The 56,947-nt window shown below is 59.3% G+C and carries 53 protein-coding genes and 2 pseudogenes (1 of these 55 cut by a window edge); 32 read left to right on the top strand and 23 right to left on the bottom strand.

The window, feature by feature from the left end:
- The 6 genes from V0R60_RS00270 to V0R60_RS00245 form a co-directional block, all read left to right on the top strand.
- Window positions 1–2,050, top strand: the 3' portion of a protein-coding gene (locus V0R60_RS00270; protein ID WP_330078715.1) for an Ig-like domain-containing protein. 182 nt of this gene lie to the left of the window's left edge; only the last 2,050 of its 2,232 coding nucleotides appear in the window; its start codon lies beyond the left edge, outside the window; its stop codon occupies window positions 2,048–2,050.
- A gap of 18 nt (window positions 2,051–2,068) precedes the next feature.
- Window positions 2,069–2,542: a curlin gene (locus V0R60_RS00265; RefSeq protein ID WP_136476573.1), complete on the top strand. Its 474-nt coding sequence runs from the start codon at window positions 2,069–2,071 to the stop codon at window positions 2,540–2,542.
- Window positions 2,543–2,559: 17 nt separating this feature from the next.
- Window positions 2,560–4,005, top strand: coding sequence for a curlin (locus tag V0R60_RS00260; RefSeq protein ID WP_136476575.1), 1,446 nt, complete (start codon window positions 2,560–2,562; stop codon window positions 4,003–4,005).
- Between the two features lie 308 nt (window positions 4,006–4,313).
- Window positions 4,314–6,560, top strand: a complete 2,247-nt coding sequence (locus V0R60_RS00255; protein ID WP_330078716.1) for a TonB-dependent siderophore receptor — start codon at window positions 4,314–4,316, stop codon at window positions 6,558–6,560.
- 233 nt (window positions 6,561–6,793) lie between these two features.
- Window positions 6,794–7,411 (top strand): response regulator transcription factor, encoded by a 618-nt coding sequence (locus V0R60_RS00250; protein WP_330078717.1) that lies wholly within the window; start codon window positions 6,794–6,796, stop codon window positions 7,409–7,411.
- Window positions 7,408–10,692, top strand: coding sequence for a transporter substrate-binding domain-containing protein (locus tag V0R60_RS00245; protein WP_330078718.1), 3,285 nt, complete (start codon window positions 7,408–7,410; stop codon window positions 10,690–10,692). The genes V0R60_RS00250 and V0R60_RS00245 overlap by 4 nt, the downstream gene beginning before the upstream one ends.
- Before the next feature lie 10 nt (window positions 10,693–10,702).
- Here the strand turns inward: V0R60_RS00245 and V0R60_RS26890 are convergent.
- The 3 genes and pseudogenes from V0R60_RS26890 to gntR all read right to left on the bottom strand — a co-directional run.
- A pseudogene (locus V0R60_RS26890) lies at window positions 10,703–11,134 on the bottom strand (methyl-accepting chemotaxis protein); the annotation flags it as partial.
- Between the two features lie 105 nt (window positions 11,135–11,239).
- A pseudogene (locus tag V0R60_RS26885) lies at window positions 11,240–11,917 on the bottom strand (PAS domain-containing protein); the annotation flags it as partial.
- Between the two features lie 204 nt (window positions 11,918–12,121).
- Window positions 12,122–13,141 carry an HTH-type transcriptional regulator GntR gene (gene gntR / locus V0R60_RS00235; RefSeq protein WP_330078720.1) on the bottom strand — a complete coding sequence of 340 codons (1,020 nt, stop codon included), beginning with the start codon at window positions 13,139–13,141 and terminating at the stop codon, window positions 12,122–12,124.
- Between the two features lie 204 nt (window positions 13,142–13,345).
- Between gntR and V0R60_RS00230 the strand changes: the two genes are divergently transcribed.
- Both V0R60_RS00230 and V0R60_RS00225 read left to right on the top strand, forming a co-directional pair.
- A complete protein-coding gene (locus V0R60_RS00230) occupies window positions 13,346–13,885 on the top strand; it encodes a gluconokinase (RefSeq protein ID WP_136476586.1) in 540 nt (179 codons plus the stop codon).
- Between the two features lie 97 nt (window positions 13,886–13,982).
- Window positions 13,983–15,335, top strand: a complete 1,353-nt coding sequence (locus tag V0R60_RS00225) for a GntP family permease (protein ID WP_136476588.1) — start codon at window positions 13,983–13,985, stop codon at window positions 15,333–15,335.
- A gap of 62 nt (window positions 15,336–15,397) precedes the next feature.
- Here V0R60_RS00225 and yiaY read toward each other — a convergent pair whose 3' ends face one another.
- A complete protein-coding gene (gene yiaY, locus V0R60_RS00220; RefSeq protein WP_330078721.1) occupies window positions 15,398–16,546 on the bottom strand; it encodes an L-threonine dehydrogenase in 1,149 nt (382 codons plus the stop codon).
- A gap of 82 nt (window positions 16,547–16,628) precedes the next feature.
- Window positions 16,629–18,191 (bottom strand): threonine ammonia-lyase, biosynthetic, encoded by a 1,563-nt coding sequence (gene ilvA, locus V0R60_RS00215; RefSeq protein WP_136476592.1) that lies wholly within the window; start codon window positions 18,189–18,191, stop codon window positions 16,629–16,631.
- 299 nt (window positions 18,192–18,490) lie between these two features.
- On the opposite strand from ilvA, the gene wecB reads away from it, so the two are divergent.
- Together wecB and V0R60_RS00205 are read left to right on the top strand one after the other, a co-directional pair.
- A complete protein-coding gene (gene wecB, locus V0R60_RS00210) occupies window positions 18,491–19,648 on the top strand; it encodes a non-hydrolyzing UDP-N-acetylglucosamine 2-epimerase (RefSeq protein WP_330078722.1) in 1,158 nt (385 codons plus the stop codon).
- Window positions 19,649–19,663: 15 nt separating this feature from the next.
- A complete protein-coding gene (locus V0R60_RS00205; protein ID WP_330078723.1) occupies window positions 19,664–20,734 on the top strand; it encodes a GGDEF domain-containing protein in 1,071 nt (356 codons plus the stop codon).
- A 10-nt stretch (window positions 20,735–20,744) separates the two neighbouring features.
- On the opposite strand, the gene V0R60_RS00200 is transcribed toward V0R60_RS00205, so the two are convergent.
- Both V0R60_RS00200 and V0R60_RS00195 read right to left on the bottom strand, forming a co-directional pair.
- On the bottom strand, window positions 20,745–22,043 hold the full coding sequence (locus tag V0R60_RS00200; RefSeq protein WP_330078724.1) for an ATP-binding protein: 1,299 nt from the start codon (window positions 22,041–22,043) through the stop codon (window positions 20,745–20,747).
- Window positions 22,044–22,049: 6 nt separating this feature from the next.
- Complete coding sequence (locus V0R60_RS00195) at window positions 22,050–22,751, bottom strand: response regulator transcription factor (RefSeq protein ID WP_136476598.1); 702 nt, start codon at window positions 22,749–22,751, stop codon at window positions 22,050–22,052.
- A 157-nt stretch (window positions 22,752–22,908) separates the two neighbouring features.
- Between V0R60_RS00195 and V0R60_RS00190 the strand changes: the two genes are divergently transcribed.
- The 3 genes from V0R60_RS00190 to mobA all read left to right on the top strand — a co-directional run bounded on the left by V0R60_RS00190 (window position 22,909) and on the right by mobA (window position 27,864).
- Complete coding sequence (locus V0R60_RS00190) at window positions 22,909–24,087, top strand: efflux RND transporter periplasmic adaptor subunit (protein WP_330078725.1); 1,179 nt, start codon at window positions 22,909–22,911, stop codon at window positions 24,085–24,087.
- A gap of 11 nt (window positions 24,088–24,098) precedes the next feature.
- Window positions 24,099–27,227, top strand: a complete 3,129-nt coding sequence (locus V0R60_RS00185; RefSeq protein ID WP_330078726.1) for an efflux RND transporter permease subunit — start codon at window positions 24,099–24,101, stop codon at window positions 27,225–27,227.
- A gap of 61 nt (window positions 27,228–27,288) precedes the next feature.
- Window positions 27,289–27,864, top strand: coding sequence for a molybdenum cofactor guanylyltransferase MobA (mobA, locus tag V0R60_RS00180; protein ID WP_330078727.1), 576 nt, complete (start codon window positions 27,289–27,291; stop codon window positions 27,862–27,864).
- Window positions 27,865–27,880: 16 nt separating this feature from the next.
- Here the strand turns inward: mobA and V0R60_RS00175 are convergent, their stop codons facing one another.
- From V0R60_RS00175 to V0R60_RS00155, 5 genes are all read right to left on the bottom strand, one after another.
- Window positions 27,881–28,309, bottom strand: coding sequence for a MarR family winged helix-turn-helix transcriptional regulator (locus V0R60_RS00175; RefSeq protein WP_330078728.1), 429 nt, complete (start codon window positions 28,307–28,309; stop codon window positions 27,881–27,883).
- 108 nt (window positions 28,310–28,417) lie between these two features.
- Entirely contained in the window at window positions 28,418–29,104 is a 687-nt protein-coding gene (rpe, locus tag V0R60_RS00170) for a ribulose-phosphate 3-epimerase (protein WP_136476608.1), read from the bottom strand.
- Window positions 29,105–29,116: 12 nt separating this feature from the next.
- A complete protein-coding gene (locus V0R60_RS00165) occupies window positions 29,117–30,043 on the bottom strand; it encodes an alpha/beta hydrolase (protein WP_136476610.1) in 927 nt (308 codons plus the stop codon).
- Complete coding sequence (locus V0R60_RS00160) at window positions 30,040–31,617, bottom strand: class I adenylate-forming enzyme family protein (RefSeq protein ID WP_330078729.1); 1,578 nt, start codon at window positions 31,615–31,617, stop codon at window positions 30,040–30,042. The genes V0R60_RS00165 and V0R60_RS00160 overlap by 4 nt, the downstream gene beginning before the upstream one ends.
- Window positions 31,604–33,205 (bottom strand): phosphopantetheine-binding protein, encoded by a 1,602-nt coding sequence (locus tag V0R60_RS00155; RefSeq protein WP_136476614.1) that lies wholly within the window; start codon window positions 33,203–33,205, stop codon window positions 31,604–31,606. Before V0R60_RS00155 ends, V0R60_RS00160 begins: the two co-directional genes overlap by 14 nt.
- Before the next feature lie 450 nt (window positions 33,206–33,655).
- Between V0R60_RS00155 and ccoN the strand changes: the two genes are divergently transcribed.
- Together ccoN and V0R60_RS00145 are read left to right on the top strand one after the other, a co-directional pair.
- On the top strand, window positions 33,656–35,083 hold the full coding sequence (gene ccoN / locus V0R60_RS00150; RefSeq protein WP_330078730.1) for a cytochrome-c oxidase, cbb3-type subunit I: 1,428 nt from the start codon (window positions 33,656–33,658) through the stop codon (window positions 35,081–35,083).
- An 11-nt stretch (window positions 35,084–35,094) separates the two neighbouring features.
- A complete protein-coding gene (locus V0R60_RS00145) occupies window positions 35,095–35,307 on the top strand; it encodes a cbb3-type cytochrome c oxidase subunit 3 (protein WP_136476618.1) in 213 nt (70 codons plus the stop codon).
- A 99-nt stretch (window positions 35,308–35,406) separates the two neighbouring features.
- Here the strand turns inward: V0R60_RS00145 and V0R60_RS00140 are convergent, their stop codons facing one another.
- Complete coding sequence (locus tag V0R60_RS00140; protein ID WP_375547256.1) at window positions 35,407–37,830, bottom strand: UvrD-helicase domain-containing protein; 2,424 nt, start codon at window positions 37,828–37,830, stop codon at window positions 35,407–35,409.
- Window positions 37,831–38,101: 271 nt separating this feature from the next.
- Between V0R60_RS00140 and V0R60_RS00135 the strand changes: the two genes are divergently transcribed.
- Window positions 38,102–38,800, top strand: coding sequence for a pirin family protein (locus V0R60_RS00135; protein WP_330078754.1), 699 nt, complete (start codon window positions 38,102–38,104; stop codon window positions 38,798–38,800).
- 2 nt (window positions 38,801–38,802) lie between these two features.
- On the opposite strand, the gene V0R60_RS00130 is transcribed toward V0R60_RS00135, so the two are convergent.
- On the bottom strand, window positions 38,803–38,985 hold the full coding sequence (locus tag V0R60_RS00130; protein ID WP_136476622.1) for a metallothionein: 183 nt from the start codon (window positions 38,983–38,985) through the stop codon (window positions 38,803–38,805).
- Window positions 38,986–39,128: 143 nt separating this feature from the next.
- Here V0R60_RS00130 and V0R60_RS00125 point away from each other — a divergent pair, with 143 nt between their 5' ends.
- Window positions 39,129–39,743, top strand: coding sequence for a Yip1 family protein (locus V0R60_RS00125; RefSeq protein ID WP_136476624.1), 615 nt, complete (start codon window positions 39,129–39,131; stop codon window positions 39,741–39,743).
- Window positions 39,744–39,761: 18 nt separating this feature from the next.
- Here V0R60_RS00125 and V0R60_RS00120 read toward each other — a convergent pair whose 3' ends face one another.
- The gene (locus tag V0R60_RS00120; protein ID WP_136476626.1) at window positions 39,762–40,034 is read right to left on the bottom strand and encodes a DUF1652 domain-containing protein; all 273 of its coding nucleotides are present in this window, start codon (window positions 40,032–40,034) and stop codon (window positions 39,762–39,764) included.
- A 300-nt stretch (window positions 40,035–40,334) separates the two neighbouring features.
- Here V0R60_RS00120 and V0R60_RS00115 point away from each other — a divergent pair, with 300 nt between their 5' ends.
- The 3 genes from V0R60_RS00115 (at window position 40,335) to V0R60_RS00105 (ending at window position 41,443) form a co-directional block, all read left to right on the top strand.
- Window positions 40,335–40,508, top strand: a complete 174-nt coding sequence (locus V0R60_RS00115) for a KGG domain-containing protein (RefSeq protein ID WP_136476628.1) — start codon at window positions 40,335–40,337, stop codon at window positions 40,506–40,508.
- Window positions 40,509–40,558: 50 nt separating this feature from the next.
- A complete protein-coding gene (locus V0R60_RS00110) occupies window positions 40,559–41,119 on the top strand; it encodes an ATP-dependent Clp protease proteolytic subunit (protein WP_136476630.1) in 561 nt (186 codons plus the stop codon).
- 96 nt (window positions 41,120–41,215) lie between these two features.
- Window positions 41,216–41,443, top strand: a complete 228-nt coding sequence (locus V0R60_RS00105; RefSeq protein WP_136476632.1) for a DUF6555 family protein — start codon at window positions 41,216–41,218, stop codon at window positions 41,441–41,443.
- Window position 41,444: 1 nt separating this feature from the next.
- Here V0R60_RS00105 and V0R60_RS00100 read toward each other — a convergent pair whose 3' ends face one another.
- Complete coding sequence (locus tag V0R60_RS00100) at window positions 41,445–42,266, bottom strand: DNA-3-methyladenine glycosylase family protein (protein WP_330078732.1); 822 nt, start codon at window positions 42,264–42,266, stop codon at window positions 41,445–41,447.
- Between the two features lie 204 nt (window positions 42,267–42,470).
- On the opposite strand from V0R60_RS00100, the gene V0R60_RS00095 reads away from it, so the two are divergent.
- Entirely contained in the window at window positions 42,471–42,884 is a 414-nt protein-coding gene (locus V0R60_RS00095) for a low affinity iron permease family protein (RefSeq protein ID WP_330078733.1), read from the top strand.
- A gap of 9 nt (window positions 42,885–42,893) precedes the next feature.
- On the opposite strand, the gene ycaC is transcribed toward V0R60_RS00095, so the two are convergent.
- The 3 genes from ycaC to V0R60_RS00080 all read right to left on the bottom strand — a co-directional run bounded on the left by ycaC (window position 42,894) and on the right by V0R60_RS00080 (window position 45,237).
- Window positions 42,894–43,520, bottom strand: coding sequence for an isochorismate family cysteine hydrolase YcaC (gene ycaC, locus V0R60_RS00090; protein ID WP_136476638.1), 627 nt, complete (start codon window positions 43,518–43,520; stop codon window positions 42,894–42,896).
- Window positions 43,521–43,572: 52 nt separating this feature from the next.
- The gene (locus tag V0R60_RS00085; RefSeq protein WP_136476640.1) at window positions 43,573–44,259 is read right to left on the bottom strand and encodes a hydrolase; all 687 of its coding nucleotides are present in this window, start codon (window positions 44,257–44,259) and stop codon (window positions 43,573–43,575) included.
- Window positions 44,260–44,346: 87 nt separating this feature from the next.
- Window positions 44,347–45,237 (bottom strand): pirin family protein, encoded by an 891-nt coding sequence (locus tag V0R60_RS00080; protein ID WP_136476642.1) that lies wholly within the window; start codon window positions 45,235–45,237, stop codon window positions 44,347–44,349.
- Window positions 45,238–45,334: 97 nt separating this feature from the next.
- Between V0R60_RS00080 and V0R60_RS00075 the strand changes: the two genes are divergently transcribed.
- The gene (locus V0R60_RS00075) at window positions 45,335–46,243 is read left to right on the top strand and encodes a LysR family transcriptional regulator (RefSeq protein WP_330078755.1); all 909 of its coding nucleotides are present in this window, start codon (window positions 45,335–45,337) and stop codon (window positions 46,241–46,243) included.
- Between the two features lie 24 nt (window positions 46,244–46,267).
- Here the strand turns inward: V0R60_RS00075 and V0R60_RS00070 are convergent, their stop codons facing one another.
- From V0R60_RS00070 to V0R60_RS00055, 4 genes are all read right to left on the bottom strand, one after another.
- The gene (locus tag V0R60_RS00070; RefSeq protein ID WP_330078734.1) at window positions 46,268–47,143 is read right to left on the bottom strand and encodes an alpha/beta fold hydrolase; all 876 of its coding nucleotides are present in this window, start codon (window positions 47,141–47,143) and stop codon (window positions 46,268–46,270) included.
- 16 nt (window positions 47,144–47,159) lie between these two features.
- Entirely contained in the window at window positions 47,160–47,789 is a 630-nt protein-coding gene (locus V0R60_RS00065; RefSeq protein ID WP_178084187.1) for a LysE family translocator, read from the bottom strand.
- A gap of 97 nt (window positions 47,790–47,886) precedes the next feature.
- Window positions 47,887–48,477, bottom strand: coding sequence for a 2-hydroxychromene-2-carboxylate isomerase (locus tag V0R60_RS00060; RefSeq protein WP_330078735.1), 591 nt, complete (start codon window positions 48,475–48,477; stop codon window positions 47,887–47,889).
- A gap of 30 nt (window positions 48,478–48,507) precedes the next feature.
- Window positions 48,508–49,239: an SDR family oxidoreductase gene (locus V0R60_RS00055; RefSeq protein WP_330078736.1), complete on the bottom strand. Its 732-nt coding sequence runs from the start codon at window positions 49,237–49,239 to the stop codon at window positions 48,508–48,510.
- Window positions 49,240–49,329: 90 nt separating this feature from the next.
- Here V0R60_RS00055 and V0R60_RS00050 point away from each other — a divergent pair, with 90 nt between their 5' ends.
- The 10 genes from V0R60_RS00050 to V0R60_RS00005 all read left to right on the top strand — a co-directional run bounded on the left by V0R60_RS00050 (window position 49,330) and on the right by V0R60_RS00005 (window position 56,721).
- Window positions 49,330–49,884, top strand: a complete 555-nt coding sequence (locus tag V0R60_RS00050; protein ID WP_136476656.1) for a TetR/AcrR family transcriptional regulator — start codon at window positions 49,330–49,332, stop codon at window positions 49,882–49,884.
- On the top strand, window positions 49,871–50,464 hold the full coding sequence (locus V0R60_RS00045; RefSeq protein ID WP_330078737.1) for an eCIS core domain-containing protein: 594 nt from the start codon (window positions 49,871–49,873) through the stop codon (window positions 50,462–50,464). The genes V0R60_RS00050 and V0R60_RS00045 overlap by 14 nt, the downstream gene beginning before the upstream one ends.
- Window positions 50,465–50,658: 194 nt before the next feature.
- Entirely contained in the window at window positions 50,659–51,249 is a 591-nt protein-coding gene (locus V0R60_RS00040) for an amino acid synthesis family protein (protein WP_136476660.1), read from the top strand.
- A gap of 25 nt (window positions 51,250–51,274) precedes the next feature.
- On the top strand, window positions 51,275–52,108 hold the full coding sequence (locus V0R60_RS00035; protein WP_330078738.1) for an alpha/beta fold hydrolase: 834 nt from the start codon (window positions 51,275–51,277) through the stop codon (window positions 52,106–52,108).
- Entirely contained in the window at window positions 52,105–53,586 is a 1,482-nt protein-coding gene (locus V0R60_RS00030; RefSeq protein ID WP_330078739.1) for an aldehyde dehydrogenase, read from the top strand. Before V0R60_RS00035 ends, V0R60_RS00030 begins: the two co-directional genes overlap by 4 nt.
- 12 nt (window positions 53,587–53,598) lie before the next feature.
- Window positions 53,599–54,084 carry a flavin reductase family protein gene (locus tag V0R60_RS00025; RefSeq protein WP_330078740.1) on the top strand — a complete coding sequence of 162 codons (486 nt, stop codon included), beginning with the start codon at window positions 53,599–53,601 and terminating at the stop codon, window positions 54,082–54,084.
- A 59-nt stretch (window positions 54,085–54,143) separates the two neighbouring features.
- Complete coding sequence (locus tag V0R60_RS00020; RefSeq protein ID WP_136476668.1) at window positions 54,144–54,533, top strand: carboxymuconolactone decarboxylase family protein; 390 nt, start codon at window positions 54,144–54,146, stop codon at window positions 54,531–54,533.
- Window positions 54,534–54,623: 90 nt separating this feature from the next.
- Entirely contained in the window at window positions 54,624–55,376 is a 753-nt protein-coding gene (locus V0R60_RS00015) for a GntR family transcriptional regulator (protein WP_136476670.1), read from the top strand.
- 2 nt (window positions 55,377–55,378) lie between these two features.
- Window positions 55,379–55,942, top strand: a complete 564-nt coding sequence (locus V0R60_RS00010; protein ID WP_330078741.1) for an NUDIX hydrolase — start codon at window positions 55,379–55,381, stop codon at window positions 55,940–55,942.
- Window positions 55,943–56,046: 104 nt separating this feature from the next.
- A complete protein-coding gene (locus tag V0R60_RS00005) occupies window positions 56,047–56,721 on the top strand; it encodes a GntR family transcriptional regulator (protein WP_136476674.1) in 675 nt (224 codons plus the stop codon).
- Window positions 56,722–56,947 lie beyond the last annotated feature (226 nt).

The raw sequence follows: 56,947 nt of genomic DNA, 5'->3' as shown, positions 1-56,947 counted from the left end.
AAGCTCACGCGTCGGCGTTTCGGTACCGCCCGCCTACATGTGTACCCTACTGCCTGAGCCTGGCATCTACGATGATGCCCTGCCTCTGGTGTTTCCGGACAACTGGCCACCAGAGATGTTCTGGTACCTGGCTGAAACATCGATTCCAGCGGTAGGCAACAGCGGCTATGAACTGGATGTCTATGTCGCCGGCATCGAAGCAGCATTTGCCAGCGAGAACCCGATCGATGGCGACCAACAGAGCTTCGCGCGTATCCGTCTGCGGGTCTCGGTGCCTCAGGCCGGTACCTATGTCATCACTCACCCCTACGGCGTCGAAACGGTCAACGTCACCACACCGGGACGCAGGGCGATCAACATCACCCGTGATGTTGGCATCGGTGCACCCGGGGTGTTCAGTGGCGTGCTCAAAGGCGCAATTGGCCCATTCCTGCGCGGTGTCGGTGGTCCCTACACTGAAATCAACCCGGACACCTCCGCCAGCGAGACCTTTATAGGCGACCCAAACATCACTGAACAGGTCACCGGTAGCCCGTTCAACACCAACTACGTAGAGATCAAGGGCCCCGCTGGGACCATCCGTACCGACCTTTTTACCGTTTCCGGCAAAGTCCTCGATGCGCGCAGCCAGGTGGCTGCAGAGCTGGAGCGTGCCACTTACCGACGTACTGCTGACGGTACCCGGGTAGAAGTTTTCGCCAAGGCACCGAACACCGCCACCTTGTGCTTTCGCGAAAGCCTTGCTCTGGTGCCAGGCACTCCGCCGTCACCTTGCCAGTTCGACTTGCTGACAGACAAAAGCGGATTGTTCTTCGCCCACCATTACAGCAACAGTGCCCCGCCACCGGTGATCGTGGTCACAGCCACCGATCCAACCGGCGTGAAACGACCCACTGCGCTGTCGCGCAAACTTACCGACGTGGTCAAGGTGACCTCTGCACGGTACGACTGGGCCAACAAACGCCTGCGGATCGAGGCCAGTTCCAGTGACGAAATCAGGGTTCCTGACCTGGTTGCCCAAGGGTACGGGCGGATGTCCGGGTCGGGCGTTGTGAAAACCCTTACGGTCAATGACCTGAGCCAACCTCCAGCGACTGTCACGATCAAATCCGCTGCCGGCGGCAGTGATACCGAACCGGTAGTGATTGTTGGCAACGCGCCGGTCGAAGCGGAAAACCAGGCCCCCGTGGCGCAGGCAGACCAGGGCAGCACCAGCTTTGGCGTTGCATTGACCTTGAACCTGCTCGCCAACGACAGCGACCCGGACGGCAACGTACCGCTAACCATCACCGACCTCACCCAGCCTATCACCGGGCAAGGCACCGTCACGCTTAACGGCAGTACCTCAGTGCAGTACACCCCGCCACCGGTGGTCGAAGCGCCAATGACCGTCACCTTCACCTACCGTGCCCAAGACAGCAAAGGACTGAAATCGGAGATCACCACGGTAACCATCAACGTTGCGCCGAACCGCGCACCCGTCGTCGTCAATGACACCGCCGCTACATTGGGTGTCGCCCTGCCGATCAACGTCTTGCTCAACGACAGCGATCCGGATGGCAACGTCCCTCTTGCGGTTGAGTCAGTGACTCAACCCGGCCCCGGCCAAGGTACGGTCAGCAACGGCGGAACCCAGGTCACCTATACCCCACCGGCAAACGTGACTGCGGCGTTCACCGCCACCTTTACCTACATCGCCAGAGATAGCTTCGGCGCCCTGTCGGCACCGGCAACTGTCACCGTGCAGGTATCGCCAAGACCGGCGGCAGAAACCTTCGCCATCACCGCCGCGACCGTCACCGCGCGTTCCAACAACCGCTACAACTGGGATCTCTCCGGTACCTCGTCGGTGACGACTGGCAACACCATTACAGTGCAGGTCACCACCCCTACCGGGTTGGCCACCCTGGGCACCACCACGGTACCGCTGACCGGTCGCTGGCGGTTGACGGTGAGCAACAGCACCACGGTGATCCCGACAGCCACACCGTCGGCGACCATCCGCACTAGCCAGGGCACCGTCCGTACCGTGCCAGTTACCGTGCAGTAGAACGCAGGAGACATGACCATGGCGCGCCTGACCACCTTGCTGTTTTGCCTGACCCTGATCGGTCAGGCCGCCCTGGCCGATGACTTGATGGATAACGCCGACCTCGGCCCAGGAGGCGACCTGGGTGAACCGCTGTCGTTGCAACCGCTGCCGGCCACTACCGGTCAGCAGGCGCAGGTGGAGCAGAACGGTCAATCCAACCGGGCCGCCATCGGTCAGGACGGACAAACCCTGTTGGGCCGCATCGTGCAGTCCGGTGGATCGCAAGAAGCGTACATCCTGCAGCAAGGCAACGACCTGATGGCCAACATCAACCAGCAAGGCTATGGCAACAGCGCCTCGATCGCGCAAAGCGGCAGCAACAACCGCGCGAACATCGAGCAGTACGGCAACAGCAACAACGCCAGCATCGTTCAGACCGGCAGCGGACTGCAAAGCTCCGTGGTCCAGACCGGCAACGGTCAGCACGTACAAGTCAACCAATATCGTTGAAACCTGGAGGCACCACCATGTTCAAGCTCGCTCCCTTAAGCGCCGCCATTGTTCTGTGCCTTGCAGGCCAGGCGATGGCTGACGAAAGCCAGTCGACTCAAAACCAGAGCGGTACTGAGAACATCGCCGAGGTAAAACAACTGGCCGCCGCGCTCAGTGTTACCACTCAAGACCAGCAGGGCCTGGGCAACAACCACGCAGCCAAACAGGAAGGAGGTAATAGTTCGATCCAGCAGAGCACCGCCGGCGAGTATAACGCCGGGTATGCCGAGCAACTGTACGAATACGGCAGCAAGATCAATCAGCAATCGGCCGGGACCTTGAACAACACCCACGCAAGCCAGTCCCTGGGCACCGAAAACGAAGCCCGACAAACCCAGGAAGGCTCTGGCAACTTCTCGTTCGTCTACCAGGACAGCCAGACCGGTAGCCAGGGTTCTACTGTTCAGTACGGTAGCGACAACCGTGCCTATATCGAGCAACTGACCGCTGGCGCGGCCAACAACGCCGAAAGTACCCAGGCCGGTATCAACAACTACAGCGCTGCCGAACACATCAACCACAACGATGGCCAGATTGCTGTCTACCAGGCTGGTGACAACAACTGGGCATACGGCGATCAGCGCGAAGGCCAGGGAGGAACCATCACCATCAACCAGAACGGCGGTGGCAACTCCACTGAAATCTGGCAGGACACGCAAACGGGCAGCCATGCCAATCTCACCCAATATGGGATGACCAACGAAGGTGTAATCGACCAGAGCTTCGGCGACAGCAACACCGCCAACGTTGTGCAGATGGGCAGCGTCAACGCCATCTATGCCGATCAATACGAATCGACAGAGTCGCTGGCTACATTGACCCAGTCAGGCACCGGCAACGTGAGTTTCAGCTACCAGACCGGTGACAGTCATGTGCTGGAGGTCAGCTCCAACGGTGACGGCAACAAGGTGTTGGCGAGCAACTGGAAGGGCGATAAGTTCGGCGGCCAGTTCGGCACCAGCCAAACCGCAATCGTCACCCAAAATGGCAGCGGCAACAGTGCCAACCTGACCCAGAAGGACGTCGCGCAACTGGCGCGCTTGAACCAGAGCGGTGTGAACAACACCGCCGAAGTCACCCAGGTCGACAGCAACAACGAGCTGTACTTTGAACAGAACGGCAGCGACAACTTGCTGATCGCAGATCAGCGCGGCACTGACAACTACGCCACAGGCTCAAGCGCAGGGGTAAAAAACAGCATCAATGTCGAGCAGTCCGGCAGCGGCAATCAAAGCTCCACCTGGCAACTGTATGGTGACAACAACAGCGCCATCATCAAACAAACCGAAGGCGTCAACGTGGCCTACGTGACTCAAGGTGGCTCCTTCAACCAGGCCAATGTCGACCAGAGTGGCGCCAGCATGTCCGCGACCGTTCAACAGTTCGGCAACGGCAACCAGGCGACTGTGTTGCAGCAATGAGCATTGCGCAGCGGCGAATGAGCACCGCTGCTGCGCCGTTTACCCTCCTCTCCCCGATTTGGCCGTGACTACCGATGGGGTGGTCACGGCCGTTTTTTTGCTGGCAACAGCCTTGCTCCGAGTCGCCAAGATCAGTTGCCGTTTTGCGCCAGACCCCATAGCAGAGCCTTGAGGCTCAACCTCGTTAATATTTTATTTTTCTCCCAAAGGGTTTACTTGCGAATGGTAATTCTTATCATTCTCGACGCCACACACGGGGCCTGCCTGATTTACGCCCCGCTTACCCTTTGTTCCAGGAGAGATTTGACATGGCGTCGCGCTTCAACCTCAGCCCCTTGAGTATTGCCTTGCTGGCAACACTGGGCTCCTCCACCCTCGCCGCAGCCCCCCTGCAACTGCAACCCGATGAAGTGCAGATCCAGCCAACCGACTTGCCCGTCGATGGCACCCGCCAGGCCATCGAACTGGAAAACACGCGGGTGTTGGGAACCGCCGAAGAAGAGCTCAAGCAAGCACCAGGTGTTTCGATCATTACCGCCGAAGACATCAAGAAGCGCCCCCCCGTCAACGATCTCTCCGACATCATCCGCCGCGAGCCTGGGGTAAATCTCACCGGCAATAGCAGCAGCGGCGCCCGCGGCAACAACCGCCAGATCGACTTGCGTGGCATGGGCCCGGAGAACACCCTGATTCTCATCGACGGTAAACCCTCCACTTCGCGCAATGCCGTGCGTTACGGCTGGAGTGGCGACCGAGATACCCGTGGTGAAACCAACTGGGTGCCGGCCGAGGAAGTCGAGCGTATCGAAATTCTGCGGGGTCCGGCCGCCGCGCGTTACGGTTCAGGCGCCATGGGTGGTGTTGTGAACATTATTACCAAGCGTCCGACCGAAGACCTGCGCGGCTCCATGACCCTGTACACAATGCTTCCGGAAGACAATGCCGAGGGTACAGGCAAGCGCGTCAACTTCAGCCTGAGCGGGCCACTGACCGACAGCCTGATCTTTCGTGTCTACGGTAACCTGAACAAGACCGACGCCGACGACATGAAAATCAACGCGGGACACCAGGCCTACGAGGAGTCCTTGATGGCCGGACGCGAAGGTGTTCGCAACAAGGACATCAACGGCCTGCTGAGCTGGAAGATCGACCCGTCCAACAGCGTAGACCTGGAGTCAAGCTACAGCCGCCAGGGCAACATATTCGCCGGCGACACCATGCTCAACGCCGGCGGCGAATTCGTCGAAAGCCAGGCGGGCAAGGAGACCAACGTAATGCAGCGTTCCAGCTTCGCCGTGACCCATCGCGGTGACTATGATTGGGGCACCTCCACTGCTGCATTGTCGTATGACCTGACCCGCAACGCCCGCCTTAACGAAGGCCTGGCAGGCTGGGGCGAAGGCGCCCCCTCGGAAAGTGCCGGCAGCTTTGAGTCACGCCTGCGCAATACCCGCGCCACTGGCGAAATCAACCTGCCGCTGAACATGGGCTTACAGCAAGTACTGACCCTGGGTGGCGAGTACCTCTACGAGTCGCTGAACGACCCAGGTTCACTGCGCCCGCAAAGCTATGATCCAGGCGCCGAGCTGCCAGGCTTCGATCGTAGCCAGACCAAATCGACCGCCCGCAGCTTTGCCCTGTATGCCGAGGACAACATCGAAGTCGGCGAGAACACCATCGTTACACCAGGGCTACGCTATGACCATCACGAAGACTTTGGCAGCAACTGGAGCCCGAGCCTGAACGCTTCGCACCAGATCACCGAAGCCCTGAGCGTCAAGGGCGGGATCGCCCGCGCCTACAAAACCCCCAACCTGTACCAGGCCAACCCCAACTACCTGCTCTACAGTCGCGGCGGTGGTTGCAATTCCAGCGAGGCCAACAACGGCGGTTGCTATTTGCTCGGCAATGCCAACCTCGACCCGGAAACCAGCGTCAACAAGGAATTGGGCCTGGCCTATGACAAAGGCACCTGGCGCACCAGTGCCACTTACTTTCGCAACGACTACAAGAACAAGATCGAGGCAGGCAACCAGACCTTGTTCCGTCTACCCAACGGCCGGCGCATCCTGCGTTGGGAAAACACCGGAAAAGCAGTGGTACAAGGGGTGGAAGGCAATCTGTTCATCGCGCTTGCACCGAGCCTGGACTGGAACACCAACTTCACCTACATGATCGAGTCGGAAAACAAGAAGACCGGCGAACCACTGAGCATCATTCCCGAATACACGGTCAACTCCACCCTGGACTGGAACGCCACCGATAAGCTCTCCTTCCAGCTTAACGCCACCTACTATGGCAAGCAGGAAGCGCCGAGCTACAACGCCAGGGCCAATGAAACCCTCGATCCCAAGGTGCAAAAGGATGTCGATCCTTATGGCCTGGTCGGAATCAGCAGCGGCTACGAATTCAACAAGAACTTTAGCGTACGCGTCGGGGTCAACAACTTGTTCGACAAACGATTGTATCGCGAGGGTAATTCTGACGAAGCCGGTGCATTGACCTACAACGAAGCAGGCCGCGCCTATTACGCGTCCTTCACCACTTCGTTCTAGATTCCTACAAGGGGCCGTCCAATTGTGTGGCGGCCCGCTATGGTTAAGCTCGAAAAAGCTCACACTTTTGTAGGAAATTTCGTCAAACATCGCCGATTAGTTCAACACAGCGGTCCTCGCCGTACAATTCACCCTTAATTCGACGTATTGTTGGCGCCCTTCCGGCCCAGGCCAGAGACGCCTCTCCTGAATGACTCGGGAATTAGCTTACATACTCGACAAGGAGCTGAACTTTGACCTCGGTGTTAATAGTTGACGACCACTCCACCATCCGCTTTGCCGTACGTATGTTGCTTGAGCGGGAAAGTTTCACGGTTGTCGGTGAAGCCGACGACGGTCATTGCGCAATACAGAGCGCCCGTGACCTGAGCCCGGATGTAGTCATACTGGATATCGCCCTACCCGGCATGGACGGCTTGAGAGTCTTGCAGCGCCTGCAGTTACTCGAACCGGCACCACGGATCATGGTACTGACCGGGCAATCCGCCGAAATGTTCGCCCGCCGCTGCCTGGACGCCGGTGCGTCGGCCTTCGTACGCAAGGATGAAGATCTCGAATCCTTGATGGCTGCGCTCAAAGCTATGATCAAGGGCTATTCGATTTTTCCTGAACTGTCATCGCAACAAGGTCCGCTACTGAATGAACAGCAACGCATGGCCAAGCTGTCCAATCAGGAACTGACGGTGCTGAGGCTCTTGACCGAAGGGCATTCAAACAACCTTATCGCCGATAGCCTTCACCTGAGCGCAAAGACCGTCAGCACCTACAAGACCCGCATCATGGAGAAGCTGGAAGTGGGCTCATTTGTAGAACTGGTCGATCTGGCGCGCCGTCATCTGCCCGGCCAATGAGCCTGTTCAAGGCCTTTCTGATTGGCGGGCTGCTCAGCCTGCAATCGCTGTGTGCCCTTGCGGCGGAGGTAGGCGAGCCTCGACAACTTCTGGCCCGTTCGATCAGCAGCAGCGAGGCACTGTCCCTGTCCAGCGAAGACAGGCAATGGCTCAAGCACAAGCAACACTTGCTGCTGGGCACCACTTTTCCAGACTACCCCCCCTTCGATATCAATGCCTCCAACAACGACTATGAAGGTCTGACCGCCGATTATGCTGGGCTCCTGAGCGAGCTTCTGGGCATTCGCATCAAAGTACGCCGCTTTGCCAGCCGGACCGAGGCAATCGCAGCCTTGCGTGCCGGCAGAATTGATCTGCTGGGCAGCTCCAATGCCTTCGAGGCCGACGATAGGCAACTGGTGCTAAGCCGTTCCTACACCGAAGACCAGCCTGTGATCTCGATTGGATCAGGCAAGTCGCTGGGCCTGAACGACAAACTTGAAGGGCTGCGCCTGGCCATGGTCGATCACTATCTGCCCAGTGCCGTAGTGAATGCCCTATACCCGAAGACCGAACTGCAACTGTACAGCTCCAACCTGGCGGGTCTGTCTGCCGTCTCACTCGGTCAGGCAGACGCTTTTCTGGGGGATGCGGTGAGCAGTGATTACCTGATAACCCGCATCTATATGGGAAGCGTGCAGATTGATCACTTCATCAAGAATTTGCGTGGCACCTTCGCTTTTGCCCTGTCACGTGACAATCCCGTATTGTTGCGCCTGGTCAATCAAGCGCTGGATCGTATTGGTGATAACGATCGCTTGAACATCCTTCGACGCTGGACCAGCGGCAGCAGCCGGGTGTTGCTCAACCGCAGTAGTTTGAGCCTCAGCGCCGCGGAGCGTACCTGGATAGAAGAGCATCCTCGGCTTAGGGTAGTGATCAACAAATACTTTGCGCCGATGAGCTTTTACGACGACCACCAGCAGTTTCGCGGTATCACGGCCGATGTGCTGGATCAGATCAGTCTACGTACGGGCCTTAAATTCGACATCCATGTTTCCGACTCACTGGCGGATGTCGCCAGCCAGCTTGAGCAAGGCAGCGCTGACATCGCCGGTTTGCTGCCGCCAACGCCCGCCCGTGAATACACCTTGTTGTTCACCCGCCCCTACCTGATTACCCCGCTGGTGCTGGTTACCCGCGCCGACAATCACACTGTGCGCAGCGTCGAGCAACTCAAGGGCAAGCGCCTGGCGTTGATCCGCGACTTTTCCCCCGAGCCCGAGTCGCGTCTGAACCTCAAGCAGACTGCGCTGCTGGAGGTCGACGATCCGCTCTCATTAATGGAGCTGGTCACACAGGGCAAAGCCGACGCCGCCATCAGTTCACAGATAAATGCCGCCTACTTCATCAGCCGCATGTTCAAGGACCGACTGCAGATCGCCTCTATCTATAGCGACCAGCCCGGGGTCGCTTCTTTTGCGGTATCGCGCAACACACCACTGCTGCACTCGATCCTGGAAAAGGCATTGCTCAGCATCCCCCCGGACGAAATGACCGAACTGACCGGACGCTGGCGAACCAACGCGTTGATCAGCGACAACATCTGGTACAACTACCGCGGCCTGATCCTGCAGATCCTGTTCGGTGCCAGCCTGCTGATTGCGGCGGTTGTGGTGTGGAATCGCTACCTGCACAAATTGATTCGACAACGCCGAGAAGCCGAACAGGCGCTACAGACCGAACTGGGTTTCAGCAAACGCTTGCTCGACGAGCTGCGCCTGGCCAAGGAGCAGGCCGAAGATGCCAGTCATGCAAAGAGTACCTTCCTGGCAACCATGAGCCATGAGATCCGCACGCCAATGAACGCAGTCATTGGCTTGTTGGAACTTGCCGTCAAGGATGCCGAACAGGGCCGTGCCGACCGCACCTCGCTGCAAGTGGCATTTGAATCTGCCAATGGCATGCTGGAGTTGATCGGCGACATCCTCGACATCGTCCGAATCGAGTCCGGGCACATGACGCTGGAGCCTAAACCGACGGACCTTAACGCCCTGATCAGATCCACGGTACGCGTCTTCGAGGGCAACGCCAGGCTCAAAGGGCTGGTTATCGACACCGACTTGCAGCCCACCGGCAGCCTGGTTGCGGTCGATGCCCTGCGCCTCAAGCAAATTCTGTCGAACCTTGTCAGCAACGCAATCAAGTTCACTGACCGGGGGATTATTACCGTCAGCCTGCGCAGCGATGCGCCTCAGCCTGGGCGCCTGCACATTCAGCTTGCAGTCAATGACACCGGCATCGGAATCAGCACCCAGGATCAGCAACGGCTGTTTCAGCACTTTTCCCAGGTCGGTACGCAAACCGCCCGCCAAGGTACCGGCCTAGGGCTGATGATCAGCCGTACCTTGTGCCAGCTGATGGGCGGGGATCTAACCCTCACCAGTGCTCCGGGCGAGGGAACGCGCGTGGAGATTGGACTCGACCTGCCTCTGGCAGCCTCTGCAGAGCCCATTGATACCGCGGCAGCACAAACGCCCCTGGGCATGCCAATGCAATCTATCCTGGTGGTGGACGATTACCCCGCCAACCTGATGTTGCTCGAGCGTCAGCTAAGCCTGCTCGGTCATCGCGTGAGCCAGGCCAGTCACGGTCATCAGGCTTTGGCCCTGTGGCAGAACGGCCACTTCGACACGGTTATCACCGACTGCCATATGCCCGGAATGGACGGTCATCAATTGGCGCGACGCATCCGCGAGCAGGAACGCCAGCAGCGCCGCCCCGCCTGCCTGATACTCGGCCTGACCGCCAACGCCCAGGCTGAGGAGCGCGAGCGTTGTTTGGCCAATGGCATGAACGACTGCATGTTCAAGCCAATCGGCCTGGCTGAACTGCGCCAGCATCTACAGGTAAAAGTCATTCAAGGCGCATCGCCGCGCACCGCCAAAGACCCTGTGCATGGCAGCGGATTCGACATCGACAACCTGCAATACCTGACGTTGGGTGACCCAGGATTGATTCGTCGCTTGAAGCGTGAGTTGGCGCGCAGCAATCACGAAGACCTCGAGGCGTTGCGCCAGCTTGGCCCGCTCCCGTCTCGCCATGCCCTGCGCGCCCTGGCGCACCGGATCAAGGGTGGTGCCAAGATGCTCAAGGCGCGCGGCGTGGTGGCTAACTGCGAAGCATTGGAACAGGCCTGCCTCGGCGCGGCCACGGATGTTCAACTCAAAGAGCTGCTCGACACGCTGGAGCAGAGCCTGCTGACCCTGGAAAAGCAGTTGGCACAATCTGCTCCGGTGTAAAACGCCCTACTCAGTGCAACTGTAAGGTCGAGTTGATTTGACTGATGGCATCGACCACATGCCGTGAACCCTGCTGAATCTCCAGAATCACCTCCCCAGCCTCGTTGGCCAGTTCCACGCCTATCCCTGTGCGGCTCAAGCTCGACTGCATACTCGCTACCGCCGTCAACGACAGGTCATGGTTCTGACGCACCACCTCGACAATTTCCAGTGTTGCCTTGCTGGTACGCGCGGCGAGGTTACGTACCTCATCGGCGACCACGGCGAACCCGCGACCGTGCTCACCGGCCCGCGCGGCCTCGATGGCAGCGTTGAGTGCCAGCAGGTTGGTCTGATCGGCAATGCCGCGAATGGTTTGCACAATCTGTCCGATCAGTTCGGACTGCTTGCTTACCGCATCGATGCTGCGCGCGGCTGCATTGAGGTTCTGGGAAATCTCTTCGATGACTTGCACCGTCTGCTGAACGACCTGGGAGCCTTTGCGCGCGCAGGCATCGTTTTGTACCGAAGTGGCATGCGCGGCCTCGGCGGCGGTCTGCTGGGTGCTGACCTGAGAGGTAATGTCACTGGCAAACTTGACCACCTTGTACAGGCGTCCACGGATGTCGAAGATCGGGTTGTAGGAGGCTTCCAGATAAACCATCTGCCCCTCCTTGTTGATGCGCTCAAAACGGTGCGAGTGGTATTCGCCACGGTTGAGCGAGGCCCAGAACGCCTTGTAGGAGGCCGATTCACTCTCACTTTTGTGACAGAACAGGCTGTGTTGCTGACCGACTACCTCGTTGTGCCGGTAATGCATGGTATCGAGGAAGTTCTGGTTGGCCTTGATTACCTTGGCATCAGGGGTAAATTCGATCATCGCCATGGAGCGGCTGATGGCCTTGATCAGGCTCTCACTCTCGTGCTCTTCTTGAACGCGACGGGTGATGTCAGATGCCAGTTTGATGATGCTGGTAACTTGCTGCTGCGGCCCGAGTACCGGCATGTAGCTGGCCTCGAGCCAAAGCTCGCGACCTTGATGGTCGATGCGCGCAAAGGTTCCACTCTGCGCCTCGCCACGTGCCAGCCCGTGCCACAGTTGGCGGTACTCTTGGCTGTTGACGTAGTCCTGCTCACAGAAAATCCGATGATGTTTGCCACGAATCTGCTCAAGGCTGTAGCCCATGGTTTTGCAGAAATTATCGTTGGCATCGAGAATAACGCCATCGGGACTGAACTCTATCATCGCCATGGATCGGCTGATGGCTGCCAACTTCGCAGTGATGGTGCCAAGCAAACGGTTGCACTGCTCTATTTCGGCCAGATCGGATTTGCGATGAAAATCAAACATCGTACCGCCCTCGTTTGCTTAGGTTTGCTGAGCATAGATGGGGCTTGGCACCGTGCAAGCACTCTGACATCACCGTCTATCGGCGGACCATTTGCCGTCTTAGCTACTCTCCCGCACGACCAGTTCGAATCCCAGATCCTGGTTATGTACCGTGCCGCGTTTGCCATCGAGCAAACCGAGTAAAGCCTGCGCTGCACAACGGCCAATGGCAGCGCGTGGTGTGCGTATCGAGGTCAGGCGCGGAACCATGTGCGCCGAGGCCGGAAGGTCATTGAATCCAACCATGGCCACCTGCTGCGGGACTTTCACCCCCAGGCGCAGGGCCTCCAGGATTGCCCCTTGGGCCAGGTCATCGTTGCAAAAGAAAATGCCATCGACATCAGCATGCTGCGCCAGCAACTGGCGGAACAACTCACCGCCCAGGCCAATCGAAGACGGCTGCGACGAGAGCAGCTGTAGCTCACTGGCATAGCGACCGGCGTCAACCAGCGCCTGACGAAACCCTTCGGCCCGTTGCATTACCCGCGGATCCAACTGTGCAGCGATGAAACCCAGGCGCTGGCAGCCCCGTTCGAGCAGATGTTGCGCCGCGGCCCCGCCGGCCTGGTGCTGGGAAAAACCCACCGACATGCCTTGCTCCTGGACCCCAAGTTCCATCATGTGCACACAGGGAACGCCGCTGGCGGCAAGCATCTGCTTGGCCGCATCGCTGCGGTCAAAACCTGTCAGCAGCATGCCGCGTGGCTGGTAGGCCAAATAGTTGCGAATCAGGTTTTCTTCTTCGGCGATATCGTAGTGATAGTTACCGATCAGCACTTCAAGGCCGCGCGGGCGCATCACTTCATGGACCGCTTCGAGCGTCTCGATGAACAGCTGGTTGGACAGCGACGGGATCAACACCACGATTGACTCGCTCTGGGCCGATGCCAGTGCCCGGGCAGCCGGATTGGCGACGTAGCCCAAGGTAGTCGCCGCCTGCTTGACCTTTTCGACCAGCTCAGGGGCAACCGTGCTGATTCCACGCAAGGCACGCGAAGCGGTGATCGGGGAAACCCCGGAGAGCCTGGCCACTTCCGCCAGGGTAGGACGACCGGTAGTACGAGAGCCGATGCGGGTCATGGATTTTTATTTTCGACTTGCAAATTGTTGGGAACGGGCACTAAGGTAGCGCTGTCTCAGAGCACAGGCAATGCATAACTGCAGGTGACCTGAAATGAGCATCCAGACTGCTAAATACAAGATCAATAACATCTGGGTAAGAAGCGCCCGAGCAGTACTTGTCTCGGCTCAAGATAGCGCTATCTTTCCCTGCAGGAGGTATCGATGAATCCATCCCTGTCCGCGATCGTGGTAATGGGCGTAGCTGGCTGCGGCAAAAGCTGCGTCGGTGCCGCCATTGCCGGCCTCAGCGGTGGTCGCCTGATCGAAGGCGATGCCTTTCACCCCGCGGCCAACATCGACAAGATGAGTGCCGGCATTCCCCTTGACGATGACGACCGAGCCGGCTGGCTGATTCGCCTGGGCGAAGAGCTGCAGGCCACCCTCAAGTCCGGCGCACGCCCCATCCTTACTTGTTCGGCCCTGAAAAAACGCTACCGCGATGCCCTGCGTCATGCAGTGCCAGACCTCGGTTTCGTGTTTCTCGACCTGACGCCCGAAGAAGCCAGCCGCCGGGTACTTGCTCGCCCCGGGCACTTCATGCCCGCAAGCCTGATCGACAGCCAGTTCGCCGCCCTCGAGCGCCCTGATGGCGAAGGCCTGACCTTGCCACTGGACGCCACCTTGCCGGTGGAGCAATTGGCCATGCAGGTAGACCTGTGGCTAAAGCCCTGCGGTGAGCCGGTGTTGGCGCGAACAGCCTGAACAGGCGGTTTTCCAGCTCACCCGAGATAGCGCTATCTCAACCCGTAAACATTGCAAATGCTCCGCCCACAACAACGACAAGATGAGGCACTGAACCATGTTCGGTTTGGCAACTGATACCTACCTGCTGCTTGATGCGGTAGTCACCATCGTCGGCCTGGTGCTACTTATCACCCATTTCAAGGTCCACCCCTTCGTCGCCTTGACCCTGGCTGCCGGATTTCTCGGACTTACCTCCGGCATGCCCGTGGCCAAAGTCATGAAATCGTTTCAGGACGGCTTTGGCGGCGTACTGGGCTTCGTCGGTATCGTCCTGGCCCTGGGCACCATGCTCGGCAAGTTGATGGCCGATTCCGGCGGCGCCGACCAGATCGCGCAAACCTTGATTCGGGCCTTTGGCAAACAAAAAGTGCACTGGGCAATGATGTTTGCCGCGTTTCTGGTCGGCATCCCCTTGTTCTTTGAAATCGGCTTCGTGCTCCTGATTCCACTGGTATTCATCGTCGCCCGGCGTTCAGGGGTGTCGCTGATCAAGATCGGTATTCCGTTGCTGGCTGGCTTGTCAGTGGTGCATGGCCTGGTTCCTCCACACCCGGGCCCGTTACTGGCGATTGGTATCTTCAACGCCGATATCGGCAAGACTATTTTCTACGGCCTGATCGTCGCCCTGCCCACGGCGATTATTGCCGGGCCGTTGTATGGCAATTTCATTTCCCGCTATATACCGGGATCGCCATCGCAAGAGTTGATGGACCAGATTGCCCGCGAATCAGAACAGAAAAACCTGCCCAGCTTCAGCGTGACGCTGATTACCGTGCTGCTGCCGGTGTTCCTGATGCTGCTGAAAACCTTCGCTGACGTGGTACTTCCTGCCGAGCACATCGTGCGGCAATGGATGGACCTGATCGGCCACCCCATCACCGCCCTCCTCGCCGCCTTGTTACTGGCCTTCTACACCTTCGGTGCGGCTCGCGGCTTCTCCCGCCAGCAGATCATGAAACTGCTTGATCAGAGCCTTGCCCCCACCGCCGCCATCATCCTGATCGTGGGTGCAGGAGGTGGCTTCAAACAGATGCTGGTGGATACCGGCGTGGGAAATGTCATCGGGGAAATGGCGGTGCAGGCGCAAATATCGCCGATCATGCTGGCCTGGCTGGTTGCTGCGGTGATTCGCATCGCAACCGGCTCGGCGACGGTGGCAACGATTACCGGTGCCGGCATCGTCGCGCCGGTGATTGGCATGATGCCCGGCGTCAATCGCGAGCTGCTGGTACTGGCGACCGGCGCTGGATCGTTGATCCTCTCTCACGTCAACGACGCCGGATTCTGGCTGGTGAAACAGTACTTCAACATGACCGTGGCAGAGACCTTCAAAACCTGGAGCATGATGGAAACCATCCTCTCGGTGGTCGGCATCATCTTCATCATGCTGCTGTCACTGGTGGTCTGAGACGCAATGCAGGCGTAGCGCAGTCTGTTGAGGACTGCATCTACGCCTGAACTACACCTTGGTCAGAACGCCGCTTTGAAAATCGCCTCAATCTCCTCCTGACTGGCCACCCGAGGGTTGGTCAGGCCGCAGGCGTCTTTCAATGCGTTGATGGCCAACGTCGGAACATCAGCCTCCTTGGCACCCAACACCGCCAACCCCGCCGGAATATCAATCTCGCGAGACAATTGCTCGATCGCAGCAATCGCCGCCGCGGCGCCCTGCTGCGCGTTCATGCCCGATACATCCACACCCATGGCCTTGCCCACATCGCGCAACCGCTCGGCACTGACCTTGGCATTAAAGCGTTGTACGTGAGGTAGCAGAACAGCGTTGCACACTCCATGCGGCAGATCGTAGAAACCACCCAACTGATGAGCCATCGCATGCACATAACCCAACGAGGCATTGTTGAACGCCATGCCCGCAAGGAACTGGGCATAGGCCATGTTTTCCCGCGCCTGCAGGTCGCTGCCATCGGCTACCGCCTGACGCAGGTTGGCACTGATCAGTTCAATGGCCTTGATTGCGCAGGCATCGGTAATCGGTGTAGCGGCAGTGGATACGTAAGCCTCGATGGCGTGGGTCAGTGCATCCATCCCGGTCGCGGCAGTCAGGCCCTTGGGCATGCCAGCCATCAGCGCCGGGTCGTTGACCGAGAGCAAGGGCGTGACGTTACGGTCGACAATGGCCATTTTTACGTGACGGGCTTCGTCGGTGATGATGCAAAAACGCGTCATTTCACTGGCTGTACCAGCCGTGGTGTTGATCGCAATCAGCGGCAGTTGCGGCTTGGCCGAGCGGTCGACGCCTTCGTAGTCGCTGATATGCCCACCGTTGGTGGCGCACAGGGCAATACCCTTGGCGCAGTCATGCGGTGAGCCGCCACCCAGGGAAATCACGCAATCACAGCCCTCACGCTGCAACTGCGCCAGCCCCTGCTCGACGTTGGCGATACTGGGGTTGGGTTTGGCACCGTCGAAAATCGACGAGTCGATGTCGCGCATTGCCAGCATTTCGGCGATGCGCTCCGCAACGCCGGCTTTGGCCAAGCCTGTATCCGTAACGATCAGGGCCTTGCGCAATCCATAACCGGCGATGGCGGCCATCGCTTCGTCCAGGCAATCGATGCCCATGATGTTGACGGCGGGGATGAAGAACGTGCTGCTCATGGCGAAATCCTCATGCAAAATTCCATTGCCTCAAGGATCCGCCACTCCTCCGTGCGCCGTGTTGATCTGGGGCAAACCTAGCTCAGCCAAGAAACAACCGATAGGCCGGGTTATCGGTTTCATCCCAATAGCGATAGCCCATGGCATCGAGGGTCGCCGGCATGTCTGCCTGCTCCTCTTCAGGCACCTCCAGCGCCGCGAACACTCGTGCTTCGGCGGCACCATGGTTCCGGTAATGGAACAGGCTGATGTTCCAGCGCTTGCCCAGACGTTCGAGAAAGCCCAGCAAGGCGCCCGGACGCTCCGGGAACTCGAAGCGCAACACGCGCTCGTCGGCATCCGGCCCGGCATGCCCGCCTACCGTATGGCGCACGTGCAGCTTGGCAAGTTCGTTGTCGGTCAGATCAAGCACGCTGTAGCCCTGGGCACGCAGGCTGGCCAACAGTTGATCACGAGGGTCATGCTGGGGGTGGGTCTGCACGCCTACAAACAAGCGAGCTTCCTTGCCTGGGTAATAGCGGTAGTTGAACTCGGTAATCTGACGCTTGCCCAGCGCCTGGCAGAAAGCCCTGAAACTCCCGGGCTGCTCGGGGATGGTCACGGCGATAATCGCTTCACGCTGCTCGCCCAGCTCGGCACGCTCGGCAACATGGCGCAGGCGGTCAAAATTGACATTGGCGCCCGAATCGATGGCCACCAGCGTCTGCCCGCTGATGTGTTCACGCGCGACGTACTTCTTGATCCCCGCTACTGCCAAAGCACCGGAGGGCTCGGTGATCGAGCGGGTGTCGTCGTAGATATCCTTGATGGCGGCACACAGCTCATCATTGCTGACCGTGATGACCTCATCCACATAATGCCGGCACACCTCAAAGCAGTGGGTACCGATCTGCGCCACCGCCACGCCCTCGGCAAAGCTGCCAACCTGCGCCAGCACCACCCGCTCGCCAGCCAGCATGGCAGCCTGCAGGCAATTGGAGTCCTGGGGCTCGACACCAATGACTTTCACTTCAGGTCGCAGGTATTTGACATAGGCGGCAATCCCGGCGATCAACCCACCGCCACCGACCGGGACGAAGATTGCATCCAGTGCCCCGGGTTGCTGGCGCAGGATTTCCATGGCCACGGTGCCCTGGCCGGCAATCACATCCGGGTCGTCAAACGGTGGGACAAACGTCGCGCCTTCGCTGTCGGCCAGTTTCAAGGCATGGGCCAGCGCATGAGGAAAGCTGTCGCCATGCAACACCACTTCGCCACCGCGTGAACGTACGCCGTTCACTTTAAGCTCGGGGGTGGTGGTTGGCATGACGATGGTTGCGCGCATGCCCAGCTCACGGGCGGCCAGGGCTACGCCTTGGGCATGGTTACCGGCCGAGGCAGTGATTACGCCACGGGCACGTTGAGCGGCGCTGAGTCGGCTTAGGCGATTGTAGGCACCACGGATCTTGAACGAGAAGGTCGGCTGCAAGTCTTCGCGCTTGAGCAGTACCTGGTTGTCCAGAGCCTCGGACAAGGCAGGCGCGCGTTGCAAGGGCGTCTCGATGGCCAGGTCGTACACCGGGGCAGCAAGAATGCGCCGCACATAGTCGGACAGCAGATTCAGCGACGCGGACGGTGTGCGAGGGCTAACGGCAAGGCTGGTCATCAGTGACTCCTGGTTTTTTTAAAGTGCCCAGGAGAGAGAGAAAAAACCCGCCTCCAGGGCGGGTTCTGTGCAAGTGCCAGCTAGCCCGCCAACTCGATAATGGCGGTAATAATGCTGTGCTGAGGCAAGTGCAGGAATGTGTTCATGCCAGCGAAACTAGCGTAGTCACCCAGGCTAAGTCAAGCGTCCAAATCCCTCTCGCTCATTGGACAAGCACTGCTTCTGCTGCTTGTATCTAAGGCCTACAGAGTACCGAAAGCGCGCAGCGCAGAACCCTGGCAAGGGACGAGGAAGGAGCAATGGCGTACACAGTCATGATGGTATTTGGCACACGCCCTGAAGCTATCAAAATGGCGCCCCTGGCCCAGTTGCTTCGCCAGTGGCCTGATATAGACCTGAACATCTGCTCCACTGGCCAACACCGCGAAATGCTCCAACAAGTGCTTAGGGACTTTGGCTTGAGTGTCGATGAAGACCTGCACGTCATGACCCAAAACCAATCCCTCAACGGCTTGTCGCAGGAGCTTTTGGAGCAACTGAGCGCCACCTATGCGCAGATCAAGCCGGACATTGTCCTCGTTCATGGCGGCACCACCACCAGCTTCATCGCGGCCCTCGCCGCCTTCAACCAACAGATCCCCATCGCTCACGTCGAGGCCGGCCTGCGTACCGGCAACCTCAAGGAGCCCTGGCCAGAAGAAGCCAACCGCCGCCTGACCGGCGTCATCACCGACCTGCACTTCGCGCCGACCACCAAGTCCCGCGACAATCTGCTGCGCGAAGGCGTGCCGCTGGAGAACATCGAGGTGACCGGCAACACAGTAATCGATGCTTTGTTGTGGATGCGCGAGCACCTGCACAAGAGTCGCTGGAAACCATCCGCCGACTCCCCCCTGGCACAACTGCGCGATGACCAGCGCATGGTGCTGATCACTGGCCACCGCCGAGAAAACTTCGGCCCCGCGTTCGAGCGCATTTGCCTGGCCGTGGCCGAGCTTGCCCTGCGTTATCCGCACGTGCAATTCGTCTACCCGGTGCACCTTAACCCACAGGTACAAAAGGCAGCGTACGCCCTGCTCTCGCATCAGGCGAACATCTTGCTGGTGGCGCCGCAGGACTACCAGCATTTCGTCTGGCTGATGGACCGGGCCTATTTGATCCTTACCGACTCCGGCGGCATCCAGGAAGAAGCGCCTGCCCTGGGCAAGCCGCTACTGGTGCTGCGCAAGGTGACTGAACGGCCATCGGTGCTTGAGGGTGGCACGGTAAAACTGGTCGGCACCCAGACCGAACGAATCGTCAAGGAAACCAGTCTTCTGCTCGACGACATTGAAGCCTACAAAAAAATGAACCGGGTATTCAGCCCCTATGGCGATGGCCATGCCAGTGAGCGTATTGCCGAACGTTTGAGCCGCTGGCTCGAGGAACGCGCCAACGGACGGGAGCGACTTTTTTGAGCAAGCCGGAACTCAATGTTTAGAACCATCGAACAACAGGTTCGTCGCAGTGTCACCACACCGGCTCTGCGCGAAGAATTTCGCCAATACGATTTCGAGCGACTGAAGTCGTTCTGCATTCTTGTTTTCAGCGTCAGTATTGGCATCTGGACGCTCTTCGACCTGATTGTCAGCTATGTGGCCGGACAGGGGTTCACCTATCTGTCGATAGTGTTCATCACCAGCATGCTGGTGCTTACCATCGTTCTTTGTTTTCTGCGCAAGGCCGCACACTTCGATGTGCTTAACCTACTGTTCGTCGCGGTGATAACCCTGGCCATGCGCTTGGTGATCGAGGGTCTGCCAATTTCGTTGCACCCGGCCTGGATGGTACTGGGTGCCTCCAGCGTGCTGTACAGCGTGTCAGTGCTACCGGTACGGCGCTGGTCGTTCTTTGCGGCGATGCTGGTCACTTGGATCAATTTGCACCCTTTTCAGGTCGCGGGCATCGAGTTGTTCAATCTGCGCGGTAGCCTTTTCCTTTGCTACGGCACCTTTCTGAGCAGCCTGACGCTCTATACCTATCTGAAATTGCGACGTTCCAAGCTGGATAACTTCTACATGTCCAAGCTGCTGCTAGAGCAGGCTTATGTCGACGCCCTAACCGAAATTCCCAATCGTCGCTCATTCATGACCAAAGCGCAGAACTTCCTGGAACAAGGCATCGCCCAGAGCAGCTACCTGGCGATGATTGATATCGACAACTTCAAGAAGATCAACGATCAGTTCGGTCACGATATCGGCGACGCGGTGCTCAAGCGCACCGCCGCCACTATCAAGGCCTCGATGAGCGAGTTCGAATACGCCCGCCTGGGCGGCGAAGAGTTTGTCGTTTGCTTGTGGGGTGTCAGCCTCGAACACGCCGAGCAGCGGGTCGATCTACTCTGCCGCAACGTTCGCCAAGATCGCACCGAGCACCCGGTAACCATCAGCATCGGCCTGACCCGCATCGACCCCGCAGAGTCCCTGAGCGCTGCATTGGTCAAGGCCGATGAAGCCTTGTACCGGGCTAAACACCAGGGCAAGGATCGCTACGTGGTGCACTAGGCGCAAAGATTCAACCTCGCGGTAGACGAATCCGGAATTGCGCCCCACCCAAGGCTGACTGAGCCACGGTCAAGGTTCCGCCCTGCCCTTCGATCGCCCGTCGGCTGATTGCCAGGCCAAGACCAAACCCACCGGTAGCGCGATCCCGGCTACGGTCCAGGCGATAGAACGGTTGGAATATCAGCTCGCGCTGGTCGGGGGGAATACCGATACCGTCATCCTCGACCGTCAACAGGCAGTGACCTTCGCTGTCCAGGCTCAAGCGTAGCAATAGCTGCCGGTCACAGTAACGCATGGCGTTGCGCACCAGATTCTGCACTGCCCGTGCCGTCAGGCGCGGATCGAGGATAAAGCGCGGCAGGTTGTCATCGGCGCGGACCTGCCACTCGATACCGCGACCATCGAGTTCTTCGGCAAAGCTGCCAAGTATGCTGTCGACCAGTTCCAGCAACGAAACCTCGACCCGCTCGCGCGCCTGATCAGCATTCTGCAAACGACTATAGGACAGCAGTTCAAGCACCAGCTCATCCAGCTCGCGCACATGCCCGACCAACTCCAGCAAGCGCTTGCGACAGTTGAAGGGCACTTCGTCGAACAGCAACACCAGACCAAAATCAAGGCGGGTCAGCGGTGTGCGCAGCTCGTGGGAAACTGCATTGAGTAACTCACGCTGCTGAGTCAGCAAGCGCTCGACGTCCTGGGCCATGGTGTCGAACACCTGAGCCAGCTCGCCAATGTTCGAGCTGGCGGGTATCTGCGTACGCTCCGACAAGTGCCCCTGCCCCAGGCTGCGAGCAGTCACCTTAAGGCGTTCCAGATCACGCCAGTGCGGCCACACCCACAGCAGCAAACAGCCGAGCATGGCGGCACCTATCAGTACCGTAACGCCCCAGGACAGCAGGTTGATGTCCATGGGGTCCGGCGGGCTGCGCAACTCCACCGCCCAGGTCGCATCCAGTGGCGCCAGCGCCGAATCGTAATACCCCCAATCGCCCAGACGCACGACGTTTTCACCGCTCGCCAGGCGCGCACGGTCGGCATCCGACAAGCCGATCTGGTCCTGACGCCGCAGTTCAATCTGCAACGGGTCGAAATCGGCTGCCAGTTCACGCGCCACGGCCGGCCAGCGCTCGGCCGGTACCTGGTGAAAGCGCTCGACGATGAGCTTTTGCACACCTTTGGCCTGATCCAGGTTATAGGCGATAAAACGATCATGAAAGGCACCGACGATGGCGTCGGGAATCAACAGCAACGCCCCGGCGTAGGCGACGATGATCACCAAGTACAGGCGAACCAGAATCTTCAGCATGCGGCGTCAGAACTCCCATTCCACGCGACTGAACAAATAACCCTTGCCCCACACCGTCTTGATCTTGCGGGCCTCGCCGGCACTGTCGTCGAACTTTCGCCGTAACTTGGAGATCGCCACGTCCACGGAGCGATCGGTGCCATTGAATTCGATGCCACGCAACTGTTGCAGTATCCGGTCACGGCTAAGCACGACGCCGGCATTGCGCGCCAGCACCACCAGCAAGTTGTACTCGCCACTGGAGAGCTCGACCAGTTGTTCACGCCAGAACACATTGCGCTCCGCCAGGTCGATTCGCAGACCGCCAACCACAATCAGGTCGGTCTCCATACGGGGTTCATTGACGCTGCTGCGGCGCAGCAAGGTGCGCACCCGGGCCAGCAGTACCCGAGGCTCGCAAGGTTTGGTGACATAGTCGTCAGCACCCATTTCCAGACCTAGCACCTGGTCATGACTGTCATCACGAGCGGTCAGCATCAGAATCGGCAAGGACTGCGACTCTGCCCGCAACAAGCGGCACACCTGGAGTCCATCGAGGCCCGGCAGCATCAGGTCGAGAATCACCAGGTCCGGCTTGTTGCGTCGAGCCTCCGCCAGCACGTGGTCGCCACGGGCAATTACCGTGACACAGAAATCGTTGCGCTGCAGGTAGCTGGCGATCAGTTCGGACAAGGCGCAGTCGTCTTCGACCAGGAGGATGTTCGGCATGGGCAATTTGACAGGATGGGAAAGTCGGGCAAGGATATAGGACCTTGCGCGCCGCCAGCGCAACCCTTCACACTTTTTCACACTCGGCCTACACAGCTTAACAGTTGGACGTTGGCCTCCTGCCTTAGCATTGCCGGGTCATTTATGGAAGATCCGCATGTTCAGTTCAAGCCCCGTCCGTCCGCGCACCCTGTTGCCGCTGCTGGTCGTCATGTTGTCCCTTGGCGCATGTAACGACGGCGTACCCGAAGAACAGAAAGCGCCGCCCAGCACCGTCAGTATCGAAACGGTGACCGTTCAACCCCTGGCCATCAGCACCGAACTCAACGGTCGCATCCTGGCGCCCCGTGTCGCTGAAGTTCGCGCACGTGTTGCGGGCGTGGTACTCAAGCGCGTGTACCGTGAAGGCAGCGACGTCAAGCAGGGCGATGTGCTGTTCCGAATTGATCCTGCACCTTTCCAGGCCGACTTCGACAGCGCGCGTGCCATCCTGGCCAAGGCCGAAGCGACGCGCTACCAAGCACGCCTGCAGGATCAACGCTATCGCGAGCTGATCACCATCAATGCCATCAGCCGCCAGGATCACGACAACGCACGCGCCGCAATGATGCAGGCCGATGCCGCCGTAGCCGAAGCGAAAGCTGCGCTGGAACGGGCCAGGCTGAACCTTGGCTACGCGACCGTAACGGCACCGATTTCCGGTCGAATTGGCCGTGCCTTGGTGACTGAAGGCGCATTAGTGGGGCAGAACGAAAGCACCCCACTGGCGACCATTCAGCAATTGGACCCGATCCACGCCGATGTAACTCAGTCGACCCGCGAACTCAACGCCCTGCGGCGAGCCCTGCGCGCCGGCGAATTGCAGCAGGTTGGCCGGGACCAGGCCAGCGCCACCTTGATTCAGGACGACGGCACGCCTTACCCGCTGCCCGGCAAGCTGCTGTTCTCGGACATCAGCGTCGATCCAAGCACCGGGCAGATCACCCTGCGCAGCGAGTTCCCCAATCCAGACCTCGACCTGCTGCCCGGCAGTTTTATCCGCGTGCGTCTGGAGCAAGCCATCAAGCAGCAAGGGATCAGCGTGCCACAACGGGCCATCCTGCGTGACAGCGCGGGCAATCCACGGGTATTGCTGGTGGATGCCCAGCAGCGTATCAGCGAGCGGCCAGTGGTACTCAGTAGCGTGCAGAACGACCGCTGGATCGTCAGCCAAGGCCTGGCCCCGGGTGACAGGGTGGTGGTCGAGGGTTTGCAGCACGTCAATCCGGGCGACCAGGTACAGGTCGATAACGCGGGCAAGGACGCCCCTTCCATCGCCAAGACCATCGGCCAGTGAGGGCCTGATTCATGCCGCAGTTTTTTATTGACCGCCCGATTTTCGCCTGGGTGGTCGCGCTGTTCATCCTGCTCGCCGGTGCGCTGGCCCTCCCGCAGTTGCCAGTGGCGCAATACCCGGACGTGGCACCACCGCAGGTCGAGATCTACGCTGTCTATCCGGGTGCGTCGGCACAGACGGTCGACGAAAGTGTGGTCAGCTTGATCGAGGAAGAGCTCAACGGTGCCGACAACCTGCTGTACTTCAGCTCTCAAAGCAGCCTCGGCAGCGCCACCATTACCGCGACGTTCGAACCGGGCACCAATCCGGACCTTGCCCAGGTGGATGTGCAAAACCGTCTCAAGGTGGTGGAGTCGCGCCTGCCACGCCCGGTCACCCAGCAAGGCCTGCAGGTAGAGAAGGTATCAACGGGTTTCCTGCTGCTGGTTACCCTCACTGCCGAGGACGGCGCCCTCGATGAAGTGACGCTGAGCGACTTTCTGGCGCGCAACGTAATGAACGAAATCCGCCGCCTCAAGGGCGTCGGCAAGGCCCAGTTGTATGGCTCCGAGCGTGCCATGCGGATCTGGCTCGACCCGCAGAAACTGATCGGTTTCAACCTGACGCCCGACGATGTCAACGAAGCCATTGCCGGTCAGAACGCCCAAGTTGCTCCTGGTAGCATCGGTGACCTGCCTGGTACCGGCACCCAGGAAATTACCGCCAACGTGGTGATCAAGGGTCAACTGAGCACCGTGCAGGAGTTCAGCGATATTGTCCTGCGCGCCAATCCGGACGGTTCCAAAGTCACCATTGGTGATGTCGCCCGTGTCGAAATCGGCAGCCAGGAATACCAGTACGGCACCCGCCTCAATGGCAAGCCGACCAGTGCCTTCAGCGTGCAACTGTCGCCAGGTGCCAACGCCATGGAAACGGCCACCCTGGTCAGCAATAAACTCAATGAGTTGTCCCGCTTCCTGCCGCCTGGGGCCAAATTCGACATTCCTTACGACACTTCGCCGTTCGTCAAAGTGTCGATCCAGCAAGTGATCACCACCCTGCTGGAGGCCATGGCCCTGGTGTTCGCGGTGATGTTCCTGTTCCTGCAGAACATTCGCTACACCTTGATCCCGACCCTGGTGGTGCCGGTGGCACTGATGGGCACCTTTGCGGTGATGCTGGGACTGGGTTTTTCGGTCAACGTACTGACCCTGTTCGGCATGGTGCTGGCTATCGGTATTCTAGTGGACGACGCCATCGTGGTGGTGGAAAACGTCGAACGCATCATGACTGAAGAAGGCCTGGCACCGCGCGATGCGACCAAAAAAGCCATGGGCCAGATCAGCGGCGCAATCGTCGGTATTACCCTGGTACTGGTGGCGGTGTTCTTGCCAATGGCCTTCATGAAAGGCTCAGTAGGGGTGATCTACCAGCAGTTCTCGGTGTCCATGGCGGTATCGATTCTGTTCTCGGCGTTCCTCGCCTTGAGCCTCACCCCTGCCCTGTGCGCCACCTTGCTTAAACCGATTGCCAAGGGCGAACACCACGAGAAGCGTGGTTTCTTCGGCTGGTTCAACCGCCGCTTCGACAGCCTTACCAATGGCTATCAGCGCTGGGTCATCCAGGCGATCAAGCGCAGCGGGCGCTATCTGATGGTGTACGTGGTACTGATCGCAGGCCTGGTGTACGGCTTCAGCCAACTGCCGTCCTCGTTCCTGCCCACCGAGGACCAGGGCTATACCATCACCGATATCCAACTGCCGCCAGGCGCGAGCCGCGCCCGTACCGAACAGGTAGCGGCGCAGATCGAAGCGCACAACGCCACTGAGCCAGGCGTTGGCAACAGCACCCTGATCCTTGGTTTCAGTTTCTCCGGTAACGGTCAGAATGCTGCCCTCGCGTTCACCACCCTCAAGGACTGGTCCGAGCGTGGTGCAGACGACAGCGCCCAATCGATTGCCGACCGGGCCAACGCTGCCTTCAGTCAACTCAAGGACGCGATCGCCTATTCCGTGTTGCCGCCGCCGATCGATGGCCTGGGTACCTCCAGTGGTTTCGAGTTCCGCCTGCAGGATCGTGGTGGCCTCGGACATGCCGCGCTGATGGCTGCACGTGACCAGTTGCTGGCCAACGCCGAGAAGAGCCCCCTGCTGATCAACGTGCGCGAAAGTGCCCTGGCCGAAAGCCCGCAAGTGCAACTGGAAGTCGACCGCAAACAGGCCAACGCCCTGGGGGTGTCGTTTGCCGACATCGGCAACGTACTCAACACGGCGGTGGGCTCCAACTACGTCAACGACTTCCCCAACCAGGGGCGTATGCAGCGCGTGGTGGTTCAGGCCGAAGGCGATCAACGCGCCCAGGTTGAAGACCTGCTGAAAATCCACGTGCGAAACAGCAGCGGCAAGATGGTTCCGTTGTCCGCGTTTGTGCAGGCCAAATGGATCACAGGCCCCGTGCAGTTGACGCGATACAACGGCTACCCGGCGATTGCCGTGTCTGGCGAACCGGCACCGGGCTTCAGCTCGGGCCAGGCCATGGAGGAAGTCCAGCGCCTGGTCAACCAACTGCCCGCGGGCATGGGTCTTGAGTGGACCGGCCTGTCGCTGCAAGAGCGACTCTCAGGTGCCCAGGCGCCGATGTTGATGGCTCTGTCGCTGCTGGTGGTTTTCCTCTGCCTGGCGGCGCTGTACGAAAGCTGGTCAATTCCGACCTCGGTGCTGCTGGTGGTGCCGCTGGGTGTGCTGGGCGCCGTGATTGCGGTGAGTTTGCGCGGCATGCCCAACGATGTGTTCTTCAAGGTTGGCTTGATCACCTTGATCGGCCTTTCGGCAAAGAACGCGATTCTGATCATCGAGTTCGCCAAGAGCCTGGTCGATGAAGGCCATGACCTGGTCGACGCCACGGTCCAGGCCGCTCGTTTGCGCTTGCGCCCAATCGTCATGACTTCGCTGGCCTTCATCCTCGGTGTAGTGCCTCTGGCGATTGCCAGCGGCGCCAGCTCAGCTAGCCAACAGGCCATCGGCACCGGTGTTATTGGCGGTATGCTCAGTGCGACCTTGGCCGTGGTCTTCGTGCCCGTGTTTTTCGTTGTGGTCATGCGCCTGACCGGCAAGCGTCGGGCGCGCACCAGCAACACCCAGGCCCAGGTCCAGCAGCACTGATCTGGACAGACGGCGGCGTGCATGGGAAGGTGGGCAACTGACTCTACCTGGAACCTTACCGATGCCCGCCGCCACTGCCCCCTGCTCCATCCTTCTGCTTGCCGGTGGTCGCGGCCAGCGCATGGGCGGCGAAGACAAGGGCTTGCTGTCCTGGCAGGGCAAACCATTGATTGCCCACATCCAGGCCGTGGTGCGCCCGCTCACCGATGATCTAATCATTTCCTGCAATCGCAATCACGACCAGTACCGGCCTTTTGCCGATCAACTGGTCAGCGATGCCCACGCAGATTTCCCAGGGCCACTGGCGGGCGTCCTGGCCGGCCTTGCGGTGGCACGGCACCGCTGGATGCTGGTACTAGCCTGTGATGCGCCACTGATCGACCAGGCACTTATCGGTGACCTCATGAACCAGGCCAATGAGCAAGATCAGCCGGCAATGGTCCGTCAGGGTGGATTCTGGCAACCCATGTTCAGCCTGATTCCCTGCGCACTGCGCGCCGACCTTGAACTCGCCTGGCAACAAGGTGACCGCGGCATCCAGCGCGCGTTGCTCAAGCACCCGGTGCGGGCACTGGAGTACGGCGAAGATGACCCACGCCTGAGCAACTTCAACACCCCAGCGTTTCTCCAGCGCTGAATCGCGCCTGGGCGAATCAGCGCAACCGCGACCGAATCCGCTGGCAGACCTGCAGCACTTGCTGAACCTCACCCTCGCCGAGGTCGATCTTGCAGGCCATGCTGTTGAACACCCTGGCTGCTTCAGCCTTGAGCTCGCGCCCTTTATCAGTCAGCAGCAGGTTGCGCCGGCGACGGTCGTTCGGATCCAGGTAGATGGTGATAAAACCGTTGTCAGCCAGTCGCCTGACGATAGGCGTCAGGGTACCCAGGTCAAACAAGGTCAGTTCGCTCAAGGCGCTGATCGACACATCGTCCTGGCCCCACAACCCAGCCATCACCAGCAATTGCGGGTAGGTGATGCCACGCTGTTTCAATGGTTCGGCGTAATCACGAACCATGGCATTGGCGGTCGAGTACAGCGAGAAGCACAGCATCTTGTCAAAGTCGAAGGTCGGGTCAAGCATGCCCGTCTCCCTCGGCTCGACTGAACGACTGCAAGGTGGTTTCAATTTTATTGTGCAAGGACAGATAACTCATGCTGGATTCGCGAGAATCATGGGTATGTGCGCTTATTATTGGTGGCGGCCGGCAACGGCATCGGCAATTTTGCCGCGCAAGGCCGAGATCGTGCTGCGGTAGTCATGCTGGGCGAATATCGCTGTTCCGGCAACGAACATGTCCGCGCCCGCTGCAGCAACCTGACCGATGGTTTCCAGGTTGACGCCCCCATCCACCTCCAGTCGAATGCTGCGGCCACTGTGGTCGATCAGCTTGCGCGCTGCGGCAATCTTGGGCAACACCTGGGGGATGAAGCGCTGACCACCAAAACCAGGATTGACCGACATCAGCAGGATCAGATCCAGCCGATCCAGCAGGTATTGTGCGGCGTCCAAGGTCGTTGCCGGGTTGAACACCAAGCCAGCCTTGCAACCCAGATCCTTGATCAACTGCACCGAGCGGTCCAGGTGCAAGGTTGCCTCGGGATGGATTGAAATGTAGTCGGCACCGGCCTCGGCGAACGCCTGAATCATGCTGTCTACCGGCGTGACCATCAAGTGCACATCGATCGGCGCGGTAATGCCGTGGCTGCGCAAGGCCTTGCAGAACTGCGGGCCCATCGTCAGGTTGGGTACATAGTGGTTATCCATTACATCGATGTGGATGACGTCGGCACCGGCTGCCAGTACCTGCTCGGCCTCCTCGCCCAGCCGGGCGAAATCGGCTGCCAATATCGACGGTGCGATCCAGAACTCTTTCACGGGTGTACTCCATTACTCATTGACTAATCGTTGCCGCGACCCTGACCCACCCTGCCCCAAGGCAGCGCTGAGCTGTGCGATCAACTCCGGTGTTGGTACGTCCAGATGAAAGTGATGGCCGCCCTCGTGCCAGTGCACCTGGGTCTGCGCGGGCAAGGCGTGCTTACGCTTGTCGAACGCTGCGCCAGCAAACAATCCCTGGCGCCCGAGCAACAGGTGCAGGGGGCAACTGATCTGCTGCAAGAACTCGCAGGCCTGGCCTTCGGTCAGTTGCATCAGCTCGGGCAGTACCAGGCGCGGGTCATGTCGCCAGCGATAGCCATGCCCAAGATTGAGCAGGTCGCGCTGGGCCAACAACCGTGCACCTTCGCTGCTCAGATTGCCAGAGACACTGTTCTGCCGTTCCTTGATCGCCATCTCCAGGCTGCTGAACTGTGCCTCTTCAGGCCCACTGAAGCCATGCATGCGCGTGCGCAGGGCCAATCGCAGCAAACGCTGGGACTTGCGCAGGTGCTCAACGGTGTTGCCGTCGTCCAGGGCAAACGGCGCACCCATGCCGTCGATAAACACCACGCTGGTAATGAAGCGGTTCATGGCGGCAAGAATCGACGCTACGCCGCTGCCCATGGAGTGACCCAGCACAGAAAAGCGCTTCCAGCCCAAGCACTCGACCAACGCGTTCATATCGTCGGCGTGTTCCCACAAGTAATAGCCGCTGTCGGCCCGGCGGTGATCGGAGCGTCCGTGTCCGGCCATATCCGGTGCTACCACAAAGCAATCGCGCAACCAGGGTGCAATGCGTTCAAACGAGGCCGCGTTGTCCAGCCAGCCGTGCAGGGCGAGCACCGGATGGTTGCCCTCTTTGCCCCAGGTGCGCAAGGCAAAATGGTTGCCGTTGACGTCCAGTGACTGATCGCGACCTGACTGCCCCAGCTTCATCCGGGCACCGCCAGCGGGGCATTGCGCGCCGACTGCTGCAACTGCAGCAAATCGACTTTGCCGTTGGCAGTACGTGGCAGGCTGACTTCAATACTGATGCACAACGGCACCTTGTGTGCCTCAAGGCCTAGCCTGCAGTGTTCGAGTAGCTGCTCGGTGCTAAGGCTCACATCCTGGCCAAGGGTCACGAACGCGCAGAGCCCTTCACCAACGGCAGCATGCTCGACGCTGACCACCGCAGCGGCCTCCACCCCGTCGATGGCATAGAGAAAGCCTTCAACCTCATTGGGACTGACCTTCATACCACGGGACTTGATCATGTGATCCATGCGTCCGCGAAAATACAAATAGCCATCCTCGTCGAGACTGCAGTAGTCACCGGTATACAGCACACTCTCTCCGGGATAGCGCCCGGGCTTGAGTTTCATTGCGGTAGCAGTGGGATTGCGCCAATAGCCGGCCATGACCGTAGCCCCGCGAATCACCAACTGGCCAACCTGATGGGGCTCATCGATACGCCGGTCTTCATCGTCCACCAGCCACAGTTCGGTGTTGGGAATGGCGATACCGACGCTGCCGGGCTTGGTGTCGATGTCTTCCGGTGGCAAGTAGGTACAGCGCTTACATTCGGTCAAACCGTACATCGAGTAGATCTGCGCCTGGGGAAACAGCGCTTTCATCTGGGCGATATGCGGCGCCTTGAGCGCTGCACCGGTATTGGTGACCATACGTACATCGGCAAACACCGCCTCGCGTTTGTGCGCGTACTCATGCAACAACATGAGCATGGTCGGCACGAATGGAATCACACTGACCTGGTACTGGCGGATCTTGCGAATCAGGAAAATCGGCCAAGTGAATTCTTTTTCCAGCACCAGAGTGGCTCCGGCGCCAATGGCCATGATCATCTGGTACAAGCCGTAGTCGAAGGACAGCGGCAACGAACACAGCACGTTGTCGCTTTCGTTGTAGCCAAGGTAGGTGTTCAACGAGTGCAGCGCTGCGAGCATGTTGCGATGGGTCAGCATCACACCCTTGGCTGCACCGGTAGACCCTGAGGTGTAGATAATCGCGGCAAGGTCAAGGTCAAGATTGCCACAGGGCAGCGGTACACCTGCACCTTGGCCGAGCAGGCTTTCAAAGGTTTGGGCGTGTGTTGAACCGGCCTCGCCATCGAGCAACACGATCGAATTCAGGTGTCCGAGCTCGGCCAGACGGTCTCCCAGGCTGCCGATTTTCTCGGTGGTGGTGATCAGCACCGAGGCCTCGGCGTCGCGAAGAATATAATCGAGGCTGTCCGCCGGGGTCTCAAGGCCGACATTCACTACCACGCCGCCCGCTTTGAGGATGCCCCAGAAAGCACAGACCGTTTCTACCCGGTTACCCAGGCACACCACCACCCGCTCCTGGCGCTGCAAGCCGTTGACCTGCAGACCGGCAGCCAGACGCGCGCTGGCGTCGTCCAGTTGCGCGTAGGTGTAGGTCTCATCGGCGTAGATGATCGCAGCTTTGTCCGGATGCAAGCCGTTGCGCGTCTCCAGTACATGTTGCAGGAGCACTTCAGGCGCTTTCATGTTGCACCTCGACCACCTCCGAAGACCGCGACGCTGAGCGCGTCTGTCGATGCGCATCGATATAACCGGCCAACGTCGCGACGGTGTTGAAGTGCCCCGGGACTATGGTGTCCGGATTGACAAAGAAACCGTCGATTTCGTCCTCCAGGCTGATCAGCAGTTCCATGGAGGTAAGCGAGTCCAGGCCCAGGTCGTCACGCAAGTGGGAGTCGCTGTTGATGACGGTATGTTCCGGCAATTTCAGTACCACGCGCAAAATGTCGCCGAGTTGGCGCTGGGTGGCCAACTGCGTGTCAACGGCCGGTTCAGCGTCAGGGGCCGGACGCAACATGGCTTGCAGGGATACATCGGTGTGGCTGTCGCGAATATCCAGGGCGGTCTGCCGCGCCCGAGCAAGAAATAGCTGGTTGTGGCTGACCACCACTTCGGCCGGATGGCCATGACTGTGAAACAGCGTGGGCGACGCGGTTGGCCCGTACGCGCCCGAAGCCGTCACGACCAGCAGGTCACCCTCTTGCAAGGTTTCGAGCTGAACGTCGCGCCCCAGCAAGTCATCGGGGCTACAGAGCGGCCCGGAGATATGGTAGGTAGACAACGGCGCGCCGGTGCTTCCCGAGGCTTTGACAATGCGGAAGTTGCGCTTGAGTACCTGCCCGCTGCCTGCTGCAGCACCGTGGCAGTTGGTTCCACCATCGGTGACAGCAAAGACCTTGCCGTGGTTGTCCTTGATATTGTCGACGGTAACCAGCAACGACCCGCATTTGCCAGCGATAAAACGGCCCGATTCAAGAATGATCCGGGTACGCGGAAATTCGTGATGGAAGGCATTGAACAATGGTGCAATCAGCTGCTTGAGATGGGCGACGTCGAGTTCTGTTTCATTCTCGTAGTACTTGATACCCAGACCGCCCCCCACATCGACCATGCGCATGTCCAACTGGTAGCGCAAAGAGAGACTGCGGAATAGGTCGAGGATGTACGCCGAGTTGTCGTATACCGACTGAGCGTCGAGGATTTTGGTGCCGTTGTAGACGTGAATACCTTTGATCTTGATATTCGGCATCGCCACATAGTCGCCGAAGTTGGCCACCGCAGTGTCTTCCTGGATGCCAAAGTGGGTGGGCCGCCCGCCCATCTTCCAGGGCGAACCTGCCGCTGAAAAATTTGGATTGATGCGAATAGCCACTGGAGCCTCACAACCCAGCTCCCCAGCCAGGGTCGAGAGCTTGCGCAGCTCGCTTTCAGATTCGACAACGATGGCGAACACCCCTACTTCCAGGGCCCGACGGTGTTCCTCGGGCTTTTTGTAGGGACCGAGCAGAATGATGTCCTGCGCTGCCACTCCTGCTTTGAGCGCAATTTCCAGCTCTGCCAGCGAGCACACTTCGGTGTTGCCACCGTATGAACGGATCAACTTCACCAAGGACAGGTTCGGGTTGACCTTCAATGCATAGAAGATATCCACGCACTCCGGCAATGCGTCCCGCAACTCGTTGAAGCTGCTACGTAACACCGCTTCATCGTAGAGGTACGTCGGTGTCCCGAACGTCGCTTTGGCCTGAGTGACGAGTTCCTTGGAAAGCTTCATCTGTTGCTCCCATCGTTCTTATAGTGTCCCGCGGCAGCGACGGTGCTTATGTCGGCGTGTAAGCGCCGTCGCACACGTTCGATGGCGGATTGGCTTCTTGTCTAAGCGCACATCACTGACGGGCCGTTGCGACCCTCGCCAATACTTTGCGCGCAAAGTTTGTGGAAATTCTGCGGGTGGGCCAAAGGTGATGTCAAGGTAATTCCACTGACTTGAGAGTGCGGCATAAAGCCACCTCGCCAGAGGTTATTTCCTACAGAACAGAGATATTTCGTCGCACCCGGTCCATATCAGTAGGGTTTACACCCAGCAAATACAGGGGCTTTATCTGATCCGGTTTTCTGTCGGGTTTCTGAGTCTGTTTTGAAATACGGCAGCTTCCTACAGTCGGCGCCGATGTCTTGCCCCCTCTAGGCAGGACGAGCCTTACAGGAACTGTGGAAACTAGCCATGAGCACACATCAACAGGCCCAAGCCTATAACTACAAGGTGGTCCGGCAATTCGTCGCCATGACGGTGTTCTGGGGAGTCGTCGGTATGGCGATGGGCGTCTGGATCGCCTCGCAACTGGTGTGGCCGGAACTCAACCTCGAACTGCCCTGGACCAGCTTCGGCCGCTTACGCCCGCTGCACACCAGCCTGGTGATTTTCGGCTTTGCCGGCAGCGCGCAATTTGCCGCCAGCTACTACGCGGTACAACGAACCTGCCAGGTGCGGCTGTACAGCGACAAACTGGCAGCCTTCACATTCTGGGGTTGGCAGGCAACTATCGTGATTATGCTGATCAGCCTGCCACTGGGCCTGACCACCACCAAGGAATATGCAGAGATAGAGTTCACCGGGGCGGTGTGGATGGCCATCGTCTGGGTTGCCTATGCCGTGGTTTTCTTCGCCACGCTCATGCGGCGCAAGGCCAAGCACATCTATGTGGGCAATTGGTTTTTCGGTGCTTTCATCGTGGTCATTGCCATGTTGCACGTGGTCAATCACCTGTCGATTCCAGTCAGTTGGTTCAAGTCCTACCCGGTCTACTCCGGTGCCACTGACGCCATGGTCCAGTGGTGGTACGGGCATAACGCCGTCGGCTTTTTCCTCACCACTGGTTTCCTGGGCATGATGTATTACTTCGTCCCCAAACAGGTCGGGCGACCGGTGTATTCCTATCGCCTGTCGATCGTGCACTTCTGGGCGCTGATCACCCTGTACATCTGGGCAGGCCCTCATCACCTGCACTACACCGCCCTGCCCGACTGGGCCCAGTCGCTGGGCATGGCCATGTCGCTGATTCTCCTGGCACCGAGCTGGGGCGGCATGATCAATGGCATGATGACCCTCTCGGGCGCCTGGCATAAGCTGCGCACCGATCCAATCCTGCGTTTTCTGGTGTTGTCCCTGGCGTTCTACGGCATGTCGACCTTTGAAGGCCCGATGATGGCGATCAAGACCGTCAACGCCCTGTCCCACTACACCGACTGGACTATCGGCCACGTACATGCCGGGGCCTTGGGCTGGGTGGCGATGATTACCTTCGGCTCGCTCTATCACATGATCCCGAAAGTCTTCGGTCGCGAGCAGATGCACAGCATCGGCATGATCAACGCGCATTTCTGGCTCGCGACCATCGGCACCGTGCTGTACATCGCATCGATGTGGGTCAACGGCATCGCCCAAGGCCTGATGTGGCGTGCCACCAACGAAGACGGCACGCTCACCTATTCCTTCGTCGAAGCCTTGGTTGCCAGTCACCCGGGCTTCCTGGTGCGCTTCATTGGCGGCGTGCTGTTCCTCACCGGCATGTTGCTGATGGCCTACAACACCTGGCGCACAGTGCGAGTGGCGGATGAAAAGCTGGCCCTGTCCAACGCCAGCATGGCCTGAGGAGCACGCGAATGGATCAGTGGCTGTATGCGCTTTACTGCCTGACCGGGGTGCTGTTCTTCTACTGGGTTACCAGTGCCTGCCTGCGCGGGCACAGCCCGGAGATAGACGACCAGGTCAGCTTGATACCCTTTGCCGATGACCCGGCAGCGGCGCTACGCGTCGAAAAGGCAATTGGCAAGCCGGTGCCGGCGGTGACCCCGGATGCTGCGTTGAAAGCTTGATTGCAGTGGTTAAAAGGGTTTGTGCCCTTACGGCCGATCGCGGGGCAAGCCCGCGACCGGCTGCACTGCCGCTGTAACCCTGAGTGCGCGGTATAGCTTTCAGCCCTGTACTTCCCGGCCATCCTCGAAAAACGCCTTGCGCCCATCCACCTGGCTCGAGGCCCGTGGCAAATTGGCTGCTTCGCCCGAGGGTTTTTCCACGTACCAATAGCAATGCTTTGCCGCCCGCGTAATAGCGACATAGGCCAAACGCAGCACTTCATCCTTCTGGGCACTATCAAACGCCAGCGCATCGCCGGCACGCCCTAACCCTGCCTGGCGATACACCTGGTTCTTGTAGGGCGAACTGGTCAAATGCTGGCAATCACCAAGCATGAACACCGCATCCGCCTGCAAGCCCTTGGCACTGTGATAGGTCAACTGCCGGAACCGTCGCTGCTCACTCGGCAACCCAGCTTCATGATTTACGAGAGACTTTATATGCTCAGATATCAATGACTTATCACTACTTTTTCGAAACAATATCATCACCGTCTCACCCCGCCGATAATGCTCCATCAATGTTTCAGCCAGCGCGCCTTCGTCACGATCCAACACCTTCACCGGCAGCGGTTGCGCAGCAACCGGGCCACACGCCTTAGCCTTTTTGCCGGTTATTGCCGGTGCTGATTTAACAATATGTTCGGCCGCATCGATGATGTGCTGATGACTGCGGTAGTTATCGGCAAGCATGACCCGGGTATTGCTCGGCGAGGCGAACTCCTTGCTGAACTCCATGAAGAACTTGGGCGAGCTGCCGCGCCAGCCATAGATCGACTGCCAGTCGTCCCCCACACATAGCAGCGAGGAATGCTGAGCCACGCGCCCTACGTGCAGCGCCGGCCCACGACGGCGGATCTCGCGCAAACTAGCACGAAGCCAGGAGACGATCTGCGGAGAAACATCCTGGAACTCGTCAATCATCAGATGCGCCAGTGGCCGCAACAACGGGTCAGGCAGCAAACGCAGGTTTTCCGGGTTGTTCTCCGCGAACAAGGCGAACATGCGGTTGTAGCTCATGATCGGTGGCGACTGGCTCAGTAGATGCGCCTCCAGCGCCCGCCAATAGAGACTCAGGGCTTCAAAGAACTGGGCATCATTGTCGCCTGCCGGGAAGCTCATCGCCGCCACCGCCTTGCTGACCTCAAGCCCCAGGTTCTCGATAAAACCCGCAGCCCCAACAAAGGCATCAAGTAGCGGTGCTGCCGACAGCTCACCCTTGACCTTGTAATCGAAGCCCGGACCGGCCACCGCATCACCGGCCAAGGATGAGGTCAGGCGCTTCGCTGCAGCGTAATTTTCTAACCAAATCACAGGCTTATCGCAGAAAGCTTGAAACAACGTGCGCTTTATTACCCACTCAGCCCACACCGGAAGCTTGGCGCCGGGGCGCTTGTACTGCTGGTTTTCAGCGGGGTCGAAACCAAGCACAACCCAGGCGTCCAATTCGGCGATGTGGCCATGGAAATGGAAACGGCTGCCATTGATCTCGACCGTTTCTCGGCTCGGCTCAATGCCCTTGATCGGCCAGGCCCCGGCTGCAAACCAGAGATCCTCGAGGGTATCGCAGAGTTCTTCGTCGCGACTGGCCGACAGTTGCGTCACCGCCACGCGCTTCTGCACATCGGGATGATCCCGGTCCAGTGCCTTTAACTGCAATGCCTCGCGACGCATGCTGGCTATCAGTGCGGCAAAGCGCGGGCTGTCGTTGAGCAGGTCGCGATAACACAGGTTCAGCTGCTGGCGCTGGGCATCGTTGATGCGCAGATCGAATGGATTGCTGTCTGCATTGGCTTCACTGCCCCCAGGCATTTCGCTGCCCAGGGTCTCGAACGCGCGCACTTGGCTGAATCCTGGCAAGCTTCGGACCAGTGGCAGGATGCGCGAGTGGAAGGTGCGCACCAGCTCACGGGCCTGGACCGGACCAAGTTCGATTTGCCACAGGGCCAATACCTGACGCAGCCGAGCGATGAAGTCCTTGCGTGACTCGCGGGTGAAGGTCACCACAGTCATGGCGTCCAACTCATAGCCCAGGTAATGGCGCAACAGTAGGATACGCAACACCAGCGAGGTCGACTTGCCCGCCCCGGCGCCTGCAATCACGCAGGTGGACGGTGTATCGCTGAAGATCATCTTCCATTGCGCTGTACTTGGCTGGGCATGCGCAGGCAGGCGCAAGGCGACGTCCGCCTTGAAGCGCTTTTTCAATTCAGGAGTAAGAGGCAGGCGCCAGTCGTCAAACAGATGGTCGTCCTGACCCGGTACAGCATGTCCCGGTGCACGGCTATCGCGGATCACCAGAACCTGACGTCCGGCTTCATAACCGTCGACCCGCCCTTCCTCGTAACCTTCCCGCAGGCCGTCAGCATGCCCGGTGCGTTGCCCGCTGGCATGGCCTTGAAACCACGAGTCACGATGCTGAGCCTGCAAGCGGCTCAAACCTCGGCCAAGCATGCGCGCCACTAGGCGCCTGATCCACGGCATCTGCGCAGGCGGAGTCAACTCCAGGGGTAGCTTAGGACGCTCTTCAGACACACAGACTCCAACAAAAAATAATCTGCGCACATGTTCGCTCCAACCGCCACAAATCGCCAGCTGAATGCTTGCAGATCAGTGAATTAGACGATGAAACGCATAAATCACCCTAGCTTAATCATCGAATTACCAGATTATTTAAAGCCAAAATTTACGCTTATTTTCGATAATAGATTCAGTGATGATCACCCCATCAATCGACTCACCTGGAGAGCCAATCATGCTGCAACTGCGCCCATTCAAGAGCCTTGGCCACGCCAACCACGGCTGGCTCGACGCCCATCATCATTTTTCCTTCGCCCAATACTACGACCCACAACGCATGCACTGGGGCAACTTGCGGGTCTGGAATGACGATCTTATTGCAGCCGGTAGTGGCTTCCCACCGCATCCACACCGCGACATGGAGATCATCACCTATGTGCGCGAAGGTGCCATCAGCCACCAGGACAATCTGGGCAACAAGGGCCGCACCGAAGCCGGTGACGTTCAAGTCATGAGCGCCGGCACCGGCATCACCCACAGTGAATACAACCTGGAGAAGGTTGACACGCGCATCTTTCAGATCTGGGTTGTGCCCGAGCGCGTGGGTCAGGCGCCCTCATGGGGCACTCGTCCCTTCCCCACAGGTGAACGCGGCGAAGGTTTCGTAACCCTGGCCAGTGGTCGTGATGCAGATGAAGACAGCCTGCGTATTCGCGCCGATGCCCGTCTGGTTGCGGCTACCCTGCACGCAGGGGAAAGCGCCGAGTATCGGTTCGATAGCGGTCGGCGCGGTTATCTGGTGCCTGCCAAGGGCCTGATTGAAGTCAATGGCCTGCGGGCCGAAGCCCGCGACGGCGTTGCCATTGAAGATGAGCAGGTACTCAGGGTTACGGCCCTGCAGGACAGCGAGATCGTGCTGATGGATGTGGCCTGAAATCAGGCCGGGTCGCGCGGCGAAGTTGCTTCGCCCGCGCAACCACAGCCGCTGCTGTTGCAGGGTTTACCAGATGGGTGATGCTCGGCACAGGCCTGACAGCAATACGCCTTGTCTTCCCTCATTACCGGATGATCGCCAACGCTGCAGTTGCAGCCAGGGCAGGCACAGGTTTGCTCATTCATGGCATTTGACTCCTTGGGTTGTGGTCGTCACATGTCAGTGACTCAGCGGCGCCAGGGATGGTTCAAAAAAATGAAACCCCGGCGTTGCGCAAGCCTCCATAAGACAGGGACATGTGTTTATCACCCTGCACCCGGAGGTCACCATGAGTTCGCATCTGGTCCAACTCTTCACCCACCCCGACGATGCCTGGATGCAAATCCGCCAGGAAGAAGAGCAGCACCCCCGCCACTATTTACCGCATCTGCTGCTGATGGCATTGATTCCCGCCCTGTGCTTGTTCATTGGCACCACCAGTGTCGGCTGGAGCCTGGTGGACACGGAAAGAGTACGCCTGAGCATTGCCAGTGCAGCCGAACTGGGCGTGCTGCTCTACGCCACCAGCGTGCTGGGCGTGGCGTTGATGGGGGTGTTCATTCGCTGGATGTCGCGCACGTTCGATGCTCGCCCCTCCCTCAACCAGTGCATAGGTTTTGCCGCCTACACCGCTACACCCTATTTCGTCGCCGGTGTTGCGGGTCTGTACCCCGGGCGCTGGCTGGCGCTGATCGTGTTACTGACAGCCTCGGCCTATGCAACGTTCTTGTTGTACGTGGGGTTGCCGACATTCCTGCGCCTGCGCAAGGAAGCCGGCCTGCTGTACTCGACCAGCGTCTGGGCTGTAGGACTGTTGGTGCTGGTGACCATTCTGGTATCGATGATCCTGTTCTGGTTCAACGTACTGGGACCTGAATATCTTCGCCCGGCTACGCTTGGTTGAACCGGGCGAAGCATTGATTCAGTAGACACCCTGGGGCCTGGCCCGATCCGGGCTTCGTCCCAGGCGCTGCTGCTCACGCACTTGAGCGACGAGTGCGGCCAGTTCCTGGCAACTGGTGAGGCTGTGTACCCGAACCCCGGTGACGATGATGCAATCATCAAGGCTGTCACCCTGCCCCAGTTGGATCGTAAGGTGTTCATTATCGGTGCAGGACACGACACAACGGTCAGGTAAAAACGCCTGTTCAATAAGCAGGCGCAACTCCAGGTTGGAAACGCCAATCAAAGACATGTTTCGATCCTCATCTCGGAGGGCCCGACCGACAGTAACTACCTGGCGAGCCTTCGCTACCAATTGAAAATCCTCATGCCCCGCCGTTTACTCCATGAAGCGCGACAGTAGGCAATGCGGTTCTCAGAGGAGCCTCAAGCCTGTCGCCAAGTTCAAAGCAAACTCATAACGTGCAGATGGACGGCAGCGTCCGACCGTTCGTCCCAAGCGCTGCAGATTTTTCAAACTTTGCCCACCTCGCCTGTCTCCCACCTTGTGTAGGGCATACGCCCTGCGAATATCCAGAAGAGGAAGAGAATCATGGCTAATAAAGACACTTCGAATCCCGGGAATTTCGCCAACGACAAACAGAAAGCCTCCGACGCCGGCAAAAAAGGCGGCCAGGCTTCCGGAGGCCAATCTGGGGGCCAGACCCGCAAACCTGAAATGGATAAGGACCAGACCCGCAAGCCAAGTGGTGGCGGCCGTAGCTAACGGAGAAAAGACCGGCGCACTCAATGTGCGTCGGTCCTGAGGCCAATGCAATGAGCCAACAGGTGATCCACTTTCATTGCCAGATCGATCAGGACACTACCGAGCGCTTTCGCGACCGGTGCTTGCAAGCCCTGGATGAAGGGGCTACATCGTTGCTGCTGTTTTTGTCGACCACAGGCGGCAGTACCAACTTCGGTTTCTCGATCTACAGCTTTTTAAAATCCTTGCCGGTGCCGGTGTGCTCGGTGAACGCCGGCAATATCGAGTCAATGGGCATCATCATGTACCTGGCCGCGGCCGAGCGCATCGCCGCGCCCCACTCGCGCTTTCTGATCCACCCCATGACCTGGCACTTCAGTCAGAGCGCGGTGGACCATTCACGCCTGCGTGAATACCTCTCCAGTTTGAATAACGATCTGGAGCGCTATGTGCGCATCTTTGAACTGGAAACCAATCACGCCGAACGCAAACTGGACATCTTCCATTGCCTCTCGGCAGAAGAAAAAGTCATTCCTGCGTACGACTCCTTGGCTTGCGGTATTGCCCATCGCCTGGAACAAGTGGTGTTCGAGCGGGATGCCCGTCATTTGACGATCAAAGGTTCGCACTAGGGCCAAATCAAATGGAATTTTTCCAGCCTTGCGGGACTCACTAAAGGCATTGAATGGATTTTCTCGTCACTGCTTGGAAAGGAACGTTAAAGGCCCATGAACAACGGCAAATATTTCATCATCGACTATGTGCAGCACGGTGAGCCCAAGTCCTTCATCATCCGCGCCGAAATGATGGACAGCGCCGAAGCCTGGCATTGGGCTTGCTGCGATGCCGGGGTTGGTCGAATCGGTCGCTTCGGTCGTGAGAAAGTCAATAAAGTCAGCAAACCGATGGCAGAGCGCTATGGCATTACCCAAGTCAAATGGCGCCAGTCCAGCTGATTCAGCTCAATGAGGCCCACAAGTGCTGGGCAGCGTAAGCGCGCCAAGGACTCCAGGCCTGGGCTCGATCCGCCAACTGTGCGTCCGGACCTTCCAACAGGCGTAATGCTTTGATCAAGGCGACGTCTCCCAGCGGCAAGGCATCGGCTGCGCCTAGCTGACGTAGCGCCAGGTACTGGGCACTCCAGGGGCCAATACCCCGCAGTTGGCATAAACGTCGCAGCCACTGCTCCAGATCGGCCTGAGGATGTAACAGCCGCGGTTCGTCGAGCACGGCCCTGGCCAGAGTCGACAAAGTCGCGGCGCGCGACCGCGGCATCCCCAGAGCACTCAGGTCTTGCTCGACGATAGCGATGGGTTGCGGGAATACATGGGTAAGTCCGATGCCTTGAAGCGGCAGCGATAGTGCCTGGCCATAACGAGCCACCAGGCGTCCGGCAAGGGTCATGGCCCCGGCAACACTGATCTGCTGGCCAAGCACCGTGCGCATGGCCTGCTCGAAGCTATCCCACCCCTGCGGCACACGCAAACCCGGACGCGCCGCTATGAGCCTGGCCATCAATGGATCGTCTCCCAGTTGCGCTTCTACCTCGGCAATTTGCGCATTCAGGGCAAAAACCCGCCGTACCTTGGCGACTAACACAGGCAATACCGCTGGGGGCAGACCGCGAACAGTCAATACCAAATGGTGGCCCCGCCCGGCGCTTACCTGGATCAGCGCATGCCTGCCATTGAATTCGGCGGTTCGGGTGTACACACCGTTGACCACGGTCTCGATACCACCAATACAGCGGGCAGACAGAAACCCCAGCAACGACGGCAAATAAAAGGCGGCTGATAGCGCAGCCAGAGCGTTATCGCACCGTACGTGCGCACACTACGCTGGTAACCGTACCTAGCAGGGAATGGGCTCATAGACAGATCATCGCCTGACTCGCCGATTCGACGCCAGCACCGGCGATGATGTTTCAAAGAATTTCAACAAGCTCCCGTGGTCTATTTATTACCGCCACGCTGGAGCCCTACCATGAAATTCGAACGTTTCGCCCAATACCTGGCTAAACGCGCTGGCAGTTCACATACCTTCATGCTCGCGCTGATGCTGATCGTTATCTGGGCAGCCAGCGGCCCATGGTTCCACTACAACGATACCTGGCAGTTGGTAATCAACACCTCGACCACGATCATTACCTTCTTGATGGTCTTTGTGATCCAGAATACCCAGAACCGCGACAACGATGTGTTGCACTTGAAAATCGATGAGCTACTGCGGGCAACCAAGGCTGCACACAACGCCATGCTCAACCTCGACGACCTGGATGCACGTCAATTGAAGAGCCTGTTACAGGAATACAAGGACATTGCTGCCAACGGTGACGCCCCTGAACAGGAAGCAGAAAAGACGACGGCCGGGCTGCGTGAGCGCCCGGCCGACGATTGATCAATGACCTTATTTGCCGTTGGTAAGGGTGTTGTAACTGGTGATCAGATTACGGTAGTCAGGAATGTGGTTGGAGAACAGGGTACCAAGGCCTTCGACATCGTTGCGCCAGTCACGGTGTAGCTCGCAAGCCAGGCCGAACCAGGTCATCAATTGGGCACCGGCCTGGGACATGCGGTCCCACGCCGAGTCGCGGGTCAAGGCGTTGAAGGTACCGGATGCATCGGTAACCACGAACACATCAAAGCCTTCTGCCAGTGCCGACAGCGCCGGAAAAGCCACACACACTTCAGTGACCACGCCAGCAATGATCAGCTGCTTCTTGCCGGTAGCCTTGACTGCTTTGACGAAGTCCTCGTTGTCCCAGGCATTGATCTGGCCGGGGCGCGCAATGTACGGCGCCTCGGGGAACTGCTCCTTGAGCTCTGGCACCAGAGGACCATTAGGACCGGTTTCAAAGCTGGTAGTCAGAATAGTGGGCAGGTTGAAATACTTGGCCAGATCGCCCACGGCCAATACGTTGTTCTTGAACTTGTCAGGATCAATATCGCGCACCAGAGAAAGCAGCCCGGTCTGGTGATCCACCAGCAGCACAGCAGCGTTGTTCTTGTCCAGACGAACGTAAGGTTTGCTCATGGTCTTACTCCTAGCGTGGTAGGCCGGCATCTTCGACACCGGGCCTCAGGGATCAGCGTTCGGAATCGAGCTGTTCGTTCTCTTTAACTACCTGTTGCGCCTTGAGGTAGCTCTCGATCAACAATTGGTAGTGCGGGAACACTGCGCTATAGGCCTCGGCCCACTGTTGCGCGTCCGGACGGTTCCAGGTGCGCTGTACTTCCGAGCAGACGGCAGCGGTGTCCATTGGCACCACACCGGCCTGCATGATGCGCGCCAGGGTGACTTCCTGGGCCATCTTCGAATAAGTGCCGCTGGCGTCGATCACGGCGAAAACCTGATAGCCGGCATTGACCGCACTGATGCTTGGGAAGGCCATGCAGACGCTGGTGATGGTGCCGGCAATGATCAATTGCTTCTTGCCCGTGGCCTCGACCGCCTTGACGAATTCCTCATTGTCCCAGGCGTTGATTTCACCTTTGCGAGCGACATACTTGGCGTGTGGCGCGGCTTCGTGAATTTCCGGAATCAGCGGACCGTTCGGGCCTTGTGGTACGGAAGCAGTGGTAATCACCGGAATCTTGGCCAGGCTTGCGACCTTGGCCAGGGTGATGGCGTTGGCGCGCAGCTCGGTCATCGGCATGTCCTTGACCGTCTGGAACAGACCGCTCTGGTGATCGATCAGCAGCATTGCGGCGTTATCAGGATCGATACGCGGGACCTGGCCATTGAAATTGGCAACGTTGGCAAATGTACTCATGACACATTCTCCTTGAGGGTTGGCTGCAGGTTGTGCCTGCAGCCAGGGTCGAAGGCCACCCGAGGGGTAGCCTTCGGGTTATTGATACTAGTTGTCGTGGCGAGATCCGCTTGGGCCACTCATCTGGCCAAAACGACCGGCGCGAAAGTCTTCGAATGCCTCGGCAATCTCTGCTTCGCTGTTCATCACGAACGGGCCATAACCCACGATGGGTTCGTTCAGTGGTTCACCGCTGAGCAGCAATACCAATGCATCGGTCTGCGCTTCGAGCAGCAACTCGTCGCCAGCACGGTCGAACAGCACCAACTGCGCCGGACCTACCGCGCGCTCGCCATTGACCAGGACCTTGCCGCGCAGAACCACCAACGCAGTGCTGCGTCCTGCGGCACTGGGCAAGCGGATGTGCGCGCCAGCCTTGAGCTGCATGTCCCAGACATCCATCGGGGTGAAGGTCTGCGCCGGGCCACGATGACCACGGTACTCACCGGCGATAACCCGCAGGCTGCCGCTACCGGCACCCAGGGGCACCACGGGAATATCACGGCTCAACAGGGTCTGATAACCGGCAGGTGCCGATTTGTCCTTGGCCGGCAAGTTGACCCACAGTTGCACCATTTCCAGCGTGCCGCCCTTGGCAGCGAACGCCGGGGAATGAAACTCTTCGTGGAGGATGCCGTTGGCTGCCGTCATCCATTGCACATCGCCTGGCCCGATCAGGCCACCGGCACCCGTGGAGTCCCGGTGTTCCAGTTCGCCCTCGTAGACAATGGTCACGGTTTCGAAACCGCGATGTGGGTGCTGGCCGACTCCGCGACGTGCCGTGGTCGGGGTGAAGTCATGGGGACCGGCATAATCGAGCAACAGGAACGGGCTGATGTGCTGGGCCAGGTTGTCGTAGGTAAACAGACTGCGTACCGGGAAGCCGTCGCCGACCCAATGCGGGTTGGGACTGCTGTAGACGCCTTGGATCTTTTTCATGAGATGGTCTCCTCTCGTGTATGGCTATAACAATAGGAGCGAGACGACATTGGCGGTAGATCAGTTAAACTGACTTCAGCGTTCCATATGGAGAACACTGGTGGAAGACCTCAACGACCTTTACTATTTTGCCCAGGTAGTCGATCACGGCGGCTTTGCCCCTGCTGGCCGAGCCCTGGACATGCCCAAATCCAAACTCAGCCGGCGCATTGCCGGGCTGGAAGAGCGCCTCGGCGTCCGTTTGATTCAGCGCTCGACCCGACACTTTTCAGTCACCGAGATCGGCCAGGCCTATTACCGTCATTGCGTGGCCATGCTGGTAGAAGCCGAGGGCGCCGCCGAGCTCATCGAGCGCAACCGCGCAGAACCCCAGGGCATCGTGCGTCTGAGTTGCCCAACTGCGCTGCTGAACTTTTGGGTCGGCGAAATGTTGGCCCGCTTCATGGTGCAGTGCCCCTTGGTGCAACTGCACATTGAAAGCACCAACCGCCATGTCGATCTGATTCAGGAAGGCATCGACATTGCCTTGCGCGTGCGCTTTCCGCCGCTGGAAAGCAGTGATCTGGTGATGAAGACCCTGGCCCACAGCACCCAATGCCTGGTGGCCGCGCCGACACTGCTCGAGCAGTTGCCGGCCCGGCCGGTGCCCGCAGACCTCAACGCCTTGCCAAGCCTGCACTGGGGCAGGCCGCAACGGGATTATCACTGGGAATTGGTGGGCCCAGACGCGGTGCACGCCAGCCTGCGCTATCAGCCGCGGCTGGTCACTGACGATCTACTGGTGTTACGTCAGGCGGCAGTGGCCGGCGTGGGTGTGGTGCATGTACCGCTGGTGGTGGTGAGAGACGAACTTGCCAGCGGCAAACTGGTGAAGGTCACTCCTGACTGGGCGCCGGAATGTGGCGTGGTGCACGCGGTATTCGCCTCGCGCCGCGGGTTGCTGCCGGGCGTGCGCAGTTTGCTGGACTTTCTCGCTACCGAGTTCGAGGCCAGCGATATTTCCTGACCTCAACCAGGGCGAGCCATGCGCTTACTGTTGCAGCAGAAAAGCCTGGACGCGCTCACTGCCGTCTGCCGGATCTTCCTGCATGAAACAATGGCCGCCGGTTACCTGAACTGCCGTGACATGGCGATTGTCCTGTGCCCAGCGCTGCACGGATTGAGGCACGAAGGGATAGGTATGCTCGCCATACAGCACCAGTACTGGCGTTTGTACTTTGGTCAAGGACGCCCACATTCGCCGCGGGAACGAGCTGAAAATCTCCACCTCGCGGCTCGGCCGGCACTTGAGAACTACGCCCTCGCCACAGTCACCGATTGCATGCTCGACATACGCTTGCAGCGCCGATTCGCTCCAGCCCTTGAAAATGCCCCTACCCTCCAGCGAGGCGCGCGCGGCGGTGCGATCCGGCCAATGACTGCGCCGAGTGGCGGCCTTGCGCGCCAAGGCATGGCGGCGGTGCAGGCCAACCAATGCCGCCGCCCCCATGATGCCCATCATCGAACGGCTGAACAGCACCGGGTCGAGCAACACTGCACGCTCGAACAACTGCGGCTGCTGCGCCAGCATCAGCGCGGTCAATACCCCACCAAAACTGTGGCCGACCGCGAAGCGCGGTACATCGGCATAATCGCCGCGTCCGGCGTCAAAAGCCTCGATGGCCAGTTCTGCCGTGCGGTTCCAACCCTGGAAGGCGCCACCATGATCACTGTCACCATGGCCCTGGACATCGCACAACCACAAATCGAAGTGCTCGGCCAGACGTGCCAGCATGGGCTGGTAAGCCAGGCAGCAAAAACCATTACCGTGAAGAAAATGCAGCAGCGGTTTGCCGCTGGCAGGTGACCGCCAGCCGCGCAAGGTAAAGCCGGCACTTGTGTCGTGGGACCAGGGATTCAACTGCATGTGCCAGCGTACTCATTCAAGAAAAGCTCGATTCTACAAACAGCAGCGGGTAAAGCGATATCACCAATAGCGCCGCCATCAGCAAATTGAACAGCATCAGCCAGCGCGGGTTCTGCAGTACCGTGCGCAAGGCACTGCCAAACATGACCCAGACGCACACACTCGGTAGGTTGACCAAGGCAAACAACGCAGCAATCACGATCACATTGGTGACGTAGCCTTGGGCCGGTGTGTAGGTAGTGATCGCTCCCACTGCCATGACCCACGCTTTAGGGTTGACCCACTGGAACGCCGCCGCCCCCCAGAAGCCCAATGGCTTGCGACTCTGCGGGTTGCTTACCGATAACGGACCGGAAGTGGCGATTTTCCACGCCAGATAAAGCAGATAGGTCGCGCCCACGTAGCGCAGTACGGTGTAGATCGGCGGATACGCCTTGAACACCTCGCCAAGGCCGAAACCCACTGCCAACACCATGATCATGAAACCGACACTGATCCCAATGGCGTGCGGAATCGAGCGGCGCACGCCAAAGTTCACCCCCGAAGCCAATAGCATGGTGTTGTTGGGCCCAGGGGTGATCGATGAGACGAAGGCAAACAGCACGAAGGCGGTGATCAGGTCGAGTGAACTGAGCATGGCAGGCATCCAGTTTTTTATTGGCTGCACTGACACTAACGGAGTACTGATCCACGTCGACTATACAGTTGCCAAAAATAACGCCACTACACTTGGCTATACCGCCTCAGCCCAGCGCCTGGGCGACAAACTCCAGACGGTCCTGGCCAAAGAACATCTGTTCTTCCACAAAGCAGGTCGGTGCACCGAAAACACCACGGGCAACAGCATCATCGGTGGCTTGCTTGAGCGCTGCCTTGACCTCGGGCTCAATTGACCAGGCCTGGAACTGCTCAGGGTCCAAGCCTGCCTCTTGCAATACAGTCGCCAGCACGTGCGGATCGGCGACGTTGCGTTGTTGGACCCACATCGCCTGGAACAGGGCAGTCAGGTAGGCCTCGAAGCGTTCAGGTTGATAGCGTTGCACGGCAATGGTCCCGCGCATCAGGCCCAAGGTATTGATCGGAAAGCCCGGGGGAAAGGCCAGAGTCACGCCATAGCGCTTGGCAAACCGTTGAAAGTCGGCGAACACATAGCGTGCCTTGGCCGGCACCATCGCCGGCGACGCATTGCCAGTTGCTTGAAACACCCCGCCCAGCAACATCGGCCGATACACCAATTGCGCATCGTGGCTGGCGCACAGCGCCGGCAATTGGGTCCAGGCCAGGTAGCTGGCCGGGCTGCCCAGATCAAAGAAAAACTCTACGCTCTTGCTCATTGCACTGTGTCCTTATTGTCGTGGTTAGCGTTACCAGCGTTCCATCCAGGGCCGCAGGTCTAGCTCGAATGTCCAGGCATCACGTGGTTGGGCGTGCAAGTACCAATAGCTGTCAGCAATATGGGCCGGATCGAGGATGCCGTCCTGGTCCTTCAGTGCATAACGCTCTGGAAAGCTGTCGCGGATAAACGCCGTGTCGATGGCACCATCCACCACCACATGCGCGACATGAATATTACGTGGGCCAAGCTCCCGCGCCATGCTCTGGGCCAGCGCACGAATGCCATGCTTGGCAGCAGCGAACGCTGCGAACCCCGCCGCGCCCCGCAAGCCGGCAGTTGCACCGGTAAACAGGATAGTCCCGCGCTCACGGGTAACCATTCGCCGCGCCACCGCCTGGCCGGTGAGAAAGCCTGCAAAGCAAGCCATTTCCCAGATTTTGAAGTACTTTCGCGCAGTCTCGTCGAGAATGCTGCAGGGCACATTGGCGCCAATATTGAAGATAAAGGCCTCGATCGGCCCCAGGGTGCTTTCAATCTGCTCGACCAGCGCCGTGACCTCCTCTTCCTTGCGCGCATCGGAAGCAAAGCCATGAGCCTGTCCGCCCTCGGCACGAATCTCATCGACCAGCGGTTGCAACTTCTCGGCGCTGCGCCGGGTGACACAGGCGATGTAGCCTTCCCGGGCAAAACGCTTGGCAATTGCACCACCGGTAGCATCACCGGCCCCCACCACCAACACCACTTTCTTGCCCTGACTCATTCATCGCCCCATTAGTAAACGATCATTTAGTAAACGAACGCTATGCTATGATTCAACCTTCGTCAAGCCAATGATTTGGAGAAGATCGGCGTGCGCTACTCCACCCACCACAAAGAGCAAACCCGGCAGAGACTGCTGCAAAGCAGCGGTGCCCTGGCCAAACGCGGGGGCTTTAACGCTACCGGCGTGGCGGGCCTGATGAAGGCTATCGGCCTGACTGGCGGGGCCTTCTACAATCATTTCCCGTCCAAGGACGATCTGTTTACCGAAGTGGTGCGCCGTGAATTGTCGCTAAGCCCCATGGCCCAGCAACCGATGAACCGTCAGCGGCTAGAGCGTTGCCTGGACCACTACCTGAGCCTGGCCCATGTGCACAATGCCGAAGGTGGCTGCGCCATCCCTGCCCTTGGCGCTGAAATCGCCCAGGCACCGCTGCCCGTGCGCGAGGAAGCCGAGCACTGGTTGCGCACCTTGCAACAAGCCTGGGCCGACACCCTGGAAGACCCGGATCTGGCCTGGGCCCTGCTTAGCCAGTGCGTAGGGGCACTGGTGATCGCACGCATGCTGGCCAATGAATCCAGCCAACACGAAGTGCTCAACGCCTCCCGTGAGTTTCTCGCCGGGGCCCTGCATGAGAGCCGCTGACCTGCTGCTTGGCCTTGCCCTGGTCGCACCGTTTCATGCGTTTGGCGCTTGCCCCGCCGGACAGTATGAAGTTTGCCTGGGCAGCTGTATTTGTTCACCTTTCGACCCTGGCCAGGCCGGAATCATGCTCGACGACCTCGGCCGCATCGCCAGCAGCACCCTGGCAGCAGCCCTGCAACAGGCTCGCGACAGCGCCGCCAGCAGCAACGTACTGCCGATCCCCCTGCATATCCGAGCTCAGCTTGAGCCTTACTATGACTTTCAGGTGCTGGACGCGGCGCGCTACAAGGTCGGTGACCAGCAAGCCCTGAACAGCGCCAACGCGCTGCTGCAGAACCCCGATGTCAATGCCGTGACCCTGATCGACATCATCATCTTTCGCAACGAAGTCGATGCCCAGGACAATGTCGCCCTCTGGGCTCACGAGTTGCATCATGTGCAGCAGTATCAGCAGTGGGGCGTGACGGAGTTTGCCAAGCGCTACTCGCGCGACTTCAATGCCGTGGAAGCACCCGCCTATGAAATCCAGGCCCAGGTCAGCAAAGACCTGCGTGAGCGCGCTTCGGGGCAGGCACGCTGATCTAGGGCAAGCACACGCCCACCGGTTGAATTCAAATCCGCACCAACTCCGCGTTTCAGCAACCTACCGTCAGAACATCCCCTCTCCACGTCCGTCGCCCTCGCAGAGAAATTTGCAAGAAGCACTTGCACGCAAAGTATTATGGTATACCATCAGACAACTAGACCAAGCGTCCCCTTCCACAGGAGCCACCCATGAGTTTTGAAATCCGCAAAATCGTCACCTACGCCGAAGAAACCTTGATAGAAGGTGGCAAGGCTACCGACACCCCGGTGACCATGGTGGGCTTGGCCGTCGTCATGAAAAACCCATGGTTGGGCCGCGGCTTTGTCGAGGATCTCAAGCCGGAAATCCGCGCCAACTGCTCTGAGCTCGGTGCACAAATGGTCGAACGCCTGTGCGCCGCGATTGGTGGTGCAGACAAAATCGAAGCCTATGGCAAGGCCGCCGTTGTCGGCGCCGACGGCGAAATCGAACACGCGTCCGCAGTCATCCACACCCTGCGCTTCGGTAACCACTACCGCGAAGCAGTCAACGCCAAGAGTTACCTCAGCTTCACCAACAAGCGCGGCGGCCCTGGCACCTCAATCCAGATCCCGATGATGCACAAGGACGACGAAGGCCTGCGCTCGCACTACATCACCCTGGAGATGAAAATCGAAGACGCCCCGCGCGCCGACGAAATCGTCGTGGTTCTGGGTTGCGCCGACGGTGGCCGCCTGCATCCACGCATTGGCAACCGCTACATCGACCTGGAAGAACTGGCAGCCGAAAAGGCCCAATAACAATAAGTACGCCTAGGAGCGACCGATGATTCAGCCTGCTGCTGAACGCACCCCGGCCGGCACCAGTTATCTGGCGACCGGCCAAGGCCACCCCGTGGTACTGATCCACGGGGTGGGCCTGAACAAAGAAATGTGGGGCGGGCAGATCGTTGGCCTGGCCAACGATTACCGGGTGATCGCCTACGACATGCTCGGCCATGGTCAGAGCCCGCGCCCGCAACCCGGCTGCGGCCTGCCCGGCTATGCCGAGCAACTGGCCGAATTGCTCGATCACCTGCAATTGCCCCAGGCGACCATCATCGGTTTTTCCATGGGCGGGCTGGTGGCGCGTGCCTTCGCCCTGCACTACCCGCAGCGACTGTCCGCGCTGGTGGTGCTCAACAGCGTGTTCAACCGCAGCGTCGAACAACGCGCCGGGGTCATCGCACGCACAGCCCAAGCGGCCGAACATGGTCCGGATGCCAACGCTGAAGCAGCATTGGCTCGTTGGTTCAGCCGCGAGTACCAGGCGGCCAACCCCGCACAGATCGCTGCGCTGCGCCAGACGCTGGCGAGCAACGATCCGCAGGGCTACCTGACCACCTACGAATTATTCGCCACCCAGGATATGTACCGCGCCGAAGACCTGGGCAGTATCCAGGCCCCCAGCCTGATCGCCACCGGTGAATGGGACCTGGGTTCGACACCGGACATGACCCATCAATTGGCCCGGCGCATCCCCGGAGCACAGAGCATGGTACTCGCCGAACAACGGCATATGATGCCAGTGGAGTCGCCGCGCCTGGTCAACCAGATGCTGCTGGACTTCCTCGGGCACGCCCGAACCTTCTCCGACTCAGCCAAGGGGATCGTTGCATGACACTCGCAAGTTTTCAGATGTGCATCGATGGCCAATGGCTCGATGCCGTCAGCGGCAAGACCTTCGACAGCCTCGACCCCTCCACGGCACGCGCCTGGGCACAACTGCCCGATGCCGATGAAGCTGACGTCGAACTCGCCGTCCAGGCGGCACAGCGCGCCTTCGACAATCCGCTCTGGCGCGGCCTGACCGCCACCGCCCGAGGCAAGCTGCTGCGCCGCCTGGGCGACCTGATCGGCGACAACAAGGAGCGCCTGGCGCAGCTGGAAAGCCGCGACAATGGCAAGCTGATCCGCGAAACCCGCGGTCAGGTTGGCTACCTGCCAGAGTTTTTCCACTACACCGCAGGTTTGGCCGACAAGCTCGAAGGCGGTACCCTGCCGTTGGACAAGCCCGAACTGTTTGCCTACACGGTGCATGAGCCGATAGGCGTGGTCGCCGGGATCATTCCCTGGAACAGTCCGCTGTACCTTACCGCAATCAAGCTCGCGCCCGCGCTGGCGGCGGGCAACACGATTGTTCTCAAGCCTTCGGAACACGCCTCGGCAACCATTCTGGAGCTTGCCCGCCTGGCCCTTGAAGCCGGGTTTCCGGCGGGTGTGGTCAACGTCGTTACCGGTTACGGCCCAAGCACTGGCGCAGCCCTCACCCGCCATCCGCTGGTGCGCAAGATCGCCTTCACTGGCGGCGCCGCCACCGCACGCCATGTAGTGCGCAGCAGTGCCGAGAACTTCGCCAAGCTCTCGCTGGAGCTAGGCGGCAAATCGCCGAACATCATCTTCGCCGATGCCGACCTGGACAGCGCCATCAACGGCGCGGTCGCCGGGATCTACGCCGCCTCCGGCCAGAGCTGCGTTGCCGGCTCACGCCTGCTGGTGCAAGACGAAATCTACGACGCGTTCGTCGAGCGCCTGGTTGAACGTGCCAAGCGCATCAAGATTGGCAACCCGCAGGATGATGCCAGCGAAATGGGGCCGATGGCGACTGCTCAGCAATTGGCGGTGGTCGAACACCTGGTTGCCGCCGCTCAAGCCGAAGGTGCCAAGCTGCGCCTGGGTGGCAAGCGTGCCCAGATCGACAGCGAGGGCTGGTTCTACGAGCCAACCCTGTTCGAGTGCGACAGCAACTCGATGACCATCATGCAGGAAGAAGTCTTTGGCCCGGTGGCGGCAGTCATCCGCTTCAAGACCGAGGCCGAGGCGCTGGCCATGGCCAACGACTCGCAATTTGGCCTGGCAGCCGGCATCTGGACCCGTGACCTGGGCCGCGCCCATCGTCTGGCCCGGGATGTACGTTCAGGGATCATTTGGGTCAACACCTACCGCGCGGTGTCAGCCATGGCGCCCATTGGCGGATTCAAGAACAGCGGCTACGGACGCGAGAGCGGCATCGACTCGGTACTGGCCTACACCGAATTGAAAACGGTGTGGATCAACCTCTCGACCGCGCCCATGCCCGACCCCTTTGTCATGCGTTAGGAGACCTGCGCCATGATTGAACCTGGCATCTACAAAGACGTGATGGGCTCCTTTCCTTCCGGTGTTACGGTGGTTACCACCCTGGACGCCGAAGGTGGCATCGTCGGGATCACCGCCAGCGCCTTCAGCGCGCTGTCGATCGAGCCGGCGCTGGTGCTGTTCTGCCCCAACTACGCCTCCGACACCTATCCGATTCTGCGTGACAGCAAGCAATTTGCCATTCACTTGCTGGCGGCCGGGCAAACCGCCGAAGCCTATGCCTTTGCCGGCAAAGGCAAGGACAAGGCCAAAGGCATCGACTGGCACTTGAGCGAGCTGGGCAATCCGCTATTGGGCAATGCCACGGCAATCATCGAGTGTGAGCTGTGGCGCGAATACGACGGTGGCGACCACGCCATCATCGTCGGCTCGGTGATGAACCTGATTCTGCCCGAGCAGCCCGCAACACCAATGGTCTACCACAAAGGCAAGCTCGGCGCCCTGCCGCCGCTGTGCTGATTTCCCTTGGGGGCGTGCGCCATACCCTCGGTTGCGTCCCCATTTTTTCGGAGCTGATCATGAGCAACGAGAAGTATCAAAAAGGCCTGCAAATCCGCACCCAGGTGCTCGGCGAAGCATACGTCAACAAATCGATCGAGAACGCCGATGACTTCACCCGCCCGCTGCAGGAACTGGTCACCGAATACTGCTGGGGCCACGTCTGGGGTCGCGACGGTTTGTCGCTCAAAGAGCGCAGCATGATCAACCTGGCGATGATTTCGGCACTCAACCGCCCTCACGAACTCAAGCTGCACATACGCGGCGCCTTGCGTAACGGTCTGAGTCGTGAGCAAATACGTGAAATTTTGCTTCAAGTCGGCATTTACTGCGGTGTGCCTGCGGCCGTGGACAGTTTCCGTCTGGCCCGCGAGGCGTTCGCCGAAGCCGATTTGGAGGCAACCAGTTAACGACTGGCTGTTCGAAACCGCCGCACGGAGCACCGCGATTCGAGGTGCTCGGCGACGCTTGTGACAACAGCCAATTTCAGAGCACAGATGATGAAACGCCAGCCCCTCGACGACAGCTTCAAGGTCAACCGCAACCCTGTAACCCTGCGTGAAATCGTGCTCGACAAATTGCGCGGGGCGATCATGAGCTTCCAGCTCTTGCCGGGCGACCGCCTGGTGGAACGCGACCTGTGCGACCGTCTTGGTGTCAGCCGCACTTCGGTGCGTGAAGCGCTGCGTCACCTGGAATCCGAAGGCCTGGTGGAGTTCGCCGACGCCAAGGGGCCACGCGTGGCCATCATCACCCTGGAAGACGCCCGAGATATCTACGAACTGCGTTGCGTACTCGAAGGGCTGATCGTCCAGCTGTTCACCCTGAACGCCAAGGCCAAGGACATCCGCGCCCTGGAAAAAGCCTTGGACGTGAACCGCCAAGCCCTCGAAGAAGGTGAACTGCAACAGGTGATCGACTCGGTACAGGGTTTCTACGATGTGCTGCTCGAAGGCTCCGGCAACCATGTAGCAGCCACGCAATTGCGCCAGTTGCAGGCACGTATCAGCTACCTGCGTGCTACCTCGGTCTCCCAGGAAAACCGTCGCGGGGCGAGCAACCAGGAAATGGTCAAGATCGTTGAAGCGATCAAGAGCGGCGACCCACTGGCTGCCCACCAGGCATCGGTCGATCACGTACGTGCCGCGGCCAAGGTGGCCCTGGAGTACCTACGGCTGAAACAGAATGACAACAGCAAGGTGCGCGACATCGCTGCGCCCATTGCACTCAAAGAACCCCGCATAGGTCGCTGATCATGCCCGCCGTCCCACGTTACTGCCCGCACTGTACTGCCGCGCTACACCAGGGACGGCCCAGCGGCGATACTCACGAGCGCTTGCTGTGCAGCGCTTGTGGCTACGTCCATTACCTGAACCCCAAAATCATCGCTGGCTGCATCATCGAGCAGGATGGCAAGTACCTGCTGTGCCAGCGCGCCATACCGCCGCGCCCCGGCACCTGGACTTTGCCTGCAGGCTTCATGGAAAGCGGCGAGACCACCGAACAGGCGGCGCTGCGCGAAGTCTGGGAAGAAAGTGGCGTACGCGGTGAAATTGTCTCGCCGTATTCTATTTTCAGCGTGCCGACGATCAGCGAGGTGTACATCATCTTTCGCGCCATCGCCCTGGAAATTACCGGGCAATATGGTCCGGAGACCCTGGATTACCGATTCTTCGCCCCGGAGGATATTCCTTGGGACGAGATCTACTACCCGGCCATCAGGCAGATTCTCGAACGCTATATCGAGGAGCGCCAAGCTGGGGTCTATGGGATCTACATGGGCAACGACGACACCGGTAAAGTGCATTTCATCCGCTGAATCCAAAGGTGGCGGGATCACGACGTTCGCCGTCGGGCGTGTGCGACACCGAGTTCGAATAAATTCGTATACCATATCCAGAAAGAACTTCGGACGACGCCACCGTGACCGTACCTCGCCTCAACGCCCCGGACTTGGGCAATACGCCTTCGACTTCGGAAATTATCACTCGTCATCTGCGCGATGCGATCATCGCCGGGCATTTCGGCGAGGACGAGCCGATTCGCCAAGACGACATCGCCCGCCAGTTCAACGTCAGCAAGATCCCCGTGCGCGAGGCACTCAAACGCCTTGAGGCTGAGGGTCTGGTCATGTTCCAGCGCAATCGCGGGGCAATGGTCACACGTATGTCGGAGCCTGAACTGGCGCAGATGTTCGAGGTACGCATGCTGCTTGAAGACAAGGCGCTGCGCCTGGCCATCCCGAACATGACCGAGGACACCTTCACACGCGCCGAGCGCATCTGCCAGGAATTCGTCGGCGAGAACGACGTCGGGCGCTGGGCTGAACTGAACTGGGAGCTGCACGCCTGCCTGTACGAACCAGCGCAGCGGCCATTTCTGGTGAATATGATTCGTTCGGTGAACGACAAGCTTGAACGTTACCTGCGCATGCAGATGAGCCTGTCCGCGGGCAAGGAGCGCGCCGATCACGAGCACCGTGAAATCCTCGACGCCTGCCGCGCCAAAGATGTCGAACGCGCGGTGACGTTGCTCGATGAGCACATTGCAGGTGTATGCAGGACACTGTTCGAGCATCTGCCGCAAACCCCGACCTAACCGGTAGATGCGGACATTCCCCCGAAGCGTGAATAAAATCAAAAGCTGCACACCAGCACCTCGCTGTTGCTGTTGCTGTTGCTGTTGCTGTTGCTGTTGCTGTTGCTGTTGCTGTTGCTGTTGCTGTGCTTTTACCTGCACAAATCGTACAGACGCCACAAATCGTCCCTTCAGCAGGCCGAATGGAACCCTTGCGTAGTGGGGCGACGGCCATGGATGGCCGGCG

The sequence above is a fragment of the Pseudomonas auratipiscis genome, assembly GCF_036324085.1.
Lineage (GTDB): Bacteria > Pseudomonadota > Gammaproteobacteria > Pseudomonadales > Pseudomonadaceae > Aquipseudomonas > Aquipseudomonas auratipiscis.
This window is presented reverse-complemented; position numbering and strand designations above follow the sequence as displayed.

Coding starts and splice junctions, on each gene's coding strand:
- V0R60_RS00040 (WP_136476660.1), top strand. CDS start 50,659: ATGAGTTTTGAAATCCGCAAAATCGTCACCTACGCCGAAGAAACCTTG.
- V0R60_RS00175 (WP_330078728.1), bottom strand. CDS start 28,309: ATGCTTGACCCGACCTTCGACTTTGACAAGATGCTGTGCTTCTCGCTG.
- V0R60_RS00205 (WP_330078723.1), top strand. CDS start 19,664: ATGTTTAGAACCATCGAACAACAGGTTCGTCGCAGTGTCACCACACCG.
- V0R60_RS00070 (WP_330078734.1), bottom strand. CDS start 47,143: ATGCAGTTGAATCCCTGGTCCCACGACACAAGTGCCGGCTTTACCTTG.
- V0R60_RS00125 (WP_136476624.1), top strand. CDS start 39,129: ATGAGTTCGCATCTGGTCCAACTCTTCACCCACCCCGACGATGCCTGG.
- yiaY (WP_330078721.1), bottom strand. CDS start 16,546: ATGAGCAGCACGTTCTTCATCCCCGCCGTCAACATCATGGGCATCGAT.
- V0R60_RS00145 (WP_136476618.1), top strand. CDS start 35,095: ATGGATCAGTGGCTGTATGCGCTTTACTGCCTGACCGGGGTGCTGTTC.
- gntR (WP_330078720.1), bottom strand. CDS start 13,141: ATGACCCGCATCGGCTCTCGTACTACCGGTCGTCCTACCCTGGCGGAA.
- V0R60_RS00060 (WP_330078735.1), bottom strand. CDS start 48,477: ATGAGCAAGAGCGTAGAGTTTTTCTTTGATCTGGGCAGCCCGGCCAGC.
- V0R60_RS00160 (WP_330078729.1), bottom strand. CDS start 31,617: ATGAAAGCGCCTGAAGTGCTCCTGCAACATGTACTGGAGACGCGCAAC.
- V0R60_RS00185 (WP_330078726.1), top strand. CDS start 24,099: ATGCCGCAGTTTTTTATTGACCGCCCGATTTTCGCCTGGGTGGTCGCG.
- mobA (WP_330078727.1), top strand. CDS start 27,289: ATGCCCGCCGCCACTGCCCCCTGCTCCATCCTTCTGCTTGCCGGTGGT.
- V0R60_RS00015 (WP_136476670.1), top strand. CDS start 54,624: ATGAAACGCCAGCCCCTCGACGACAGCTTCAAGGTCAACCGCAACCCT.
- V0R60_RS00225 (WP_136476588.1), top strand. CDS start 13,983: ATGTTCGGTTTGGCAACTGATACCTACCTGCTGCTTGATGCGGTAGTC.
- V0R60_RS00190 (WP_330078725.1), top strand. CDS start 22,909: ATGTTCAGTTCAAGCCCCGTCCGTCCGCGCACCCTGTTGCCGCTGCTG.
- V0R60_RS00095 (WP_330078733.1), top strand. CDS start 42,471: ATGAAATTCGAACGTTTCGCCCAATACCTGGCTAAACGCGCTGGCAGT.
- V0R60_RS00020 (WP_136476668.1), top strand. CDS start 54,144: ATGAGCAACGAGAAGTATCAAAAAGGCCTGCAAATCCGCACCCAGGTG.
- V0R60_RS00120 (WP_136476626.1), bottom strand. CDS start 40,034: ATGTCTTTGATTGGCGTTTCCAACCTGGAGTTGCGCCTGCTTATTGAA.
- V0R60_RS00085 (WP_136476640.1), bottom strand. CDS start 44,259: ATGAGTACATTTGCCAACGTTGCCAATTTCAATGGCCAGGTCCCGCGT.
- V0R60_RS00105 (WP_136476632.1), top strand. CDS start 41,216: ATGAACAACGGCAAATATTTCATCATCGACTATGTGCAGCACGGTGAG.
- wecB (WP_330078722.1), top strand. CDS start 18,491: ATGGCGTACACAGTCATGATGGTATTTGGCACACGCCCTGAAGCTATC.
- V0R60_RS00195 (WP_136476598.1), bottom strand. CDS start 22,751: ATGCCGAACATCCTCCTGGTCGAAGACGACTGCGCCTTGTCCGAACTG.
- V0R60_RS00260 (WP_136476575.1), top strand. CDS start 2,560: ATGTTCAAGCTCGCTCCCTTAAGCGCCGCCATTGTTCTGTGCCTTGCA.
- V0R60_RS00200 (WP_330078724.1), bottom strand. CDS start 22,043: ATGCTGAAGATTCTGGTTCGCCTGTACTTGGTGATCATCGTCGCCTAC.
- V0R60_RS00230 (WP_136476586.1), top strand. CDS start 13,346: ATGAATCCATCCCTGTCCGCGATCGTGGTAATGGGCGTAGCTGGCTGC.
- V0R60_RS00080 (WP_136476642.1), bottom strand. CDS start 45,237: ATGAAAAAGATCCAAGGCGTCTACAGCAGTCCCAACCCGCATTGGGTC.
- V0R60_RS00135 (WP_330078754.1), top strand. CDS start 38,102: ATGCTGCAACTGCGCCCATTCAAGAGCCTTGGCCACGCCAACCACGGC.
- V0R60_RS00165 (WP_136476610.1), bottom strand. CDS start 30,043: ATGAAGCTGGGGCAGTCAGGTCGCGATCAGTCACTGGACGTCAACGGC.
- V0R60_RS00025 (WP_330078740.1), top strand. CDS start 53,599: ATGATTGAACCTGGCATCTACAAAGACGTGATGGGCTCCTTTCCTTCC.
- ccoN (WP_330078730.1), top strand. CDS start 33,656: ATGAGCACACATCAACAGGCCCAAGCCTATAACTACAAGGTGGTCCGG.
- V0R60_RS00155 (WP_136476614.1), bottom strand. CDS start 33,205: ATGAAGCTTTCCAAGGAACTCGTCACTCAGGCCAAAGCGACGTTCGGG.
- V0R60_RS00110 (WP_136476630.1), top strand. CDS start 40,559: ATGAGCCAACAGGTGATCCACTTTCATTGCCAGATCGATCAGGACACT.
- ilvA (WP_136476592.1), bottom strand. CDS start 18,191: ATGACCAGCCTTGCCGTTAGCCCTCGCACACCGTCCGCGTCGCTGAAT.
- V0R60_RS00055 (WP_330078736.1), bottom strand. CDS start 49,239: ATGAGTCAGGGCAAGAAAGTGGTGTTGGTGGTGGGGGCCGGTGATGCT.
- V0R60_RS00065 (WP_178084187.1), bottom strand. CDS start 47,789: ATGCCTGCCATGCTCAGTTCACTCGACCTGATCACCGCCTTCGTGCTG.
- V0R60_RS00030 (WP_330078739.1), top strand. CDS start 52,105: ATGACACTCGCAAGTTTTCAGATGTGCATCGATGGCCAATGGCTCGAT.
- V0R60_RS00265 (WP_136476573.1), top strand. CDS start 2,069: ATGGCGCGCCTGACCACCTTGCTGTTTTGCCTGACCCTGATCGGTCAG.
- V0R60_RS00130 (WP_136476622.1), bottom strand. CDS start 38,985: ATGAATGAGCAAACCTGTGCCTGCCCTGGCTGCAACTGCAGCGTTGGC.
- ycaC (WP_136476638.1), bottom strand. CDS start 43,520: ATGAGCAAACCTTACGTTCGTCTGGACAAGAACAACGCTGCTGTGCTG.
- V0R60_RS00045 (WP_330078737.1), top strand. CDS start 49,871: ATGAGAGCCGCTGACCTGCTGCTTGGCCTTGCCCTGGTCGCACCGTTT.
- V0R60_RS00115 (WP_136476628.1), top strand. CDS start 40,335: ATGGCTAATAAAGACACTTCGAATCCCGGGAATTTCGCCAACGACAAA.
- V0R60_RS00035 (WP_330078738.1), top strand. CDS start 51,275: ATGATTCAGCCTGCTGCTGAACGCACCCCGGCCGGCACCAGTTATCTG.
- V0R60_RS00245 (WP_330078718.1), top strand. CDS start 7,408: ATGAGCCTGTTCAAGGCCTTTCTGATTGGCGGGCTGCTCAGCCTGCAA.
- V0R60_RS00140 (WP_375547256.1), bottom strand. CDS start 37,830: ATGCCGTGGATCAGGCGCCTAGTGGCGCGCATGCTTGGCCGAGGTTTG.
- V0R60_RS00010 (WP_330078741.1), top strand. CDS start 55,379: ATGCCCGCCGTCCCACGTTACTGCCCGCACTGTACTGCCGCGCTACAC.
- V0R60_RS00255 (WP_330078716.1), top strand. CDS start 4,314: ATGGCGTCGCGCTTCAACCTCAGCCCCTTGAGTATTGCCTTGCTGGCA.